Genomic DNA, 57,671 nt, shown 5'->3' on the forward strand with positions numbered 1-57,671 from the left:
CGGGTTCGTACCCAAGCCGCACACCCCGTTCCAGTGGGCGCCGCAGCTCAGCGCCGAGGAGACCGACGCCCGTCTGGAGAAGCTCCGCGACAAGATCCGCGGCGACAAGAAGTACGGCCGCTCCATCGGCTTCCGCTACCACGACGGCAAGCCCGGCATCGTCGAGGGCCTCCTCTCGCGCGGCGACCGGCGGGTCGGCGCGGTCATCCGCGCGGTGTACGAGGACGGCGGCCGGTTCGACGGCTGGCGTGAGCACTTCTCCTACGACCGCTGGATGGCCTGCGCGGAGAAGACGCTGCCGGAGCTCGGCGTGGACGTCGCCTGGTACACGACGCGCGAGCGTACGTACGAGGAGGTCCTGCCCTGGGACCATCTGGACTCCGGTCTCGACAAGGACTGGCTCTGGGAGGACTGGCAGGACGCGCTCGACGAGACCGAGGTCGAGGACTGCCGCTGGACGCCGTGCTTCGACTGCGGTGTCTGCCCGCAGATGGACACCGAGATCCAGATCGGCCCCACGGGCAAGAAGCTGCTGCCGCTCACTGTCGTCAAGTAGCGGGCTGCGGCCCGGCGTGACCCAGCGCGCGCCGGGCCGTACCGCACGCCTGCACAATGGGCTGATGCCGCAGCTCATCGCCCCTGACATCCGGATCCACGCCTCCTTCCTGGACGCCATGAAGGAATTCGTCGAAGAGGGCGCGGACGAGCGCTCGTTACTCCTGCACGAGATGGAGGAGTTCGGCGGGACCTGGCACCGGCCCGAGGTCTTCGCCGCGTATGTGGCGCGGCTCAACGCCGAGCCGCTGGAGGAGACCCCGCGGATCGAGGGGTGGGTGCCCAACACCACACTCTGGTACGTCGAGGGCGAAACCTTTCTGGGACGGCTCGCCATCCGCCACCGGCTCAACCCGTTCCTGCGCGAGCTGGGCGGCCATATCGGCTATGCCGTACGTCCCACCGCGCGGCGGCAGGGCCACGCGACCGCCATGCTCACCGCGTCCCTGCCCGTCGCCCGTGCCATCGGCCTCGAATCCGTCCTGGTCACCTGCGACACCACCAATATCCCGTCGCGGAAGGTGATCGAGGCGGCCGGCGGGGTACTGGAGGACCAGCGCGGCGGAAAGCTCCGCTACTGGATTCGGACGGACGCCTGAGCTCCCCGGCCCCGGCGGGCGCAGCTGGGCGGGGACCGTCCAGCTGAGGGCGGGGAACCGCGGGAGGGCCGTACGCGTACTCTGGGTAGTACAACGATCGTCCCCGGCGCGAACCCCGCACCCGAGATCTCCCCGCGAAAGCGGGGCTGAGCCGGGACCCGGGGTCACCCCCACGTCCGAGGGCGGCGCGTCACCGCGTACCGCCCGCACCGAGGAGAAGAACCACTGGGCAAGCGACAGCCCGAAGGCCCGCCACCCGCACCGGCGGTGCAGCGCATCCGACTGCGCTACACCAAGCGCGGCCGCCTCCGGTTCACCAGCCACCGTGACTTCCAGCGCGCCTTCGAGCGGGCGCTGCGCCGCGCCGAGGTGCCCATGGCGTACTCGGCGGGGTTCACCCCGCATCCGAAGGTGTCGTACGCCAATGCCGCACCCACCGGCACGGGCAGCGAGGCCGAGTTCCTGGAGATCGCCCTGGTGGAGGTGTGCGACCCGGACAAGCTGCGTGAGCTGCTCGACGAGTCGCTGCCGGCCGGCCTGGACATCATCGACGCTGTCGAGGCACGTACATCGGGGCTCGCCGACCGGCTGACCGCTTCCGTGTGGGAGCTGCGGCTGGACGGCGTCGAGCCGCGCGCGGCGGAAGAGGCCGTGGCCGCCTTCCTGGCCGCCGAGTCGGTCGAGGTCGAGCGCCGTACGAAGAACGGTCTGCGGACCTTCGACGCACGGGGGGCCGTGGCCGGCCTGGAAGCTGTCACGCCGACGGGTACGGAGGGGGTTCGGTCCCGGCCTGATAGGCCGGGGGACGGGCCCTGTGCGATACTGCGGCTGGTCGTTCGGCACGTGACACCTGCCGTGCGACCCGACGACGTCCTGTCCGGTCTCCGAGCTGTGGCCGACCTGGCGCCGCCGGTCCCCGCAGCGGTGACCAGGCTGGCGCAGGGGCTCTTCGACGAGGAGTCCGGAACGGTGACCGATCCGCTCGCGCCCGACCGCGAGGCAGCCCGGCCCGCCCCACCCAAGGCCGCCGGACCCGCCGCCGCGAAGGCGCCGGAAGGTGCGGGTACCGCGTAGGGCGGTCGTTGTAGCGCAGCCCTGGGACTCGGGAGCCACCTGGGTCGGGCGGCGCACTGACCAGAAGACTTTCGCCAGGCCGTACGTACATCGCGTAGGGAACCGGCGAGCCAGACATAACAGCTCCCGTGCGGCGCCCGCGCCCCGGACGGCGGCATTCGCGCAGCGCGCGAGCCGCAGCCGGACCGGAATCAGGCGTGGCGCCCGGGAGCGTGACGGGAGAACCGCCCGCATGCTTGAGCCCACTGAACCCGGCACCCCCGGGGACACCAACGAAGAGAACAACTCACCCAGCGATACGCTGCCGCCGCGCCGCAGGCGCCGCGCCGCGTCCCGCCCGGCGGGCCCGCCCGCCGCTGCCGCGGGAACAGAGGACGCCACGAGCGTCACGGAGACCGTCGCGCAGGCCGTACCGGCCGCCGAGGCCGCGGGGGCGGCAGCGAGCGACGGTACGGGTGTGACGGAGGAGCCGGTGGCCGCGCCGCGTGCGCGCCGTCGTGCGACTCGTAAGACCGCTGCCCCCGCGCCTGAGGTGACGACGGTTGAGCCGGTTGAGGCTGCCGTGGTGCCTGAGGCCGTGGAGTCTGTTGTGGCGGAGGAGGAGCCGGTGGTCGCGCCGCGTGCGCGTCGCCGTGCGACTCGTAAGACCGCGGCTCCCGCGCCTGAGGTGACGGTTGAGCCGGTTGAGGCTGCCGTGGTGCCTGAGGTCGTGGAGTCCGTTGTGGCCGAGGAGGAGCCGGTGGTCGCGCCGCGTGCGCGCCGTCGTGCCACCCGTAAGACCGCCGCTCCCGCGCCCGTCGCCGTCGAGACCGCCGCCCCCGAGGCTCCTGAGGCCGTCACGGCCCCGGTGGAGAGCCCCGTCGAGGAGCCCGCGCCGGCCGGCCGTACCCGCCGCCGCGCCACCCGCAAGGCCACCGCGCCCGCCGGTGCGCCCGCGCCCGAGGTGAACGCGAGCGCCAACGCCAACGGAGCCCCGGCGGGCGAGAGCCTGCCGCAGGCCACCGTCACCCAGATCGCCGCCGACGAGACCGAGGTCGAGGCCGCCGAGCAGGCCGCCACGCGTGGCCGTACGCGCCGCCGCGCCGCCGCGCCGGAGACCACCGTCGAGGAGAAGCCCGCGCCGAAGGCCGCGCAGAGCGAGACCGAGGCGCCCGAGCGCTCGCGTCGCCGCGCCACCCGGCCCGCCGTGGCCGTCTTCCGCGCGCCCGTCTTCACCGAGCCGATGTTCCAGACCCCGGAGACGGCCGCCGCCGCGGCCGCCGCCGTCACGCCGGTGGACGACGACGAGGACCTCGACGAGACCGAGGAAGAGACGCGGACCGCGGCGGTGCGCGAGCCCGTCGCCGCTTCCGAGCCCTCGGGCCGCCGGCGGCGTCGCCGGCGCGGCGAGCCCGCCGAGCCCGTGGAGGCCCCCCGGGCCGACGCGGAGGCGCCGCACGAGCACGCCGAGGAGACCGAGGCCGAGCCGGACGCGGAGCAGTCCGCCGAGGGCGACGACTCCGACGAGTACGAGGACCGTCCGTCGCGCCGCCGCCGCCGGGGCGGCCGTCGCCGTCGTCGCGGCGAGTCCGCGGACGCCGAGGACACCACGGATGAGCAGGACGAGTCCGGGGCCCACGCCGACGCCGACGCCGAGGACACCGGCAAGGACGGCGAGCGGGCCGAACGGGCCGAAGACGACGACGAGGACGACCACGAAGAGGCCGAGGCCCCCTCGGGCGGCGGCTCCTCCAGCAGCCGGCGCCGCCGTCGCAGGCGCCGTCGCAGTGGTGACGGCGGCTCCGAGGCGGAGTCCGGCGGGGACGACCCGGAGCGTACGGTCGTCAAGGTCCGCGAGCCGCGCAAGAAGGAAGAGCGCGAGCTGAGCACCAGCTCCGACGAGGTGCAGTCCATCAAGGGCTCGACCCGTCTGGAGGCCAAGAAGCAGCGCCGCCGCGAGGGCCGCGAGCAGGGCCGTCGCAGGGTGCCGATCATCACCGAGGCGGAGTTCCTGGCGCGCCGGGAGGCCGTCGAGCGCGTGATGGTCGTCCGTCAGAACGGTGAGCGCACCCAGATCGGCGTCCTTGAGGACAACGTGCTCGTCGAGCACTACGTCAACAAGGAGCAGGCCACCAGCTACGTCGGCAATGTGTATCTGGGCAAGGTCCAGAACGTACTGCCGTCGATGGAGGCCGCGTTCGTCGACATCGGCAAGGGACGCAACGCCGTCCTGTACGCGGGTGAGGTCAACTTCGAGGCGCTGGGCATGGCCAACGGCCCGCGCCGGATCGAGACCGCGCTCAAGTCCGGCCAGTCGGTGCTCGTACAGGTCACCAAGGACCCGATCGGCCACAAGGGCGCGCGTCTGACCAGCCAGGTGTCGCTGCCCGGCCGCTATCTGGTCTATGTGCCCGAGGGCTCGATGACCGGCATCAGCCGCAAGCTGCCCGACACCGAGCGGTCCCGGCTGAAGACCATCCTCAAGAAGATCGTCCCCGAGGACGCGGGCGTCATCGTCCGTACCGCCGCGGAGGGCGCCAGCGAGGACGAGCTGCGCCGCGATGTCGAGCGGCTTCAGTCGCAGTGGGAGGACATCAAGAAGAAGTCGAAGAGCGGCAACGCCCCGACGCTTCTCTACGGTGAGCCCGATATGACCGTGCGGGTCGTCCGTGACATCTTCAACGAGGACTTCTCGAAGGTCATCGTCAGCGGCGACGACGCGTGGCAGACCATTCACGGCTATGTCGACCATGTCGCGCCCGACCTCTCGGACCGGCTGTCGCGCTGGACGAGCGAGGTCGACGTCTTCGCGACGTACCGCATCGACGAGCAGCTGATGAAGGCGCTGGACCGCAAGGTCTGGCTGCCCAGCGGTGGTTCGCTGGTGATCGACAAGACCGAGGCCATGATCGTGGTCGACGTCAACACCGGGAAGTTCACCGGTCAGGGCGGCAATCTTGAGGAGACCGTCACCAGGAACAACCTGGAGGCGGCCGAGGAGATCGTGCGCCAGCTGCGGCTGCGCGACCTGGGCGGCATCGTCGTCATCGACTTCATCGACATGGTGCTCGAATCCAACCGTGACCTGGTACTGCGGCGGCTGCTTGAGTGCCTGGGCCGGGACCGTACGAAGCACCAGGTCGCCGAGGTCACCTCGCTGGGTCTGGTGCAGATGACCCGTAAGCGGGTCGGCCAGGGGCTGCTGGAGTCCTTCTCCGAGACCTGTGTCCACTGCAACGGACGCGGTGTGATCGTGCACATGGAGCAGCCCACGGCGGCCGGTGGCGGTGGCAACGGCAAGCGCTCCAAGAAGCGCGGTCGCGGCGGCGCCGGTACGGAGCACGAGCACGAGCACGTCGAGATCGTGGCGGAGACCGAGGCCGAGACAGAGGCCGAGGTAGCGGCGGAGGTGGCGGCCCCGGTCGCACTGGCCGAGCCGCTGTCCGACACGTTCGCGCCGGACGAGGAGCTGTTCAGCAGCGTGGCGGAGGCGGAGGCGTCCGTACGCGGCCGTTCGCGCCGCCGGGCGTCCCGTAAGGCGTCCGCCCCGGCGGGGTCGCCGAGGAGCGCGGAGCCGGAGCAGGTGCCGGCTCAGGTGGTCAGGACGGAGGCCCCGGCCGCCGAGACGCGTGTCGAGACACCGGTGGAGTCGCCGGTGGAGACCCCGGCACCGGACGCGGCCCCCGCCGCCGCGCCGGAGACGCCCGCCGAGGAGGCGGCCCCCAAGGGCCGTACGCGCCGCCGGGCCACGCGCAAGGCGACGGCTCCGGCCGGTTCGCCGAAGGCCGCCGACACGGAGGCCGCCGCCGAGGTGGTCGTGCCGGTGGTCGCCGAGCCCGAGGCCGTACCCGAGCGGGTGGCGGCCGAGCCGGCCGCGGCCGAAGCGCCCGTCGCCGAAGAGGCGCCGGTCGCGGCTCCGCCCCGGGCGCGCCGCAGGGCGACCCGCAAGGTCACCGCGCCGGCCGGGTCTCCCTCGGGCGCCGAGGACGCGGCGATCGTCGTCGTGGAGCCCGCCAGGGCGGAGGAGCCCGCGCAGGCCGGGGAACCGGCCGTGGAGGAGCCCGCGGCCCCGGCCAAGAAGGCGGTGCGCAAGACCGCCAAGAAGGCGACGACGGCGAAGAAGACGGCCGCCAAGAAGACGACGGCCAAGAAGACCGCCGCGAAGAAGACAACGGCCAAGAAGACGGCCAAGTCGACGACGAAGAAGACCGCGGCGGCCGAGCGTACGACGCCCTCCGGCGTCACCGCCTCCACGGAGGACTGACACCGTCGCCCCCCGGGTCGCCGTACGGGCCGCGCATGAGCCCGTACGGCGCCGGGGACGCGGGGAGCTGGTTTGACCCTCTGTACAGGGGCCCCGTACTCTAAACCTTCGGTGTGTTCCTATGCGCGCCCACCTCTGAGCACCCACCTCCTGGATTTCCGGGGGAGGCCGCTCGTCCTGTCAGGAATCGCCACGGGCCCCGGTCCGTGCGAGCGGCTGGCATCAGAGGTTCCGTTCCGAGCGAGAGTGAGATCCGCGTGTACGCCATCGTGCGCAGCGGTGGTCGCCAGCACAAGGTTGCTGTCGGCGACATCGTTGAGGTTGACAAGATTCCCACTGCCAAGGTTGGCGACACGGTCGAGCTCTCGACCCTGCTCGTGGTCGACGGCGAGGCCGTCACCAGCGACCCGTGGGTGCTGGACGGCATCAAGGTCACGGCGGAGATCGTGGACCACCACAAGGGTGCGAAGATCGACATCCTTCGCTACAAGAACAAGACCGGCTACCGCCGTCGCCAGGGTCACCGTCAGCAGTACACGGCGATCAAGGTCACCGGTATCCCCGCGGCTGCGAAGTAAGGGACTGAGGAGACATGGCACACAAGAAGGGCGCATCGTCCACTCGGAACGGGCGCGATTCCAATGCTCAGCGGCTCGGCGTGAAGCGCTTCGGCGGTCAGGTCGTCAGCGCCGGTGAGATCCTGGTCCGCCAGCGCGGCACGCACTTCCACCCGGGCTCCGGCGTCGGCCGTGGCGGCGACGACACGCTGTTCGCGCTGAACGCGGGCGCGGTGGAGTTCGGCACCAGCCGCGGCCGCAAGGTCGTGAACATCGTTCCGGTCGCCTGAGCACTGAGCATCAGGCGCCTGTAGCACGGTTTCTTCGCGAGGGCGGACCTCACTTCCCGGTGACGGGAAGCGGGTCCGCCCTTCGTGTGTTGGACGTATGACATTTCCGTATGTACTGGAGGCAACCCCCATGACCACCTTCGTGGACCGCGTCGAGCTGCATGTCGCCGCGGGTAACGGAGGCCACGGCTGCGCCTCCGTACACCGTGAGAAGTTCAAGCCGCTCGGCGGACCCGACGGCGGCAACGGCGGCCGTGGCGGCGATGTCATCCTCGTCGTCGACCAGTCGGTGACGACGCTGCTCGACTACCACCACTCCCCGCACCGCAAGGCCACCAACGGCAAGCCGGGCGAGGGCGGCAACCGCTCGGGCAAGGACGGCCAGGACCTGGTCCTGCCGGTGCCCGACGGTACGGTCGTCCTCGACCGCGCGGGCAATGTCCTGGCCGACCTGGTCGGCGAGGGCACCACGTATGTCGCCGCAGAGGGCGGCCGTGGCGGTCTCGGCAACGCGGCGCTGGCCTCGGCCCGCCGCAAGGCCCCCGGCTTCGCGCTGCTCGGTGAGCCGGGCCGCGGCGGTGATGTGGTCCTGGAGCTGAAGACGGTCGCCGATGTGGCGCTCGTCGGCTACCCGAGCGCCGGCAAGTCCTCGCTGATCTCCGTGCTCTCCGCGGCCAAGCCCAAGATCGCGGACTACCCGTTCACCACGCTCGTCCCCAACCTGGGTGTGGTGACGGCGGGTTCCACCGTCTACACCATCGCGGACGTCCCCGGTCTGATCCCGGGCGCCAGCCAGGGCCGCGGTCTGGGCCTTGAGTTCCTGCGCCATGTCGAGCGCTGCTCCGTGCTCGTGCATGTGCTGGACACGGCCACGCTGGAGTCCGACCGCGACCCGGTGACCGACCTCGATGTGATCGAGGAGGAGCTGAGGCAGTACGGCGGTCTCGACAACCGGCCGCGGATCGTCGTCCTCAACAAGATCGACATCCCGGACGGCAAGGATCTCGCCGAGATGATCCGTCCTGACCTGGAGAAGCGCGGCTATCGCGTCTTCGAGGCCTCGGCCGTGGCCCATATGGGCCTCAAGGAACTGTCCTTCGCGCTCGCCGAGATCATCGCCAAGTCCCGCGCCGACAAGCCCAAGGAGGAGGCGACCCGGATCGTCATCCGTCCGAAGGCCGTCGACGACGCGGGCTTCACCGTCTCCCTGGAGGACGACGGGCTCTACCGGGTGCGCGGCGAGAAGCCCGAACGCTGGGTGCGCCAGACCGACTTCAGCAACGACGAGGCCGTCGGCTATCTCGCGGACCGGCTCAGCCGGCTCGGTGTCGAGGAGCAGCTGATGAAGGCGGGCGCGCGGTCGGGGGACGGCGTGGCCATCGGACCCGAGGACGACGCGGTCGTCTTCGACTGGGAGCCGACGATGATGGCGGGCGCGGAGATGCTCGGCCGCCGCGGTGAGGACCACCGTCTGGAGGCGCCCCGTCCGGCGGCGCAGCGGCGCAGGGACCGGGACGCCGAACGGGACGAGGCGCAGCGGGCGTACGACGAGTTCCACCCCTTCTAGAGAGCCCTGGAGCGCCTTGGAGCGCCCTGGAGAGCCGCGGCTCCACAGGCCCGTGGGCCCGTAGATCTACGGGCCCACGGGCCGTTGTCGCGGTGGGTGACCGTACGGGTGCGTCACGTAGGCTCTCATTTGGGAGCCGCCGTGCTCCGACGTGAAACTTATGTGGTGTCCTTCACGTACGACTCCCGGCGCCGAACCACTGGCGTACTGGTCTTCGCAGGTGAATCAGGGGTTGCGTACCGGTGTCGCGGGGTTGTGGTCCACCTTGCAAGACGATTGCCGCGGGTGGGACCATCGCTACATCCTCTGAGCCCGCAAGGTAGGTCAGTCCTGTGTCTGCAACATCCGCGTCGCCCACGAAGTCCCGCACCACCGCTGTCGTCCTGGCGGGCGGAACCGGTCAGCGTGTGGGCCTGTCGATCCCGAAGCAGTTGCTGAAGATCGCGGGGAAGGCGGTCATCGAGCACACGCTGTCGATCTTCGAGGGCAGTGACTCGATCGACGATGTGATCGTGCTGATGGCGCCGGGTTATGTGGCCGACGTGGAGAAGATCGTCGCGAAGGCCGGACTGGCCAAGGTCACCCGGATCATCGAGGGCGGCCCGACACGGAACGAGACCACCGAGCGCGCCATCGCCGCGCTGGGCGAGGGGCTGGCCGAGGGTGAGGACCGCAACGTCCTGTTCCACGACGCCGTGCGCCCGCTGCTGTCGAACCGTGTGATCAAGGACTGCGTGGACGCGCTGGAGCGCTACCAGGCCGTGGACGTCGCCATTCCGTCCGCGGACACGATCATCGTGACCCGTACGCACGGCGGCGACGGCGAGTTCATCACGGACGTCCCCGACCGGTCGCGGCTGCGGCGCGGCCAGACCCCGCAGGCGTTCAAGCTCTCCACCATCCGCAAGGCGTACGAGGTCGCCGCGGGCGACCCCAACTTCCAGGCCACCGACGACTGTTCGGTGGTGCTGAAGTATCTGCCGGACGTGCCGATCTATGTCGTCGCGGGCGACGAGTACAACATGAAGGTCACGCAGCCGGTCGATGTCTTCATCGCCGACAAGCTCTTCCAGCTGGCCTCCGCCGCCGCACCGCAGCAGTCCTCCGACGACTCCTACCGTGAGCTGCTGGCCGGCAAGACCCTCGTCGTGTTCGGCGGCTCGTACGGCATCGGCGCGGACATCGCGCAGCTCGCCGAGTCCTTCGGCGCCACGGTGTACGCGCTGGGCCGCTCCACCACCGGTACGCATGTCGAGAACCCCGAGCATGTCGATGACGCGCTGTCGCGCGCCTACGCCGAGACCGGCCGGATCGACTATGTGATCAACACCGCGGGCGTGCTGCGCATCGGCAAGCTGGCCGAGACGGACAACACCACCATCCAGGAAGCGCTGAACGTCAACTATCTGGCGCCGGTGCAGATCGCGCGCGCCTCGTACAAGTATCTGGTGGAGACCAAGGGCCAGCTGCTGCTCTACACATCGAGCAGCTACACCCGGGGGCGTGCTGAGTACAGCCTGTACTCGTCCACGAAGGCGGCCATGGTGAATCTGACCCAGGCGCTCTCCGACGAATGGGCCGGCGAGGGAATCCGAGTGAATTGTGTCAATCCGGAGCGCACCGCGACTCCCATGCGCACCAAGGCATTCGGCCAGGAGCCGGAGGGTTCACTGCTCTCCTCCGAAGCGGTCGCCAGGACTTCCCTCGATGTGCTGCTCTCCGAGCTGACCGGCCATGTCATCGACGTACGGCAGCAGGACCCGACCCGCGGCGCCTCCGAGGCGTCGGACTTCGAGCAGGCTCTGGCGGCCGTCCTGGACCGTCAGGAAGATGTGTAATAATTCTTGACAATCTTTGCACGGGCCTCTGTGGTCGCCGACGCGCGAATCACGGAGGCCCGAGTTCGTGAAGTTCTCTCTTCACATTTTCGTCGCAAGGTCCTATAGCCTCCACGGTCTGGAGCAGGTATTCCGTGATTTCGACAGCCATTCGCCTGGCCCGAGTGGGCAGCGGATCAGAGCTGGCAGCCGCACTTCTTCTGGGTCTGAGTTTCCCGTGCGTCATGCTCGCCGCGATAATTCCCAATATCTGGTTCTTCGCCGCGGCAGCGGCGGTGAGCTATCTCGCGGACACCTTCCTGCACCAGCGCGGCAGCTATCTGGTGAACCGGCTCGCCAAGGTCCGGGCCGGTCTGTCGATCCGCTTCCTGATCCGGCAGATGCTGCTGGTGCTCCTGGTCGCCAGGTGCGGCCTCGGTGAGGACCGGATCTTCTATGTGACCGTCGTCGCCGTGCTGGTCTTCTACGGGCTCCAGGCGCCGCACGGAGCCATCGTCACGCTGCTCAGGCTGCGCCGCAGGCTGCCCGTGGTCACCCGCAATATCGATCTCGGTGCCATCCGGATCCCGGACGCCCCGCCGCGCTGGCTGCTCAGCCGCTCCGCCGAGAAGATGCTCCACCTCGATGTCTTCGCCATGGTCGGCGTGATCATCACGCTCCAGACCCGCGACAACCTCTACGGCTACGCCGGGCTCGGCCTCAGCGTGCTCCTCGCCGTCGGCTTCATCGTCGCGCTGCTGCCCTATCTGCGGCCGAGCCGGCTCGTGCCCAACGCCGAGAAGGTGCTCACGGCGGTGGACGGCTGGCTGGCCGACTACCGGCCGACGGTGATGCTGTACTTCTCCGGCTCCAAGGAGTCCGCGTACCAGGTCAACATGTGGCTGGAGACGATGGGGCAGCTCGAAGGACGGCCGCTGATCGTCCTGCGCGAGCGCGTCATCGCGCAGCAGCTCGGCCCGACGGCCGTGCCGGTGCTCTGCGTCCCCGGTGGCGTGCATCTGATGAACCTGGATCTCTCGACGGTCCGGGTCGCGCTCTACGCGGCCAACGTCGGCAAGAACATCCATATGCTGCGCGTCCCGACCATGAAGCATGTCTTCATCGGGCACGGCGACAGCGACAAGCTGGCCAGCGTCAACCCGTACAGCAAGGCGTACGACGAGGTGTGGACCGCGGGCCGGGCCGGACGTGACCGGTACGCGCTGGCCGATGTCGGGGTGCGGGACGAGGACATCGTCGAGGTGGGCCGCCCGCAGCTGGCCCCGATCGAGCCGGCGAGCGGCTCGACGAAGAACCCCATCCCCACGGTGCTGTACGCGCCCACGTGGGAGGGCTGGGACGACAGCCCGGGCAACACCTCGCTCCTGCTGGCCGGCGAGAACATCGTCAAGCGGCTGCTCAAGGCCGAGCGCCCCGTCCGGGTGCTCTACAAGCCGCACCCCTTCACCGGTACGCGCAGCGCCAAGGCGAAGGCCGTCCACGAGCGGATCATCGCGCTGGTGGAGAAGGCCGCCACCGAGCGCGCCACCGACGCCCGCTGGGCGAAGGACGCGGCGGGGCTCCGCGACGAGCAGAGCGCCGCGCGGACCGAGCTGGCCAGGATCGGCGCACGGCTGACCGAGCTGTCCGGCGGGGCCGACGCGAGCAGGGACGAGGCGGAGGAGTCGCGCGACTCCAAGGCCGATCCGGCCAGGCAGGCGGAGCTGACGCGGCTGAGGCAGGAGTGGAACGGCGCGTACTGGCGTTCCTTCGGCTGGTGGGAGCACCGGGTCATCGATGGCTCGGAGCCGGCCCTGTACGACTGCTTCAACGAGTCGGACGCCATGGTCTCCGACATCTCCAGCGTCGTGTCGGACTTCATCGCGAGCGGCAAGCCGTACGCGGTCACCGACTCCGCGGAGCTGGGCGCGGAGGAGTTCAAGCGGCAGAACACCGCGGTACGGGCCGCCGTGATCCTCTCCAACAGCGCGAAGGAGCTGGACCAGCTGCTCGCCGCGGTCGCGGAACCGTCCGCCGACCCGCTGGCCGAGGCCCGTCATGAGCTGAAGCGCTATCTGCTGGGTCCTGACGAGCCGACCTCGATCGAGCAGTTCGACGCGGCGACGCGGGCGCTGGCGGCGAAGTCGCTGGCCCGCAATGTGGGCGTCGAGCAGCGGCTCTCGGAGCCGGAGGCGGCCCCCGCGCCGGACGACTCGGCGCCGTCCGAGCCACGGGCCGAGGACTCGCCCGTGGGGGGCTGAGCCCCCGGCCGCGGACGCGGTCCGGCGGTTCTCGGGCCCGGCAGCACGCCCTAGGGGCGCGCTGCCGGGCCTTTGCCATGTCCATCGCGGTGTCCGCGGGCGTACAGATGTGGCGGGCATCACAGACATAGGTGAGTGAGGTGAGACAACCAACATTCGATGGCACTTGTCTTGAATTGCGATGAACACTAAGTCTCTTCCTGACGTCAGTGTGATCGTCGGGGCGTATGAAGCGATGCCCTATCTGATCCGCTGTCTGGAATCCGTCGAGGCCCAGACGCTGGGTCCCGAACGCATCGAAATCATCGCCGTCGACGACGGTTCGACCGACGGCACGGGCGAATACCTGGAGGCATTCGCCGCGCGGACGGCCATTCCGACCAGAGTGGTGCGCCAGGCCAACTCGGGTGGCCCCAGCGGGCCGCGCAACGTCGGACTCGGTATGGCGCGCGGCCGTTATGTCTTCTTCCTCGACGCCGATGACTATTTCGCCGACGAATCGCTGGAGCGCATGGTCGCCATGGCCGACCGCGCCGGCACGGACGTGGTGCTCGGCAAGGTCGAGGGCGTGAACCGCGGCGCTCCCGGCTCGATGTGGAACCGCACGGCCGAGCGTGTCGACATCTACCGCTCACAGGTCATCTACACGCTGAGCGCGCAGAAGCTCTTCCGCCGCGATCTGATCGAGCGGCTGGGGCTGCGCTTCGACGAGACGCTGAGGACCGGTGAGGACGCCCTGTTCACGATGGAGGCGTACATCCGGGGCAACGGGGTCTCGGTGATCGCCGACTACACCTGCTACTACCTGGTCGGCCGCGACGACGGCAAGCATGTGACCAAGACCGGCAGCTACACGCTGCGCTTCGAGGCCACGGGCGCACTGATGGAGCTCATCACCACGCTGGTGCCGGCCGGTCAGAAGCGCGACCGGCTGATGGTCAGACCCTTCACGGTCGGACTGATCCAGCAGTTCGGCCACGGGATGCTCAAGCAGCCCGAGCGGATCCGCCAGCACAAGCTGGAGCTGGCCGCGCCGCTGATGGAGCGGTACTGGACCCCGGGCGTGGCCGCGCGCATCAAGGTCTCCGAACGGCTGCGGCTTGAGTGTGTCGCGCTGGGCCGGCTCGATCTGCTGGCGGACATGCTGGCCTTCGTCAAGGCCGGGACCGTACCCGAGGTGGTCCACCGGGGCCGCGTCCGTACCCCGTACCTCGTCTTCCCGCACTTCGGCGACAAGAGGAGCGGCCTGAAGGACGCGTCGTACGAGGTGACCGTGCCCGACTGGCTCGGCAAGCCGGGGCTGCGGCGTATAGAGGCGCCCCAGGCTTTACGCCGGCGTAAATCGCTGGCGCGCAGGGTGGCGCGCAGGGTGCGTACCCGAATACGCGCCCTGGCCGTGCCGAGGCCGCACGGTTCGCTGTCAACCCGGGCCAGGTCGTGAGGGGTTGGGCGGTACGGGGTGGTGCCCCTGGGGCGGCGGCGAGCGGTACGGCGGTGAGGGCCCGCGCGTCCGCCCGCGCGTCTTCCCGCGCGGGGCTCTTGACTGCACATCCGCGCACGCCCGAGCGCCCTTTCGCGCACCCCTTTTGCACCGGTTCACTCTCCTGAGATGACCAGCGGCGGGCCGCACAGGAAATCGTAGGTAAAATCGGACTGTCGGGCGACGCCCGGACAGCATCGGAATCTCAGCAGGGATAGGGATAGTGAAGGCTCTCGTACTGTCCGGCGGGGCGGGTACCCGTCTGCGCCCCATCACACATACCTCCGCGAAACAGCTGGTCCCCGTGGCGAACAAGCCCGTGCTCTTCTACGGGCTGGAGGCCATCGCGGAGGCGGGGATCACCGAGGTCGGCGTGATCGTCGGAGACACCGCGGACGAGATCCGCGAGGCGGTCGGCGACGGCTCGCAGTTCGGCATAAAGGTCACCTACCTCAAGCAGGACGCCCCCCTCGGACTGGCGCACGCCGTCCTCATCGCCCGTGAGTTCCTGGGCGAGGACGACTTCGTGATGTACCTCGGTGACAACTTCATCGTCGGTGGCATCACGGGCCTGGTCGACGGCTTCCGCGAGGACCGCCCCGAGGCGCAGATCCTGCTCACGAAGGTCCCCAACCCCACCTCCTTCGGTGTGGCGGAACTCGACGGCGCGGGCAGGGTGGTGGCCCTGGAGGAGAAGCCCAAGGAGCCCAAGAGCGATCTCGCGCTCGTCGGCGTCTATCTCTTCACCCCGGCCATCCATGAGGCCGTGCGCTCGATCGAGCCCTCCTGGCGCGGTGAGTTGGAGATCACACACGCCATCCAGTGGCTGATCGACCAGAAGCGCGACGTCCGCTCCACGACCATCTCCGGTTACTGGAAGGACACCGGCAATGTCGCCGACATGCTGGAGGTCAACCGCTCGGTGCTGGAGACCGTCGAGCCGTGCCGTGACGGCAGCGTCGACGAGGCGACGGAGATCATAGGGCGGGTCAGGATCGAGAAGGGCGCGCGGGTCACCGGCAGCCGGATCGTCGGTCCCGCGATCATCGGCGAGAACACGGTGATCAGCGACGCCTATATCGGTCCCTTCACGTCGGTCTCCGAAGGGTGCAGGATCGAGGACAGCGAGATCGAGTACTCCATCGTTCTGCGCGGCTCCTCGCTCACCGGCGTGCGCCGGGTGGAGGCATCGCTGATCGGCCGCGATGTCGAGATCACCCCCGCGCCCCGTAACCCGTCCGCCCACCGACTCGTCCTCGGTGACCACAGCAAGGTGCAGATCTCTTCATGACCGACAGGATTCTCGTGACCGGCGGTGCCGGTTTCATCGGCTCGCACTACGTCCGTACGGTCCTGGGCCCCCAGGGCCCCGGCGATGTCGAGCTGACCGTGCTCGACAAGCTCACCTACGCGGGCAACCCGGCCAATCTCGACGAGGTCCGTGACCACCCCGGGTTCCGCTTCGTCCAGGGCGACATCTGCGACCCCGAGCTGGTCGCCAAGCTGATGGCCGAGCACGACCAGGTGGTGCACTTCGCCGCCGAGTCGCATGTGGACCGCTCCATCGACGGCGGCGCGGAGTTCGTCCGTACGAACGTCGTGGGCACGCACACACTGATCGACGCCGCGCACCGCGCCGGGGTGAAGACCTTCGTGCATATCTCCACCGACGAGGTCTACGGCTCGATCGACGAGGGTTCCTGGCCGGAGACCCATCCGCTGGAGCCCAACTCGCCCTACTCCTCGGCGAAGGCGTCCAGCGATCTGATCGCGCTCTCGTACCACCGCACGCACGGCCTCGATGTGCGGGTGACCCGCTGCTCCAACAACTACGGGCACCACCACTTCCCCGAGAAGGTCATCCCGCTGTTCATCACGAACCTGCTGGACGGCAAGAAGGTCCCGCTGTACGGCGACGGCGGCAACATCCGTGACTGGCTGCACATCGACGACCATGTGCAGGGCATCGAGCTGGTCCGTACGAAGGGCCGGGCCGGTGAGGTCTACAACATCGGCGGCGGCACGGAGCTGTCCAACAAGGAGCTGACCGGGCTCCTGCTGGAGGCCTGCGGAGCGGACTGGGACACCAGCGTCGAGTACGTCACCGACCGCAAGGGCCATGACCGCCGCTACTCCGTGGACTGCGCCAAGATCCGTACGGAGCTGGGGTACGAGCCCCGCAAGGACTTCGCCGCGGGTCTCGCGGAGACCGTGGCCTGGTACCGCGAGAACCGCGCCTGGTGGGAGCCGCTGAAGGGGCGTGCCGCGCTGTGAGCCGCTGGCTCGTCACCGGCGCCGGCGGCATGCTCGGTCAGGATCTGCTCGCCCGGCTCGCCGACGCCGGGCAGAGCGCGGCCGGCCTGGACCGTACGGCGCTGGACATCACGGACCCCGGCGCGGTGCGCACCGCCCTGGAGACCCGTACGCCGGACATCGTGGTCAACTGCGCCGCCTGGACGGCCGTGGACGACGCCGAGGCCAAGGAGGCCGAGGCGCTCGCGGTCAACGGCACGGGACCCCGGGTGCTCGCCGAGGCGTGTGAGGCGGCCGGCGCCGTCCTGATCCAGGTCTCCACCGACTATGTCTTCGCCGGGGACGCCCGGGCGCCGTACGGCGAGGACGACCCCACGGGCCCGCGCAGCGCCTACGGGCGCACCAAGCTGGCGGGGGAGCGCGCGGTCCTGGACACCCTCCCGGAGACCGGTTTCGTGGTCCGTACGGCCTGGCTGTACGGCGCGGGCGGCGGCAACTTCGTCCGGACGATGATCAAGCTGGAGGGGATCAAGGACACCCTGGACGTGGTGGACGACCAGCTCGGCCAGCCCACCTGGACCGGCGACCTCGCGGACCGGCTGGTCCTGCTGGGCCTCGGGGCCCTCGCGGGGACGGCCCCGGCCGGCGTCTACCACGGCACCAGCGGCGGCGAGACGACCTGGTTCGGGTTCACCCGGGAGATCTTCCGGCTGCTCGGCGCCGACCCGGAGCGGGTCCGTCCGACCACCAGCGAGGCGTTCGTACGGCCGGCCCCCCGGCCCGCGTACAGCGTGCTGGGACATGACCGGTGGAAGGCCGCGGGAATCGCCCCGATCCGTGACTGGCGTACGGCGCTCGCCGAGGCGTTCCCCGCGCTGGTCCGGGCCGAGCGGGGCTGAGCGGGAGCCGAGTCGGGCGGCGCCGAGCCGGGCTGCGACGGCCTGCGTCGGGGCTGCGCGGCCAAATGAGTGTTACTGGCCAGTAGATGTTTACGTACAGCCTGGCGGCCCACTAAGTTCACTGAGAATCAATCCCTTGGTTGTTGATTCTCAGTGAAGGGCCCCTTACGTGGATCGCCACGGCTTCCTGCGCCAACTGCACCGTGTGTACAAGCCCCGCACCTACTTGGAAATCGGGGTCAATGACGGCCGCAGTCTGGCTCTGTCCCGGGTTCCGTCGGTCGCGGTCGACCCGGCGTTCCGGGTCGTCACGGACATCAGCTGCGATGTCCATCTGGTCAAGGCCACCAGCGACGACTTCTTCGCCCGCAAGGATCCTTTGATCCATCTCCGCAACGGCCGCAACCCGTTCCGCGCGCTCGCCCGGCGTGACCCGGTCAATCTGTTCGGCGGTGACCCGAAGCTGGAGCTGTCGTTCATCGACGGCATGCATCTCTTCGAGTTCGCCCTGCGCGACTTCATGAACGTCGAGAAGCACTCCCGCTGGTCCAGCGTGATCGTCCTGGACGACATGCTGCCCCGGGACGTCGACGAGGCGGCGCGCGACCGGCACACCAAGTTCTGGGCGGGCGACGTGTACAAGGTCGCCACGGTGCTGCGCCGGTACCGCCCCGACCTGCTGGTCGTCGATGTCGACACCGAGCCGACCGGGGTGGTGGCCATCTTCGGCGCCAACCCGGAGAGCACGGTGCTGAAGGGCGCGTACGACAAGATCATCGAGGAGTACGTCGTACCGGACCCGCAGGACGTGCCCGAAGAGGTGCTGGTCCGTAAGAACGCGGTACGGCCCGAGGCGCTGCTCGGGGCGGGTTTCTGGCCCGCTCTGGCCCGCGCCCGTAATCTGCGCCGCTCGCGGTCGGCCTTCGCGCCGCTGCGCCGTCAGATCGAAGCGGTCACCGGCTGATCCCGGGAACCGTACGGAAGGGGCCCGGGCGATTCATGATCGCTCGGGCCCCTTCCGTATGCGCCGGGCGGGCTCAGCCGCGGGCGGCCAGCTCGGCGTAGTACGCCGCGCAATCCTCGTACGACGGGAGCAGGCCCTGGGCCTCGGCCTCCGCGAGGGTGGGCGCCGCCGCGTCCTTGTCGGAGAGCAGCGGGGTGATGCCCTCGGGCCACTCGATACCGAGCGCCGGGTCCAGCGGGTTGATGCCGTGCTCACGTCCGGGGGCGTACCCCTCGGAGCACAGATAGACCACCGTGGCGTCGTCCGTCAGCGCCATGAACGCGTGGCCGAGCCCCTCGGCGAGATAGACGGCGTGATGATCCACATCGTCCAGCCGTACCGCCTCCCACCGCCGGTACGTGGGGGAGCCGACCCGGATGTCCACGATGACGTCGAGCACCGCGCCGCGTACGCACTTCACGTACTTGGCCTGGCTGGGCGGTACGTCGGCGAAGTGGATCCCGCGCAGCGTGCCGCGGCTGGAGACGGAGCAGTTGGCCTGGGCGAGGTGCAGCGGGTGGCCGGCCGCCTCGGTGAAGTCCGACGCCTTGAACCACTCGTGGAAGCTGCCACGGCTGTCCGGGAAGATCTTCGGTTCATGTACCCAGGCGCCTTCGACCGAGAGCTGCCGCATGTGATCACGTCCTTGTTCTGTGTGCTTGTCACTCATTGCTCGGGAGAAGCGCGGCCGGTCAGAGACGCGCGGCGAGCCGGCGCACCTTCTTGCGCGCCGAGGAGGGCAGCCGGCGCACGATCGGGCCGCCCGCCGAGCGCAGCACCCGGCGCAGCGTCGCCCGGCGGCGCTTCACCGTCACCATCCGGACGAGCAGGGGATCGACCATGTCCAGACCGCTCTCGTCCAGCCGGATCCGGCCGCCCTGGGCCACGGGCACCTCGCAGAGCGGCAGCACGGGCCCCTTCGGCCCGTCCAGCCGGACCGAGAGCTGCGCCGGTCCGGCCGGCAGGTCCGGGACCCGGGCGGGGACACCGAGGTGGGCGCGGCCCTGGTCGGGGCGGAGCGTGGACGGCGCGGTCCGCGCGTTGCCGTCCGCCGGGGTCAGCACCAACTCGACCGCCTGAGAACCGGACTTGCTGCCGGTGAAGACATCGAGACGCAGCTCGGGACGGCTGCCGGGCATCCGCCGCGCGGGCCGGTCCGCGAGATAGGTGGCCATCTTCTTGGCGCGGCCCGCGACATCGAGGGTGAGGTTGCCGTGCGGGTCGGTGAAGTACGGGATCACCGGCCGCGCGGGCGAACCGAGCAGCGCGGGAAGGCACTTGGCGTCGACCGACGCGGCGCGGTCCGCGCCGAGCCTGGCCTTCCGTACCAGCCCGAGTCCGCGCAGCGGCACCCAGACGTCCCAGAAGCCGCGGGAGACCCGGCCACGGCCCTTGACCGCCTCGCTGGTGACCTGGCCGATGCCGTGCAGGACGACCTCGTACGTGTCGTCGCCCAGCGCCTCGATCTTGGTGGTGAACTCCGCGACGCACGGCCACTCGACGGCGGTCTCGCGGTTACGCAGCGAGAACTCGCCCTTGAAGCTGTCCATGTCGTCGGTGACATCGAGGAGTTCACCGTCAGGCAGCAGCCCCTCGGTGATGTCGGAGTGCAGGAAGTAGCGCTTGCCGCGGCGGACCAGCCGCAGCGGCTCCTTGTCCTCGCCGTGGACGAGCCGACCGGTCACGGTGAGTGCGGCACTGCCGTCCGGCTGCCAGTCGAAGTCCTCCAGCCGGGCCGCGCCCTTCACCGACTTGGCGAAGCGGGCGATCTTCACCAGCCCCTGGCGGTCGTCGGCGCGCAGCAGGGTGGAGCGGAGTCTGACCAGCGAGCCGAGGCCGTCGTGCACACCGTCGTGCATGAACTCCTCGGCGAGCGGACGGATCGCGTCGCACATCTCGTCGAGGAACTCGGGCGTGTAGTTGACCACCGACGGCTCGCTCAGCCGGCCGAGCATCTCGACCCGGTAGAAGCGCCGCAGCAGCCGGTCCCGGAATTCACCCGGTTCGGTGTTGTCCACGACGACCTTGAGGACCTCGCGCAGGTTGCCGTAGTAGCCGGCCGGCACGATCTTGGCGGAGCCGGCGTTCTGGCCGTCGTCCCGCTTCGAGTAGTAGTAACAGGTGTAAGTCCCCAGGATCGATACGACCTTGGCGGGGAAATACGCCTGCATCATGTACAGCTGGTCCTCCAGGCGCCGCTTGCCCTCGGGGTACGCGATGTTGTTCTCGCGCAGGAACTCCGTACGGAACATCTTGTGCGGGGTGAGGCTGTCGTACAGCGGCGCATTGCTCAGATCGCACTTCTCGCGGTTCTTCTTGAACACGCCGTGCGGGACGCCGCGGAAATTGGACGCGACCTTCCCGATCACGATGTCGGAGCCGTTGCGGTGACCCATCTCATACAGCCGTCGCAGCGCGTCGGACGCCATGTGGTCGTCCTGGTCCACGAACTGGACGTACTCACCCTTGGCCTCGGCGACACCGATGTTCCTCGGTTTGCCGGGCCAGCCCGAGTTGGGGATATGGATCACCCGGAAATGAGGGTGCTCGGCCGCCAGCTTGTCCAGACGGGCCGGGCTGTCGTCGGTCGACCCGTCATCCACGAAGAGCACTTCGAAATCCGCCGCCGGCAGCGTCTGGGCCAGCAGTGAATCGATGCACGGGTCGATGTACTTACCCGGGTTGTACACCGGAATGACGACGCTCACTTTTACTGGCATTACTGATGGCCCATCTCGTGTGTGGTTGCGCGGGGGGATCAAGTGGGGGGAGTCGCCGCCATCGGCGAGCGTGCGGGCGCCGTGGAGGCCAGCCTATCGCTGCGCGGACGGGAACGTTTCCCGAGTGTTGTCATACCTGACAGACTGTCTTCACCGGCATGCGGTTGCACTCAGGATCGCGGGTTGAGCATACGGACGGGTCCCCGGGCCGCGTCCCACCCACTGAAATGCCTCGTCGGCCCGGGAGTCGCCCGCGTACGCTGAGCGACCGGCGGACGACCAGCCGGCGAGCGGTCGGCCGGTGAGGTGTGGCCGACAGTGAGAGCAGAGGCACAGCACGTGGCAGCGGCACGGCAGAGCGCGACGGTACGGCAGGACGCGGTGGCAGGGGCCCGCAGGATCGTCGTCAAGGTCGGCTCCTCCTCGCTCACCACCGCCTCCGGCGGGCTCGACGCCGACCGGGTCGACGCGCTCGTCGATGTACTCGCCCAGGTCAGACGTGGTGCCGGGAGCGGCGACGAGAAAGAGGTGCTGCTCGTCTCCAGCGGCGCCATCGCCGCCGGACTCGCCCCCCTCGGACTGGAGCGCCGCCCCCGGGACCTGGCCCGCCAGCAGGCCGCCGCCAGCGTCGGACAGGGGCTGCTCGTCGCCCGCTACACCGCCTCTTTCGCCCGCTACGGCGTACGCGTCGGGCAGGTGCTCCTCACCACCGACGACACCAGCCGCCGCGCCCATTACCGCAACGCGTACCGCACCCTGGACCAACTGCTCGGCATGGGCGCCGTCCCCGTCGTCAACGAGAACGACACCGTCGCCACGGACGAGATCCGCTTCGGCGACAACGACCGGCTGGCCGCCCTCGTCGCCCATCTCGTACGGGCCGATCTGCTCGTCCTGCTCTCCGATGTCGACGGGCTGTACGACGGCGACCCCCGCACCCCCGGCGCCTCCAGGATCGCGGAGGTGCGCGGCCCCGCCGATCTGGCGGGCGTCTCCCTCGGCAGCGCGGGCCGGGCGGGCGTGGGCACCGGCGGGATGGTCACCAAGGTCGAGGCCGCCAGGATCGCCGCCGCCGCCGGGGTCCCGGTGGTGCTGACCTCGGCGAGCCACGCCGCCGACGGGCTCGCGGGCCGGGACACCGGTACGTACTTCCACCGCACCGGACGGCGCTCCGCGGGCCGGCTGCTGTGGCTCGCCCACGCCTCCACCCCGCAGGGCGCGCTCACCCTGGACGACGGCGCGGTACGGGCCGTCGTCGAGCGGCGTACCTCACTGCTGCCCGCCGGAATCGCCGCCGTCGAGGGCGAGTTCAGCGCCGGTGACCCGGTGGAGCTGCGGGACACGGCGGGCCGACCGGTCGCGCGTGGGCTCGTCAACTTCGACGCCAAGGAGATCCCCCAGCTGCTGGGCCGCTCCACCCGCGAGCTGGCCCGCGAGCTGGGTCCCGCTTACGAGCGTGAGGTCGTACACAGAGACGATCTGGTCATCCTCCATCCTTGACCCACCCCTGAAACGGCTGAAACTCCGTTCTTTGAACAGGGACCTTTACCAAAACCGCCCCATGCCCTGCCCAGGACTGGTCAACTTTGTCCCAGGGGTACAGACGGGGTACAGCACGACAACGCATCAACAGGAGGCCGCTGGTGAGACGAGCGCGCCCGGGGGCGGTGCCCCGAGGGACCGGGGGGAGCGCCCACGCCCGGAGGGCCGCGGGCGAGGAACGAGCCCTGACCAGCGTCGAAGCGGGGGACGACTTCGACGACGAGCAACAGCGGGAGGTCGTATCGAGAACGGACGCGCACGCGGAGGGCCGTGCGCTGTCGAAGCTCTGGCACATCACGCTCAGCGTCTCGGGCGCCGAGGCCCCGCTGCCGGAGGTCCGGCGCGGCCTTGAGCAGCTGGCCCATGACCATCCCTTCCTGCTGACCAGCCGGTACGCCAACGATCACGCGGAGATCCGGTACTGGGAGGAGGCCCGGGATCTGCACGACGCCGCCGCCGTCGCACTGCGGCTCTGGGGCGAGCACCGGTCGAGCGCCAAGCTGCCGCCGTGGAAGATCGTCGGTCTTGAGGTCATCGACCGTGAGACGTATCACCAGCGGATCGCGGAGGGCTACGGCCCGCCCCCGGCGGCCCCGGTGGGCGTTCACCCGTTCTGATCCCCCTCCGGAAGTGTCTCGGAGTCCGGAATAGGTGCGGAATGCCCGCAGGGCGCGCACTACCCTGCGGGCATGACCTCGCTCTCGCCGTACGACAACCTCTCCCCGGTCGCCAGGGCCGCCTACCGGTCCCGCGCCGCGGCCGCCGATATCGCGCCACTGCCGCGGGCGGCCAAGGACGACGCGCTGCTGGCGATCGCGGACGCGCTGGAAGTCCGTACCCACGAGATCGTCACGGCCAACGCCGAGGACATCGCACGGGCCCGGGAGGCCGGGACCGGCGAGGCGATCATCGACCGGCTGACACTGACACCGGAGCGGGTGCGTGCCATCGCCGCGGACGTACGGGACGTGGCGGCGCTGCCCGACCCGGTCGGTGAGGTCGTACGCGGCTCGACGCTGCCCAACGGCATCGATCTGCGTCAGGTGCGGGTGCCGCTCGGTGTGGTCGGGATCATCTACGAGGCCCGCCCCAATGTCACCGTGGACGCCGCCGCGCTCTGTCTGAAGTCGGGCAACACGGTTCTGCTGCGCGGCTCCTCCTCCGCGATCTCCTCGAACACCGCGCTCGTACGGGTGCTGCGCGACGCCGTCGGCGGGGCCGGGCTGCCCGCCGACGCCGTACAGCTCGTGCCCGGCGAGGGCCGGGACGCCGTACAGGAACTGATGCGGGCCCGGGGCCTGGTCGACGTACTGATCCCGCGCGGCGGCGCCTCCCTGATCCGGGCCGTCGTCGAGGGCTCCACCGTCCCCGTCATCGAGACCGGCACCGGCAACTGCCATGTGTATGTGGACGCCGAGACCGATCTCGACATGGCCGTCGAGATCCTGATCAACTCCAAGGCGCAGCGGCCGAGCGTCTGCAACGCCGCCGAGACGCTCCTCGTCCACCAGGACATCGCGGGCGCGTTCCTGCCGCGCGCGCTGGACGCGCTCGCCGACGCCGGGGTCACGGTCCACGCCGACGAGCGGGTGCTCGCGTACGGCGCGGGCTCGAAGGCGGAGATCGTGCCGGCCACCGCGGAGGACTGGGAGACCGAGTACCTCTCGTACGACATCGCCGCCGCGGTCGTCGACTCGCTGGACGCCGCCGTCGCCCATATCCGCCTCTGGTCGTCCGGCCATACGGAGGCGATCGTCACCACCTCACAGGCCGCCGCCCGCCGATTCACCCAATTGGTCGATTCCACGACAGTCGCCGTGAACGCGTCCACCCGGTTCACCGACGGCGGCGAGTTCGGCTTCGGCGCGGAGATCGGAATCTCCACGCAGAAGCTGCACGCGCGGGGGCCGATGGGGCTGCCGGAGCTGACGTCCACGAAGTACATCGTGATCGGCGACGGCCACACGCGGTAGCGCCGGGGCCATTGATACGGACCGATACGGCTGGGGCGCCCGCGACGGCGTACGGCCGCGCGGGGGGTCGCGATGTGACGAAGACCGAGTCGGGAGAGTTCGGACTCCGCCTGCCCAAAACGACCCGCCAGGTCTACCCTGAAGGGGTGCCGGACGACGTGGGGGGCAAGCCGTTCCCGGACGGCTGGGAGCCCGACGACGACCGCGGAGGCGCGGACAAGGACTTCGCCCCCGTGGTGTTCGACGAGGACTTCGTCAGGGCCGCCACGATCCATGAACCCTCCGCCGTGGAACGGCTGCTGGCCGCAGCCCAGGCGCGCGCCGAGGCCGAGGCGGCCCGCGCGCGGTCCGGCGGGGGACGGCCCGAGGACGAGCTGTACGAGGAGCTGTACGGCCGCGACGGCGCGTACGGACCCGACCCCGACTACGACGGCGAGTACGACCCCGACGACCCCGACGCCGCCGGGCCGTACGGACGCCACGGCGGCTCGCTGCGGCCGTACCGCGGCGCCGCCCGCTGGCACCGGCCCGTCGCCTGGCTGCTCGCCCTGCTGATGGGCATCGGGATGGTCGCGCTGGCCTTCTCGGCCGTCTACCGCGGAGCCTCCAACAGCCGTGACGGCAAGGTGCCGGGGCCCACCACGACCGAGATCGACAAGCCGACCCCCGGTATCCCGTCGGCCTCCGCGAACGAGTCGGCGCCGACGGTCTCCGTGGTGCCGCGCACGCCCTGACCGCGCGTTGACCGCGCCTCCGAACGCACCTGACGACCTCCCCGAACGGCCGAGCACGACCTGAACGGCCGATCGCGTGGCTCCCGGAACTTCCCGGCTTGCCCAGCGTTTACGTTCGGCCCCGCCGACCTACTCTGAAGGTATGGCAGGGCGTGGAGACCCACCCGAGGGGGAACCTGAGGGGCTGCCCGGCGGCGATGACGACGAGTACCGCTCCACCGTCTTCGACGAATCCTTCATCCGGGAGGCCCGCCTTCAGGAGTTCTCGGCGCGGGAACGGATGACCGATCACGCCGACGCCGTACGGAGGGTGCCTCCGACGCGGCCTCCGCCACCGGCCAGGGGACGGACCCACGGGATCTTCTGGCGCGGATCGAGACAGCTGCTGCTGCTCGTCCTGGTGGTGGTCCTGGCGTTCGGTACGGCGATCTACCTGGGTCTGCGCAATCCCTACCGGCCGACCACCGGGCGCTCGGTGCACCAGGTGCGGATGTCGGTGATCCCGCTGGCCCCGGAGGGGCCCGTACCGGGCGGCACTCCCGCGGATCTCTTCAAGCACAGCCCGGCCGCGCAGTTCCGGGCGGGGGCGGCCGGGATCACGATGCCCGCCGTACGGGAGACCGGGGGCTTCTCGGAGAGCCAGGTGATGGCCGCGCTGGCCACCGTCAAGGACTATCTCGTGGCGTCCTCGCTCGACCCGGACGTCATCGAGGGCCACTCGGAACGGCCGGTACGGGTGCTGCTCGACCCGGACCAGCTCGACCAGTTCGACGCCGGATTCGCCGCCCCCGCCGACGACGGCCTGCACGCCCCCACCGGCTGGCTGGTGCGCTTCGACCCGGCGAAGGTGGCCCAGGCCGACGACGAGGTGCGGGTGCACGGCACACTGCGCTACCAGGAGACCTCACCCGGGACGCTGGAGGTGGTCTCGGACCATGTCTTCGTCTACGCGCTGCGCCCGGCGGGCTCCCAAGCGCTGCCCGTACGGGACGCCTCGCTCTTCACCGTCCGGCGCGAGCTGCGCTTCCGCTTCGACCTGGACGCGCTGCCGCGTCATACGGCGCGCCTGCTGACCAGCGAGGTGCAGGCCGGGCCGCAGGCGTGCTCGACGGAGCCGCCGACGACGCTGCGGCCCCTGCTGGCGGGCCAGCGCGCGAAGCCCCATGAACCGGCCGGCACGGACCCGTACGCGACGGGTCCGCCGGCCACGGCGCTGTGCGGGACGCTGTCCCGCGCGGCGAAACCGAGCCCGGCCGCCTGACAGGGCCGACCGGGCTCTCGATACGTGCTCGTGCGTGGTTCCGCTTTCCGTCGTCCGTACGTACGGCTCAGCTCTTGCCGGGGCCCTCGTCCGAGGGGCGGTCGCTGTTGCCGCTCCCGCCGCCCGTGAACTTGTCGCGCAGCTTGCCGCCCAGATCGCCCGCGCCGCCCGCGATGTCGCCGACCAGCTTCATCAGCGGGTCCTTGCTGTTGCGGACCGTGTCCGCGTAATGCGTGGCGGAGTCGCGGAACGAGTCCGTCACCGAGGTGTCCTTGTCCTCCTCGCGGCGCGGGTAGTGGCCGTCCATGATCCGCTGGTAGTCGCGGCTCTCGGCCCACTTCTTCAGCTCGGCGGCGCGCACCGTCGTGAAGGGATGCGTACGCGGCAGCACATTGAGGATCTTGAGCACGGAGTCCCGCAGATCGCCGCCCGCCTCGTACTCGGCGGCCTGCTCCAGGAACGCGTCCACATTCATCTCATGCAGATGATTGCCACCGGCGATCTTCATCAGGCCGCGCATCGAGGCCTGGAGATCCTGGCCGACCAGCAGTCCTGCTCGGTCCGCCGACAGCTCCGACTTCCGGAACCACTCCCGCAGCGCCGTCACGATCGCCATGATCGCGACATTGCCCAGCGGGATCCAGGCGACCTTGAGCGCCAGATTGGTGAGGAAGAGAAGTATGGTCCGGTACACGGAGTGACCGGAGAGCGCGTGGCCCACCTCATGGCCGACGACCGCCCGCATCTCCTCCTCGTCGAGCAGCTCCACCAGCCCCGTGGTGACCACGATGATCGGCTCGTCCAGACCGATGCACATGGCGTTCGGCTTCGGGTCCTGTGCCACGTACATCGCGGGAACCTTCTCCAGGTCCAGGATGTAGCAGGCGTCCCGCAGCATGGCGTGCAGATGGGCGAACTGCGCGTCGCTGACCCGCACGGAGTCGGAGAGGAAGAGCAGCCGCAGGCTGCGCTCGGGCAGCAGCGCGCTCATCGCCTTGAACACCGTGTCGAAGCCGGTGAGCTTGCGCAGGGCGACCAGCGCCGAGCGGTCCGCGGGGTGTTCGTACGCCCGTGAGGAAATGCCCGGGAAGCGCTTGCGCTGCCTGCTCGGCACGTTCTCGTGAGTGGCTGCCTCGTGACTGTCTTCGGTCATATGGATATCCCCTGTTCCTACGAGTCCAAGGCTCGTCCCCCTGACGGCCCCCACCCTAGGGGGTGGGTCTACCGTGTGACGGGGGCCTATCGCCGTGTTTCCCGGGAGCCGCCATCCCGGGCGCGGCCGGAAGAGACCGAGGAGCGCACCCGACATGCCGGAAATCGTCACCCTGCTCGCCGCCGCATCGGACCAGCAGGGACCGGGCAATACGTTGCGGATCGTGCTGGTCGTCTCGATGGTCGGAGTCGCCCTGCTCGCCTGGTTCCTGTTGCGCGGATACCGCGACAACGATCACAACGACTGAGTCGGCGTGAGCGTGCCCGAAGCCCCCGCATACGATGTGCGCGAAGTCTCCGCTCCCACCCGCGAAGAAAAGGGCCCGTAGAAGATGAGCCTCACCGGTACCGCCGCCCACTTGGTCACGCTCGCCGAGGGCACCGAGCACGGCGGCAACCACGAAAGCCTCAACCCGTACCTCGTCGGTGGCGGCGCCCTGTTCGCGTTGCTTCTGCTGCTGTGGATCACCACCCGCTTCAACCGCGACCGCTGACACCGGCGCGTCATCTTGTGCCAGTAGGCTCTGCACGCATGGGAGAGCAGCAAGCGGCCGGCGGTCGTGAACCCGGATCCGGCCGTGGCAGGCGCCGACTCGGCGTGATGGGCGGGACCTTCGACCCGATCCACCATGGGCACCTGGTGGCGGCCAGCGAAGTGGCGGCCTTGTTCCACCTCGACGAGGTGGTGTTCGTACCGACCGGGCAGCCGTGGCAGAAGAGCCAGCGCGCGGTCTCCCCGGCCGAGGACCGCTATCTGATGACGGTCATCGCCACCGCGTCCAATCCGCAGTTCTCGGTCAGCCGCAGCGACATCGACCGCGGCGGCCCGACCTATACGATCGACACGCTGCGGGACCTGCGGGCCGTCCACGGCGACGCGGACCTCTTCTTCATCACCGGAGCCGACGCGCTCTCCCAGATCCTGAGCTGGCGGGACCACGAAGAGCTGTTCTCGCTCGCCCATTTCATCGGAGTGACCCGGCCGGGCCATGATCTGACGGACGACGGACTGCCCAAGGGCGGTGTCTCCCTCGTGGAGGTGCCCGCGCTGGCGATCTCGTCGACCGACTGCCGGGGGCGGGTCGCGAAGGGTGATCCGGTCTGGTACCTGGTGCCCGACGGTGTGGTGCGCTACATCGACAAGCGGCAGTTGTACCGCGGCGCATGAGCCAGGGAGAGGGGCACCGGTGAACGACCAGCAGCAGCCGTACGATCCGTACGACCCGTATTACACACAGCCCCGGATCGTCGGTTACGACGAGTACGGGCAGCCGGTGTACCAACAGCCCCAGGCGCAGCAGCAGTACGACGCCTATGGACAGCCGCAGCAGCAACAGGCGTACGGATACGACCCGTACGCCCAGCCCCAGCAGCCGACGGGGCCCCAGCAGTCCCCGCAGCAGTACGACCCGTACGCCCAGCCGTCGTCGCAGCAGCAGCAACCGCCGTCGCAGCAGGGGCAGGCACAGGGGCAGGGGCAGGCGTACGGATACGACGGCTACGGCTACGACACCGGGCAGCAGCAGCCCGTGAGCGTCGACACGACCCAGCAGTGGAACATCCCGCAGCAGCAGCAGCAGCCGGCCGCCGCCTCCGCCGCCCCGGTCGCCGAGCCGCCCGCCCCGGCGCCCGCGTCCGTACCCGTACCCGTACCGGAGCAGCGGCGGCCCGACGGCCAGGACCGTGACTACCGCACCGAGCAGTTCTCGTTCATAGAGGAGCCGGACGAGGACTCCGAAGACGTCATCGACTGGCTGAAGTTCACCGAGAGCCGCTCCGAGCGGCGCGAGGAGGCCAAGCGGCGCGGTCGCAGCCGTGTCGTGGCCCTGGTCGTCGTTCTCGTCCTCGCGGTCACCGGCGGCGTCGGCTATCTCTGGTACGCGGGCAAGCTGCCCGGTCTCGGCGCCGCGGACGAGAAGAAGACCACCGCCACGGGGCCGCAGAAGCGCGATGTGATCGTGGTGCATCTGCACGACACCAAGGCGAAGGGCACCTCCACGGCGCTGCTGGTCAACAACTCCACGACCGGGCAGGGCACCACCGTCCTGCTGCCCAACTCCCTCTCCGTCGCGGACGACGACGGCGTCTCCTCCACGCTCGGCAAGTCCGTCGACGACGACGGCTCGGACGGAACGCGCGAGGCCATCGGCGCACTGCTCGGCACCAAGATCACCGGCACCTGGCGGCTCGACACCCCGTATCTGGAGAACCTCGTCGAACTCGTCGGCACGATCGACCTGACCACCGATGTCGAGGTGCCCGGGGCGAAGAAGGGCGACGACCCGGTGGTCAAGAAGGGCGAGAACCAGACGCTCAGCGGGAGCATGGCCGTCGCCTACGCCACCTACACCGCGCCCGGCGAGCCGGAGGCCAAGCAGCTCCAGCGGTTCGGCCAGGTCCTCCAGGGGGTGCTGCGGAAGATGTCGGACGACCCGCAGGCCGCGACGGTCACCGTCGAGACCCTGGCGCAGATCCTCGATCCCTCGCTGCCCGAGAAGGACCTGGGAGCCTCCCTGGCCAAGCTGGCCGAGCACGCCAAGGTCGGCGACTACAAGACCACGCTGCTGCCCGTCCAGCAGAACGGCCTGCTCAGCGAGCAGGCCTCCGAGAGTGTGGTCAAGGACATCCTGGGCGGTTCGGTCAGCGCTCCGGAGCAGGGCTCGGCCGTGCGCGTCGGGGTGAAGAACGCGAGCGGGAACCAGGACGCGGCGGAGTCCTCCCGGATCTCGCTGGTGAACGGCGGCTATCGCTTCGTGGACGCGGGCACGGCGGAGGTGGTGGCATCCTCGCAGGTCACCTACGGTGACGAGGCGAAGAAGCCGGAGGCGGAAGAGGTCGCCAAGACCCTCGGACTGCCGGCCGACGCGGTGAAGAAGGGCAAGGCCGCCACGAACGCGGATGTCTCCGTCGTCCTCGGCAAGGACTACAAGGCCGACTGAGGCCGGCCGAGGCCGACTGAGGCCGACCGAGGCCGGCGGGGGACCGGAGGTCGGGGCCGGGCGCGTGCCCGGCCCCGCTCCGGCGAGGGTGGCCCGGCCCGCTCCGGCGACGGTGGCCAGGCCCGCTCACGCGCCGCACCGGCTGTCGGTGGTCCGTGAGATCCTTGGTTTCTCCATGACCACCGACGGAAGCCTGCTTGTGACCGCTACTGATCGTTCCATCGAGCTCGTCAACGCCGCCGCCCAGGCGGCCGCCGACCGGCTCGCGCACGACATCATCGCGTACGACGTCAGCGAGGTGCTGTCGATCACCGATGCCTTCCTGCTCGCCTCGGCGCCCAACGACCGTCAGGTCAAGTCGATCGTCGACGAGATCGAGGAGAGGCTCCAGAAGGAGCTGGGCGCCAAGCCGGTGCGCCGCGAGGGCGACCGTGACGCACGCTGGATCCTCCTCGACTACGTCGACATCGTCGTGCATGTGCAGCACAGCGAGGAGCGGGTCTTCTACGCTCTGGAGCGGCTGTGGAAGGACTGCCCCGAGCTGCCGCTTCCCGAGGACGCCGTCAAGACCCGGGGCAAGGCTGCGGAGCACGCCGAGTCGGCGGGCGACGGCGGGGAGCGCGCGGGGGCCTTCGGTGACACGGACGGTGAGCTGAGCTGAACGGCGGAAAGGGCGGCAGGGGCCGCCGCATCATCCTGTGGCGGCACGGCCAGACGTCGTGGAATCTGGAGCGCCGCTTCCAGGGCACCACGGACATCGAGCTGACCGACACCGGTGTCGCCCAGGCGCACCGGGCCGCCCGGCTGCTGGCCTCCCTGAAGCCGGACGCGATCATCGCCTCCGACCTCCGGCGGGCCGCGGCCACGGCCCGTGAGCTGGCCGCGATCACCGGGCACGACATCGCGTACGACGCCGGGCTCCGCGAGACCTTCGCGGGCGACTGGCAGGGCCTGACCCATGAAGAGATCATCGCGCGGTACGGCGGGCAGTACACGGCCTGGAAGAGCGGCGAGCCCGTCCGGCGCGGCGGCGGTGAGCTGGAGACCGAGGTGGCGGAGCGCGCCGCGCCCGTCGTGCTCCGGCACGCCGACAAGCTGCCCGACGGCGGCACGCTCGTCGTGGTCAGCCACGGCGGCACGATCCGTACCACGATCGGCCATCTGCTGGGCCTGGAGTCCCACCACTGGGAAGGGCTCGGCGGGCTCTCGAACTGCTGCTGGTCGGTCCTCGGCGAGGGCGCGCGCGGCTGGCGGCTCCTGGAGCACAACGCGGGAACCCTCCCGGAACCGGTCCTCGGTGACGACGACTGAGCCGCCGCCGGTGGCGGTGGGGCCGGATTTCACTTTCCGGCTGGTCGCAGGCTAAAGTTCTTCTTGTTCGCGGCGCCGAGCGCGGGGAACACGCGGGGCTATAGCTCAGTTGGTAGAGCGCCTGCATGGCATGCAGGAGGTCAGGAGTTCAATTCTCCTTAGCTCCACAATCGGTTACATCCTCTGGATCCCGTCCCTGGCAAGGGGCGGGATTTCTGGTTTCGGGACTTTCGTCCTCGCGTTCGCCGTCTCCCTCGCCCGGCGGGTCCGGGGCACATGGTCGCCGCGTCCGGTATAAGCCCTAACAGGCAGGATTTTTCAGGCTGCTCACCAGTCCTCGGCGTGGCAGAATCGGACCGCCGGAGGGGGGCGACGGACCGCATGGGGAGGGAGCGCGTACATGTCCGCCAGCAGCGTCGAGGAACCCGGTGAAGTGCTCGCCGCGGCGGAGGCGCGGACCGGCCTCAGCTGCCCTTCGTGCGGCTCGTCCCATGTGGCCCAAGTACTTGGTGACAATGGCGGAATTTCCTACGTGTGCACGGCCTGCGGCCATAGCTGGAGCTGAGTGATGGGTGCACACAGGCGTAAATGCGACTGGTGTGGCAGCGGTACGCCGATCGTCCGGGACATGGATCCGCTCAACCCCGAGTACCAGTACTGGTGCGAGGAGTGCGCGCGGGCGCTGATCATAAAAGGCGACCCCATCGAGACCTACCGGGAGCTGGAGGGCGAGCCGATCTACGGCCGGCTCCTCGACGAGCACTGCACGCTCAAGCGTTTCTACTCGTTCGCCACGGCCTGACCACGGACGCGGCCACGTACCCGATCAGGGCGGCGGCCGTCAGCGGATAGAGGGCGGAGAGCGCCATCTCGGCGGCGCCCTGGGCCAGTTCGGGGCGGCCGGTGCCGTGCGGGACCCACCACAGGGCGTACGAGCAGAAGACCAGCGCCGCCGCGAGCGCCCACCGCGCCCCGGCGCGCGCGCCGAGGAACAGCACGATCGGTACACACCACACCCAGTGGTGCGACCAGGAGACCGGGCTGATCAGCAGCGCCGTCGCCGCACAGGCGGTCATGGCGGCGGCACGCTCCCCGCGCAGCGCCGCCGCCACTGCCGCGGCGAGGCCGAGGACCGCCATCGCGGCGGCCGTGGCGGTCCACCAGAGCGTCGGCTCGGCGGTGTGCAGGAGTCGGGCGAGGACCCCGCGCAGCGACTGGTTGGCGGTGTTCTCCGCGCTGCCCACCCGGTGCGTCTCGAAGAGGGTCACGGACCAGAAGCGGAGCGAGTCACGGGGGAGAGCGGCGGTGGCCACCAGCGTCGCCGCGCAGCAGACCACCGAGGCCGTCGCGGACCGCCGCAGCCACGGATTCCAGCCCTCCTCCCTGGCCCGTACCAGCCCGACGATCAGGAACAGAACCGCGAAAAGCGCGGGGGTGAGCTTGATCGCGGCGGCGAGGCCGGTGCCCACGCCCGCCCAGCGGTGTCCGTCGCGGCGGGTGAGGTCCCACACCACCGCCACCGCGAGCAGCAGATTGATCTGCCCGTAGCGCAGGGTCGTCCAGACCGGCTCGCACCAGACGGCGGCCGAGGCCACCCAGAGCGCGGTGACCCACGGCCGGGGGAGCCGGTCCGGGGCGAGCGTCAGCCGCAGGGAGAGCTGCGCGAACGCGACCAGGAGCAGCAGATTCCCGGCGGTGGCGAGCGCCCGCAGCCCCGGAACGCCCGGCAGGGTGAGCGGGGTGAACAGCAGGGCGGCGAACGGCGGGTAGGTCGCCGGGAGTTGAGCGGAGGTCGCGCGCATCGCGTACAGGTCCCGGCCGTCCAGCACCGTACGGCCCTCGGCGCGATAGACCATCAGGTCGATCATGGAGACCCCGGCCGCGCGCTGCGCCGCCCAGAACGTGGCGAAGGACAGCAGACAGACCGAGGCGGCGAGCAGAAGGGGGCGCCGGGCGGAGAGGGTGCGGAGCGCACTCCGCGGGAGCGTGGCGACAGTCACGAAGGGCGACAGTACCGGGCGTACCGGTCTTATCCCTTCAGACCGGAAACGATTTGGTGGTGAGCCGGAGGGACCGTGTAATGTTGGCGATGCCGCCGAGGGGAGAACCCGGAGAGCGGCACACCGTGAGGGGCTATAGCTCAGTTGGTAGAGCGCCTGCATGGCATGCAGGAGGTCAGGAGTTCAATTCTCCTTAGCTCCACAGTAAGAGAAGCGGGTCACCCGGATCGGGTGGCCCGCTTCTCTGCCGTGTGCTGTGTGTTGTGTCCTCATGCGGGTGTTTGTGGGGCCGTGGGCCGGCGGGCGCCCGTTGTGGGCACCCGCCGGGCCGACTGTCTCAACCGCGCCCGGGTCCCAGGGCCTTGCGGCCACCGCTGGGCGGCAGCGCCGCGCGGGTGGACCGCTCGGTGCGTACCGGCGCGGGCTGCTCGATACGGAGCGCGAGCGCGGGGCAGCGGCGCACCGCGCGCTGTGCACGCCCGCGCAGATGCATCGGAACCGACGCGTCCGCGAGCGCCGGATAGCCGTCGGGCCCCATCCGGATCAGCTCGGGGACGATATCCGCGCAGAGACCGTGGCCCTGGCACAGCGTCCAGTCCACCGCGAGCTTCTCCCCGCTCGGAATGGACTCCTCCGCCTCCTGGTAGCCGGGTCCCGGCAGGGGCAGTACCCCCGTCGTCTCGCGCCCGCAGCCGCCGTCCAGCACATGCGCGGCGAGGTCGTCGGTGAACGCCGACAGGGTGGAGGCGAAGAACCGCGCGGAGCCGTCGGGGTGCTTGCAGGCGCCCCGGCCCTTGACCGCCTGGGTCACCGCGCGCAGCGCCTCCAGGGCGGCCTGGCCGCCACCGTTGATGACATCGGAGAGGCCGCCCGCCGCCGCGGGCAGTCCGAGCTTGCAGGGGCCGCACTGCCCCGCCGTCTCGGCCGCCAGCCAGTTGGCGACCCGTAGCGCCTCACCCAGCGGACAGGTCTCGGGGCCGATCGGCAGGATCGCGCCCGCGCCCAGCGCGCCGCCGAACGACGCGAAGGACTCCTTGGAGATGACGGCCTCATGGGCGGCCATCGCGTCGATCCAGTTGCCGTGGTAGCCACCGGTCAGCACGCCCTGGGGCATCGGCGGGGCGCCGGCCATCTGGAGGACGTACCGCAGCGGCACCCCCGACGGCGCCTCGACCACCATGGGACGGGCGACCGCGCCGGAGATGGTGAGCAGGACCGTGCCCGGCTCGCTGTCCAGCCCGGTGTGGCCGTAGCGGCGGGCGCCGATACGGGCGGCGACGGCCAGCTGGGCGAAGGTCTCGGCGTTGGACAGCAGCGTCGGAAGACCGGCCACCCCGGACTCGGCGGCGCGCTCGCGGCGGCCGGGCGGCAGGGCGGGCCCGCCGCCGATGGCGCGGATCACCGACGAGGCCTCGCCCGAGACCATGCGCTCGGGGGTACGGATCACCCGCGCGCGCAGCGGCTGGCCACGCCGGTCGGACAGTCCGCGTTCGGCGAGGGCCGCGCGGATCGAGACCTCGGTGGAATTGCGGGTGACGGCGACGACCAGGGTGCGGGCGCCGAGCGCCTCGGCGGCCAGCAGCGCGCCGTCGAGTATGAGATGCGGGGCGCGGTTGATCAGGACGGTGTCCTTGCGGCAGGGGGGCTCGCCCTCGCTGCCGTTGATCACGACGACCGGCCGGACACCGCGGCGGATCGCGGCCTTGGCGACCGCCCGCAGCTTCTTGCCGAAGGGGAAGCCCGCGCCGCCGCGGCCGGTCAGGGAGATGTTCTCGGCGAGCTGTGCCAGCCGTTCGCCGGTCATCGGCTCCAGCGGGCCGTGCACCTTGAGATGCATGGGCAGATCGAGGCGTTCGACCAGATCGAATCCCTGGGTCAGCTGGGGGAGGCCGACGACACGGACTTCGGGGACATCGGGGAGCGGGGTGTTCACGGTCGGTCTCCTGCGGGTGCGTGCCAGGGTTCCCCGGCCGGGGGCGGATAGAGGGGACCGGGCGGTGGACCGGCGGGATCGGGCGTGTCCGGCCCGGGGGAGGCCGCCGGCTGCCCGGCATGGGGACCGCCGTAGGACCCGCTGTCGTAGGACCTGCTGTCGTAGGCGGGGGTGGAGCCCGTGTCGTACGGGGGGACGGTGCCGGTGCCGTAGGCGTCGGTGCCGTACGGGGACGCTCCCGTCGGGCCGTAGGCCGAGGCGGGTCCCGCGTCGTACGTGGGGATCGCGCCGGAGTCGTAGGGGGTCGGCGGGGGCGGCGCGAAGGCCTGCGCCGGCCGTGGCGGGGACGGGGCGGGCCAGCCGCCCGGTCTGCCCATGGGCTCCTCGGGGACCACCGGGATCTCCTCGGTCATCGGTATGCGCTCGGCGAGCGGTATCCCGTCGGGGGGCCCGGGGGGCGGCGGTACCGGCATACGCATGGTGGCTTCCGTCCCCAGGGAGACCGCGCGGTAGCCGGCGGAGATACCCGTACCGGTGTCCGACAGTGGATCGGCGGGGTCCTGATACGCGTCGGCGCGGGGGGCGACGAAGGTGTCGGCCAGGGGGTCGACGGCCGGGTAGGGCTCGGCCGGCGGCCGGGGAGCCTCGTACAGCGGCGGGGAAGGGGCGGCGAGCCGCGGCGGCGTACGGGGCGGGTCGAGCGGCGATCCCAGCGACGGGCCCGGCACGGCGGGCTCGCGCTGGAGCGGGCCCGCGTACCGGGGCCGCGGGGGGACACCCGTCGCGCCCGGAAGCGGATCCGAGGCGAGATCGCGCCGGGACGGCTCGGCCTCGGCCGTCTCACGGGCGGCTCCGTTCGCGCCGTTCACTCCGTTGGCGCCGGTCAGCGACACGATCTTGTCGGCGATCCGGCGCTTGAGCGGGCGTGGGAAGAGCCGTACGGATACGGCGGCGGCCACCCCGACCAGGGTGAGGCAGTACAGCGTGGTGACATAGGTGGCCGCGGGGCGGCCCGCGAAGAGGCCGTGCACAAGAGCGAAGCACCAGGCCGGGTAAGCCAGCATGTGCACCGCCCGCCAGCGCCCGGCGAACCGGCCGGGGAGGGCGAAGGCGCTGCGCATCGCGCCGGTCGTGGCCGCGACGATCATCAGCAGTCCGGCGAGCGAACCGAAGCCGATGAGGCCGTTCGCGCCGTTGATACCGAGTCCGAACGGCACCAGGGCGCCGATCAGCGCCACATGTCCGAGGGAGACCTTGACGGTGACATGCAGCAGCAGAAAGCCGAGCGAGGCCACCGCCGTCGCCCGGTGGACGCCTTGGGCCAGCAGCCGGTGCCGTGGGGAGAGCAGCAACCGGTCGGTGGCTATCAGGCCCCAGACGACGGCCCCGGACAGGGACAGCAGCGACAGCACGCCGGCACCGAAATCGAGGAAGGCACGGAAATCGTCGCCTCCCGCGACGGCGAGTAGTGGTACGAGTACCAGCGCGGCGACGGAAACTCCACCCTGTATCTGCCGGCTCTTGTCGGGATCCAGGCTGAGCGACGAACTGGGCTTGCGTTGAGGGTTCATGGGGGCAACTCCGAATGGCTCGGGAAAGCGGTCCCGTGGCCGCATGCTAGGTGGCGCCATACCGGGCAGTACCGGGTTTGCGGGTTTAGCCGGGGCAAGGTGAGTTATCCGACTGCGCGGTTGCCCGGATAGGGACTGATACGCGGAGTAAGCCGGGTGCGGCGGTCGCCTCGGTGGTCGCGCGGGGGCCCGTTACGAGCCCAACGCCGCCTTCCGGTCAGGTCCTTCTGTCAACCTCTTCGCTCACTCTCACCCGTACTCTGCGCAGGCCCTCCCCGGACCCTCCCCCTCCTCTCCCCGGACTCTCCCCGTCCGGGGCGGTCCGCGGTCGTGACTTCGGTCGTGATCTTGGTCTGGCCTCGGTGGCCTCGGTCCGGCCCCAGTGGCTTCGGTCTGGCCTCGGTCCGGCCCTGGTGGCCTCGGTCCGGCCCCGGTGGCTTCGGTCCGGCCCCGGTCGGAGGTGGCGCCGCGTGATACGCCGGTGCGGGCCGTCCGGACGCTGCGGTACCCTGACGCCATGCGTGCCGTACGCCTTCTGCTTAGCGGGCCGCGCTGATCAGTCCCGACGGACACGGATGACAGAGATCCGGTCGGAATCAGCGTGGCGTCCCCTCCTGTGTGAGGGGCTTTTTCGTTCACCGACCGGCGCCGCCATTCGCCGAATGGCACGGCCGAATCCGCTGGCAGAGACGATCGATGGAGCTTCGGAGAACATGAGCGAGACGAATTCCGCTGCCGCTGAGCCGGTGGCGCCGCACCGCTACACGGCGGCCATGGCCGCCGACATCGAGGCACGCTGGCAGGACTTCTGGGACGCCGAGGGCACGTACGAGGCGCCGAACCCCACGGGTGATCTGGTCGGCGACCCCGAGCTGGTCGCGAAGCCCATGAAGTTCATCATGGACATGTTCCCGTACCCGTCGGGCACGGGGCTGCACGTCGGTCATCCGCTGGGCTATATCGCCACCGACGTGTTCGCCCGCCACCGGCGTATGACCGGTCACAACGTGCTGCACACGCTGGGTTTCGACGCCTTCGGCCTGCCGGCCGAGCAGCACGCGGTCGCCACCGGCACGCACCCCCGCGTGTCGACCGAGGCGGCCATGGACAACATGAAGGTCCAGCTGCGCAGGCTGGGCCTGGGCCACGACAAGCGCCGGTCCGTGGCGACGATCGACCCGGACTACTACAAGTGGACCCAGTGGATCTTCGTTCAGATCTTCAACTCCTGGTACGACAAGGACGCCGACAAGGCGCGCCCGATCGAGACGCTGGTGGCGCAGTTCGAGAGCGGGGAGCGCGCGACGCCCGACGGGCGCCCCTGGAGCGCGCTGAACGCCGCCGAGCGCGCCGACGTCCTGAGCGAGTACCGGCTGGCGTACGCCTCCGACGCGCCCGTCAACTGGGCTCCCGGCCTGGGCACCGTTCTGGCCAATGAGGAAGTCACCGCGGACGGCCGCTCCGAGCGCGGCAACTTCCCTGTGTTCAAGGCGAAGCTGCGCCAGTGGAACATGCGGATCACCGCCTACGCGGACCGGCTGCTGAACGATCTGGAGGCGCTGGACTGGCCCGAGGCCATCAAGCTGCAGCAGCGCAACTGGATCGGGCGCAGCGAGGGCGCGCGCGTCGACTTCCCGGTCCATGCCGGTGACGACGGTCACCTGGACGCGATCACCGTCTTCACCACGCGTCAGGACACGCTGTTCGGCGCCACGTACATGGTGCTGGCGCCGGAGCACGACCTGGTCGAGAAGATCGTGCCGGCCGACTGGCCCGAGGGCACGCACGACGTATGGACGGGGGGTCACGCCACCCCCGCCGAGGCCGTCGACGCGTACCGCAAGCAGGCCGCGTCGAAATCCGATGTCGAGCGGCAGGCCGAGGCGAAGGACAAGACCGGTGTCTTCACCGGCGCGTACGCCACCAACCCGGTCAGCGGCGACCGCGTACCCGTCTTCATCGCCGATTATGTGCTGATGGGGTACGGCACGGGCGCGATCATGGCCGTACCGGCGCACGACAGCCGTGACTTCGCGTTCGCGCGCGCCTTCGAGCTGCCGATGCGCTGTGTGGTCGAGCCCTCGGACGGCCGCTCCACCGACCCCGCCGAGTGGGACGACGCGTTCGCCTCGTACGACGCGCGTCTCATCAACTCGACCGGCGAGGACATCTCGCTGGACGGTCTGGGCGTCACCGAGGCCAAGGCGCGGATCACGGAGTGGCTGGCCGCGCGCGGTATCGGCGAGGGGACCGTCAACTTCCGGCTGCGTGACTGGCTGTTCAGCCGTCAGCGGTACTGGGGCGAGCCGTTCCCGATCGTCTACGACGAGGACGGTACGGCGCACGCGCTGCCCGAGTCGATGCTGCCGCTGGAGCTGCCGGAGGTCGACGACTACTCGCCACGCACGTTTGACCCTGACGACGCGGACACGCAGCCGGAGACGCCGCTGTCACGCAACGCGGACTGGGTCGATGTCGAGCTGGACCTGGGGCAGGGCGAGGGCGTCAAGCGCTACCGCCGGGAGACCAACACCATGCCGAACTGGGCCGGTTCGTGCTGGTACGAGCTGCGCTACCTGGATCCGCACAACAGCGAGAAGCTGGTCGACCCGGCCATCGAGCAGTACTGGATGGGCCCCCGCGAGGGCAAGCCGCACGGCGGCGTCGATCTGTATGTGGGCGGTCAGGAGCACGCCGTACTGCATCTGCTGTACGCGCGGTTCTGGTCCAAGGTGCTGTTCGATCTGGGGCACATCTCCTCGGTCGAGCCGTTCCACAGGCTGTACAACCAGGGCATGATCCAGGCGTTCGTCTACCGGGACAGCCGTGGTATCGCGGTGCCGGCCGCCGAGGTCGAGGAGCGGGACGGCGCGTACTGGTACCAGGGCGCGAAGGTCAGCCGCGTGCTGGGCAAGATGGGCAAGTCCCTGAAGAACGCGGTCACTCCCGACGAGATCTGCGCCGAGTACGGCGCGGACACGCTGCGGCTGTACGAGATGGCCATGGGCCCGCTGGATGTCTCGCGGCCGTGGGACACCCGCGCGGTCGTCGGCCAGTACCGGCTGCTGCAGCGCCTGTGGCGCAATGTGGTGGACGAGACGACCGGCGAGGCCACCGTCGTGGACACCGCGGACGCCGATATCGACGAGGACACGCTGCGCGCGCTGCACAAGGCGATCGACGGGGTCTCGCAGGACATGGCGGGGCTGCGGTTCAACACGGCCATCGCGAAGGTGACCGAGCTGAACAACCACCTGACCAAGACGGACGGCCTGGTCCCGCGGTCGGTCGCCGAGCGGCTGGTGCTGCTGGTCGCGCCTCTGGCCCCGCATATCGCCGAGGAGCTGTGGCGCAGGCTGGGCCACTCCGACTCGGTCGTCCACCAGGACTTCCCGGTCGCGGACCCGGCGTATGTGGTCGACGAGTCCGTGACCTGTGTGGTGCAGATCAAGGGCAAGGTCAAGGCGCGGCTGGAGGTCTCCCCGTCGATCTCGGACGAGGAGCTGGAGGCGCTGGCGCTGGGTGACGCGGCGGTGGTCGCGGCGCTGGGCGGCGGGGGCATCCGTAAGGTGATCGTGCGGGCGCCGAAGCTGGTGAACATCGTTCCCGCGTAGTACCTCGGCGGTGCCTTTGGTGCCGCTTCTGAGATGCCGCTTCTGAGGTGCCGCTTTTTCTGAGGTGCTGCTTCGCGGACACAGGGCTTTCCCTTACGGGCAGGTTGGGGGTTTCCTAGGAACCCTCGGCCTGCCTGTTGCGTTTACGGTGGAGGAAGCGGCACGTCGAAAGCCGCTCCGGACTCGACCGAACGCGAAGGGGCGCCCATGGACGTCGTGATCCTGATCGTGGCGCTGCTCTTCGTCGCCTTCGTCGCGCTGGGAGTGTTCGTCAGCGTGAAGGCGGTGCGCGCGGCCAAGCGGGGCGTGGACCGTACGATCTCGCAGGCTCGCCGGACCGTCGAGGACACCACGCTGCGCGCCAGAAGCATCGGTCAGACGGGCGCGGCGGGGGAGCTGGCGCAGCTGCGGCTGAGTCTGCGGACCTCGATGCGGGCCACGCAGGACGCGCTCCAGGCCGGTGTGGCCGAGGACGCCTCGCTGACGGAGTCGGTCGAGCTCTTCCGGCGGCTGAGCGCGCACGGCCATGAGCTGGACGACGAGCTGCGGCAGCTGGAGCGGGATCCGGACCGGGTGAGGGTCGCGGAGCGGCTCCAGGACCTGCGTGAACGTACGGAACGGATCACGCACGCGGCGGACTCACTGCGCTGGGCGGCCCGGGACCGGGCGCGGAAGTTCGCGGAGGACGACCTGTCGTCGCTGAGCGCGCAGATCGATGTGGAGTCCGGGGCGCTGCGGCACTGGTCGACGGCGGGGGAACCGCCGGAGCGGGAGCCGATGATGTGGCCGGAGCCGGAGGGCTCCGGAGCGGGGGCCGCCGGGGCGGAGCGGGCGGGCTCCTCGGCCGGCGACCAGGGCGTGCCCGAGGCGATCGAGCCGCCCGATCCCCGGCGGCAACAGACGTACCCCTGGCAGAAGGCGCCTGGGCACACCAGGCCCGAGACCACGACCTGACGGTCGACGACGGTGACCTGACGGTCCGAGGCGCGTGCCACGGGCCGGCGGGTCCGTGGCGGGATCACGACGTGTGCGGGGGCGGAAACGATCACTGATGTGGGGGCGGGCTGCCGACCTGGGGCGACGACGGGTAACCTCCCGCTCATGTCCCGCCATGTCGCGATCATCACCGATTCCACGGCCTACCTGCCGCCGCAGGCGATGGAGCGGCACGGCATCACCGCGGTGCCACTGACCGTCGTGCTCGGTGACCGCGCGCTGGAGGAGGGCACGGAGATCTCGGCCCGTTCGCTCGCCGTGGCGCTCCAGAAGCGACGCTCCGTGACCACGTCCCGGCCGAGCCCCGATGTCTTCGCCGCCGCGTACCGCGAGGCGGCGGAATCCGGTGCGACCGGGATCGTCTCCCTGCATCTGTCGGCCGAGTTCTCCGGGACGTACGACGCCGCCGTGCTCGCGGCGAAGGATGCGCCCGTGCCGGTACGGGTGGTGGACACCGGCATGGTGGCCATGGCGCTCGGGTTCTGCGCGCTGGCGGCGGCCGAGGCGGCGGAGGGGGGCGGCACGCTCGACGAGGCGGTGGCCGCCGCCGAGAAGCGGGCCGCGGGGACCTCCGCGTACTTCTATGTGGACACGCTGGACTATCTGCGGCGGGGCGGCCGTATCGGCGCCGCCCAGGCGCTGCTGGGCTCCGCGCTCGCGGTGAAGCCGCTGCTCCAGCTGGACGGCGGGCGTATCGAGATGCTGGAGAAGGTGCGTACGGCGTCCAAGGCGATCGCGCGGCTGGAGGAGCTTGTCGTCGAACGGGCGGGCGCGAGCGAGGTGGACATCGCCGTGCATCATTTGGCCGCACCCGAAAGGGCGTTGACGCTGGCCGAGCGACTGCGTGAGCGGGTGCCCGGGCTGGTGGATCTGCATGTCAGTGAGGTGGGCGCGGTGATCGGGGCGCATACGGGGCCGGGGCTGCTGGGGGCTGTGATCTCCCCGCGCTGACCGGGGCGGCGGATTCTGTGACCCTTCGGCGGGGGCGCGACCACTCGTAAGGGTGACCGAGTTTTCCACAACTCGCTTGTTGTCCACGACAATTCGGCCTGCTCAGCGAGGTCGGGCGGATGTGCCTACCGTCTTGTGGCATGAGTCTCCGAACACGCTCCGTAACCTCCGCGGTCTCCGTGCCCTCCGCGGTCTCCGCGATCTCCTGGGCCGCCTCTGTCACCAGCGGTCCGGGCCGTGCCCCGGGCTCCGATGGCCGGGCCCGTCATGGGCGTCATGGCCGTCCCGGCGGCGCACGCACCCGCCCGCGCACGTCGCTGTCACGTCCGGGCCGTGCGGGCGGTACGGCTCCGGGCCCGATCTCCGGCCCACCCCCTGCTCGGACGGATGTGCGCCGTCGCGCGGAAGCGCTCTTCGCCGACGCTGTGTCCGGGAAGGGCGGGAACGCCATCACGACGCGTGGGCCGGACACGGCTCCGGTGCCGGAGGCGGCTGTGGCTGTGGCTGTGGCGCCGGAAGGGGCTGTGGCGCCGGGTGCGGCGCGGGCAGGGCGCGGGCGCGCGTGGGCGGTGACCGCGCTGTGTGAGCGGCTGCCCCTGTGGGTGCGGCTCAGATGCGGTCTGGAGCCCGGGACACTCGCGGCGCTCGCGGTGGTTCTGGTGGTGGGCGTGATCCTGGCCGGTCATCACTTCTGGAGCGGCCGGCCGGGGACCGTCAAGGCTCCGGAGAACGTCGACGCGGAGGCCGTGATCCCCGAGGCACCAGCGGCGACCTTGTCCCTGCCCACACTCGCACCCTCGTCCTTGTCCTTGTCCTCGCCATCGCTGTCGGGTCGGGTCGTTGTCGATGTGAGCGGGAAGGTGCGGCGGCCGGGAGTCCTGCGGCTGCCCGTCGGGTCACGGGTCGCCGACGCGCTGCGTGCCGCCGGGGGAGCGAAGCCCGGCGCGGATCTGACCGGGCTCAACCGGGCGCGGGTGCTGATGGACGGCGAACAGGTCCTGGTGGGCGGCCCCGCCCCACCAGGAGCACTGGGGGCACCGGGAGCGCCGGGAACACCGGGTACGGGCGTCGGTGCGGGCGCGGGCGACGCTGCCCGGGCCGCAGCGGGGCCGGTGAGCCTCAACGCGGCCACGCCCGAACAGCTCGACACGCTCCCCGGGGTCGGTCCTGTGCTCGCCCAGCACATCATCGACTACCGCGGCAGGAACGGCGGTTTCCGGTCCGTCGATGAACTGCGCGAGGTCAACGGCATCGGGGAGCGCAGGTTCGCGGACCTCCAGCCCCTTGTACGGCCATGACGCGCCCGGTGGTTCACACGACGGCCGGGCACCGCCTGGGGGCCGCCAACCCCCACCAGGAGGCACCCGCCGACCTCCGGCTTGTCCCGCTCGCCCTGGCGGCGTGGGGCGCGGCGGCCCTGGCGCTGGGAACCCCCGGGCGCTGGACCGCCGTTGGCGTGCTGGCCTGTCTGCTCACCGCGGGCCTGCTGCTGGTGTGGCCCGGTGCCGGACCGGAGCGACGGCTCACGGCACAGTTCACGTCACCGCACACGTCACGGCTCACGTCACGGCTCACGTCACGACTCAAGCGAAGGCTCAATGGCGTGGCCGTCGCGGGGACGCTGCTCTGCGCCGCAGCCGGAGCGGCGTCCGCCGGGCTGCACGCCGCCGATCCGCACCGGGGGCCCGTACCGGGCCTCGCGGAGCGGTACGCCCGCGTCACGACGGAGCTGACGGTGACCTCCGACCCCCGGCCCACGCGTCCTGCGGTTCGTGGGAACCGGAGCGAGGGGGGTGGGTTCGTCCTGGACGCGGACCTCACCCGGGTGATGACACCTCGGGACGGGACCACCACCGGCCGGACGCCCGTTCTGGTGATCGTCGCGCCCGGTGAACACTCCGGCCGGTGGCAGCGGCTGCTGCCTTCCACGCGGCTGCGGCTGACCGGGAAGCTCGCGCCTCCCCTCCGTGAGGACGACCGCTACGCCGCGGCGTTACGGGTGGAGGGGACGGGCCCGCCATTGGTCACCGGCGCGCCAACCCCCGTACAGCGCAGGGCCGGAGAGCTGCGTGCCGGGTTGCGTGAGGCCACCGAGGGACTGCCTCCCGATGCCCGTGCCCTGCTGCCGGGGCTGGTCGTCGGCGACACCTCGCGCGTCCCGCCTGAGCTGCACGACGCGTTCGCGGCGACCGATCTGCTGCATCTGATGGCGGTATCCGGAAGCAATCTGACGATTGTGCTCGCTCTGCTGATCGGGCCGGCGGGGCTGGCCATCAGAGCCGAACGGCGTGGGCTCGCCCCGCGTCTGGGGATCTCACTGCGGTCGACGGCGCTGCTGGGAGGGGTGCTCACGCTCGCCTTCGTGGTCGTCTGCCGGCCGGAGCCCAGTGTGCTGCGGGCCGCCGCCTGCGGGGCGATCACTCTCCTCGCCATCGGCACGGGCCGCCGCAGAACCCTGCTTCCCGCGCTGGCCGCCGCCGTACTGCTGCTGGTTCTCTACGACCCCTGGCTGGCCCGGAGCTATGGCTTCCTCCTCTCCGTACTGGCCACCGGCGCCCTGCTCACCATCGGGCCGCGGTGGAGCGCGGCGCTGGTGCGGCGCGGGGTGCCGCCGCGGCTCGCGGAGATGCTGGCCGCGGCCGGCGCGGCGCAGGCGGTGTGCGCGCCCGTGGTGGCCGTCTTCGCGGCCAGGGTCGGGCTGGTGGCGATCCCCTGCAACCTCTTCGCCGAACTGGCGGTGGCCCCGGCCACGGTCCTCGGCTTCGCCGCGCTCGCCGTGGCGCCCGTGGCGATGCCCGTGGCCGAGGTGCTCGCCCAGGGTGCGGGCTGGCCGGCGGGGTGGATCGCGTCCGTCGCGCGCGCCGGCGCGGCCCTGCCGGGCGCGGAGGTCGCCTGGCCGGGCGGCTGGCGTGGTGGCCTGCTGCTCGCCGTCGTGACGGTCCCCGTCCTGCTCGCCCTGCGGCGTGTCCCGCGCCATCCCTGGACGGCCGCCGTCTGCGCCGTACTGCTGCTGCTCGCGGTCCTCCGGCCGCCGCCGCTCACCCGGATCGTCACCGGATGGCCGCCGCCGGGATGGACGTTCGCGATGTGCGACGTCGGTCAGGGCGACGCGACCGTGCTCGCGGTGGGCGACTCCACGGCCGTGGTCGTGGACGCGGGACCCGATCCCGGTCCGGCCGACCGCTGTCTGCGGGACCTCGGCGTCACGCGCGTCCCGCTGCTGGTGCTCACCCACTTCCACGCCGACCATGTCGCGGGACTGCCGGGCGTCCTGCGGGGCCGGGCGATCGGCGCGATCCAGACGACGGTCTCCGAAGACCCCCCGGAACAAGCCGCGTTCGTACGGAGGACGGCGGCCGGGGCGCGCGTGCCCGTCGTCCGTGCGCGGCCGGGCGAGCAGCGCCGGATCGGACCGCTGACCTGGCGGGTGCTGTGGCCGGGGGCCGGGGCGGCCCCGAGGGCCGGGGAGCCGAACGACTCCAGCGTCACCCTGTTCGTACGGATCGCCCGGGGGCCGACGCTGCTGCTCCTCGGTGATCTCGAACCACCCGCTCAACGGGGCCTGTTGCGTAGCTGGGAGACGCTGCCACCGGTGGACGTGCTCAAGGTGGCCCATCACGGCTCGCCTTTCCAGCATCCGGGGCTGCTGCGCGAGGTACGCCCCCGGCTGGCCCTCATCTCGGCGGGCCGGGACAATCCGTACGGACACCCCTCGCCCCGTACCGTCGACACGCTCCGCGCCGGGGGAGCGGCGGTGCTCCGTACGGATACGGACGGGGCGATCGCGGTGGTGGGAGCCGGGGCCGGACTACGAGCCGTGTCCCGGGGCCGGACCTCGTCCCGGGCGGCGGGGGGTCGGTTCCCGCGACCACGGTCACCGCCCTCCCCGGCGCCGACCCGCGCGGCGATCCGGCGGCGACTCCTTGACACATCGGTTGTTTAACAGCGGGTGACAATCGACTCGGCGTAGCCCTGTACCAGTGGGTACGTTTGCCTCGAACAAAGCAGGGGTGATCGAATGCCTACTCGTCATGGGTCGCCGCTCTCGACGATGACGTCTCCCGTGCGCGGCCCCGCAGAGCCCGAACGCACAGGGGTACGTACACCATGATCAGCCGCCTTCTCGGCCGACGGACGGCCGCTCATCAGCGGAGCAACCCGCTCGCCGGGCTCTCTGTGCCCTTCGGCGCGGGGCTGCTCACCTGCCGGGTCCTCGACCCCGTCAACGAACCTGTCGGGCAGGCCGAGTTCACGGTGAGTGACAGCGCCGGCCGTAAGGTCGTGAGCGGTGAGACCGACCCCTTCGGGACGCTCGTGGCGATGGTGCCGTTCGGGGAGTACCGGCTCGCCATCTCGGCCGACAGCTTCGCCCCGTACCGGGGCAATGTGTCGATCGCCGAGGGCGTGGAGCCCAGCGGTCTCGGGGACATCGTGCTCCAGGTGGCCCCGTCGCTTCCGCTGCCCGCCCCCGGCGACTGGGAGATCGAACAGGCCCACACACGGGTCGGCTTCACCGCCCGCCATATCGGACTCGCCCGCGTACACGGCCGGTTCGACAACTTCGCCGGGGCGATCCGGATCGGCGACACCATCGAGAACACGGCGATGCATGTCGTCATCGACGCCGCTTCGATCAACACCAATGTGCGCATGCGTGACGACCATCTGCGGTCGGCGGACTTCCTCGACGTGGAGAAGTACCCGACGATGGAGTTCTACAGCGACCGCTTCGTACACCGCGGTGGCAGCACCTGGGCGATCACCGGCGGGTTCACGCTGCACGGCGTCACGCGCACGGTGACGCTCGACGCCAACTACGGCGGTATGCGCGTCGGTATGGAGGGCGAGACGCGCGCGGCCGTCGTCGCCACCACCGAACTGCACCGTGAGGACTACACCATCGACTGGCAGACGATGCTGGCCCGTGGCATCGCCGTCGTCGGCTCCAACATCAGGATCGAGCTCGACATCCAGATCGTGCCCAAGGACACGCAGCTGAAGTACAAGTGACGACACCCGATAATGGGGTCCGTGAGCGATGTGAGACACCTGCTGGTACTGCCCGACCGTGACGCGGCCGAGGACGCGGCGGAACAGCTGGGGGACCGGTTCGGCCTGCCCCAGGCACCGCGGTTGCTGCGGGACGCCCTGGCCGGGGAGGACGACGCGGAGGACGCTCAGTGGCTGCTGGTCGTGGAGGACCCCGAGGCGCGGATGGACACGGTCGCGCTCGACGCGTTCGCCGCCGAGTGGGGCGGCTGGCTGGAGGCGCCGTAGGACCTGTCCGGCGGATCGGCCCCGGCCGCGTCGCGTGTGAGCGGTCTTCATGGCCGAAGCAGGGCTTCGTGGCTCGGTGACCGCACGGCGGCAGCCAGGCGTCCGGGTGTCAGTGGGCCGTGCGACCCTGGATCACGATGGCCACCAAAAAAGCTTCCCCCGACGACCCGCTCGCCCCGCTCACGCTCGCCGTGGGCCAGGAGGATCTGCTGCTCGACCGCGCCGTGCAGCAGGTGGTGGCGGCGGCCCGCGCCTCCGACGCCGATACGGACGTCCGCGACCTCACCTCCGACCAGCTCCAGCCCGGCACCCTCGCCGAGCTGACCAGCCCATCGCTCTTCGCCGAGCGCAAGGTCGTGATCGTACGGAACGCGCAGGACCTCTCCGCCGACACGATCAAGGACGTCAAGGCGTATCTCGACGCCCCGGCCGAGGAGATCACGCTCGTCCTGCTGCACGCCGGCGGCGCCAAGGGCAAGGGGGTGCTGGACGCCGCCCGCAAGGCGGGGGCCCGTGAGGTCGCCTGCCCCAAGACGACCAAGCCCGCGGAGCGGCTCACGTTCGTACGTTCGGAGTTCCGCGCGCTGGGCCGCTCGGCCACGGCCGAGGCCTGCCAGGCGCTGGTCGACTCGATCGGCAGCGATCTGCGGGAGCTGGCGAGCGCCGTCTCCCAGCTCACGGCGGATGTCGAGGGCACGATCGACGACGCGGTCGTGGGCCGCTACTACACGGGCCGCGCGGAGGCGTCCAGCTTCAATGTCGCCGACCGCGCCGTGGAGGGCAGGACCGCCGACGCCCTCGAAGCGCTGCGCTGGTCGCTGTCGACCGGGGTGGCGCCCGTACTGATCACCAGCGCCCTCGCCCAGGGGGTGCGGGCCATCGGCAAGCTCTCCTCCGCGCGCGGCGGCCGGCCCGCCGATCTCGCGCGTGAGCTGGGGATGCCCCCGTGGAAGATCGATCGCGTGCGTCAGCAGATGCGCGGCTGGACCCCGGACGGTGTGGCGACGGCGCTGCGGGCGGTCGCCGACGCCGACGCGGGCGTCAAGGGCGGCGGTGACGACCCGGAGTACGCGCTGGAGAAGGCGGTCGTCGCGATCGCCCGCGCCGCCCGCTCGAACCGCGGAGACCGCTGACACCGCTGACACCGCTGAGACCGCCGACACCTGGGAGCGCGTACGCCGAAGGCCCCGGTGACCCGTCCTGGGGAGGACGGGGCCGGGGCCTCGACGTCAAACCTGGTGAACTCGCACCCGCGTGGCGAACGCAGTCGCGTGCGAGCTCGGGGACGCCGGTCAGGAGCGGTAGAGAGGGCCCGCTGAGTCCCGTCCGGCGGTCAAATCAAGAGAGCGCTCAGCCCTGGAGGGAAGCAACCTTGGCAGCCAGCGCCGACTTCTTGTTGGCGGCGGCGTTCTTGTGGATGACACCCTTCGAGGCAGCCTTGTCGAGCTTGCGGGACGCCTCACGAGCGGCCAGCGAGGCCTTCTCGACGTCGCCCGCGGCAGCGGCCTCACGGGCCTTGCGGATCGCGGTCTTGAGCGACGACTTGACAGCCTTGTTGCGCAGGCGTGCCTTCTCGTTGGTCTTGTTCCGCTTGATCTGGGACTTGATGTTCGCCACGAAAGAGCCTTTTCAGGTTCGGTGAATCTTGACTGAGCCGCCCCGCGCCGAGACGGCACGAGACACAGCTGTTCAGGCTACCAGTCACCCTCCGACCGGCCCAAACCGGGCGCAGTCCCGTACCCGTGGGACGATGGAGCCTACGTATCGATCCGAGTCGACCCGAGACGAGACGCCGCGCGTCTCAAGAATCAGGACCCTGCGTGCCCGCGACCCCTCTCCACGTGCCCGAGCCGAGCCGTACGGACCCGGCGCTGCTCCGCAACTTCTGCATCATCGCGCACATCGACCACGGCAAGTCGACGCTCGCCGACCGGATGCTCCAGCTGACCGGAGTGGTCGACCAGCGGCAGATGCGCGCTCAGTACCTCGACCGCATGGACATCGAGCGCGAGCGCGGCATCACGATCAAGTCCCAGGCGGTCCGGCTGCCCTGGGCTCCCCGTACGGGCGAGGGCGAGGGCACGACGCATGTCCTCAACATGATCGACACGCCGGGCCACGTGGACTTCACCTATGAGGTGTCCCGTTCGCTCGCGGCCTGTGAGGGCACGGTCCTGCTGGTGGACGCCGCCCAGGGCATCGAGGCGCAGACCCTCGCCAACCTCTATCTGGCGATGGAGAACGATCTCACCATCGTCCCGGTGCTCAACAAGATCGATCTGCCGGCCGCCCAGCCGGAGAAGTTCTCCGAGGAGCTGGCGAACCTCATCGGCTGTCAGCCGGAGGACGTGCTCAAGGTCTCGGCGAAGACCGGTGTCGGCGTGGACGTGCTGCTCGACCGGGTGGTCAAGGACGTACCGCCGCCGGTCGGCGTCGCGGACGCGCCCGCCCGCGCGATGATCTTCGACTCCGTCTATGACTCCTACCGCGGTGTCGTCACCTACGTACGTGTCATCGACGGCCAGCTCAACAAGCGCGAGCGGATCCGGATGATGTCCACCGGCGCCACCCACGAGCTGCTGGAGATCGGGGTCTCCTCGCCGGAGATGACCCCGGCGGACGGCCTCGGCGTCGGTGAGGTGGGCTACATCATCACGGGCGTGAAGGACGTACGGCAGTCCAAGGTCGGTGACACGATCACCACCCTCAACAAGGGGGCGACCGAAGCGCTCGGCGGCTACAAGGACCCCAAGCCCATGGTGTTCTCCGGCCTCTATCCGCTGGACGGCTCGGACTACCCCGAGCTGCGCGACGCCCTCGACAAGCTCCAGCTCAATGACGCGGCCCTGGTCTACGAGCCGGAGACCTCCGCGGCCCTCGGCTTCGGCTTCCGCGTCGGCTTCCTCGGACTGCTGCACCTCGATGTGATCCGGGAGCGTCTGGAGCGCGAGTTCGGGCTGGATCTGATCGCCACCGCCCCCAACGTGGTCTACCGCGTGCTGATGGAGGACGGCAAGGAGCACACGGTCACCAACCCGAGCGAGTTTCCCGAGGGCAAGATCGACTCGGTGCACGAGCCGGTCGTACGGGCCACGATCCTCGCTCCGAGCGAGTTCATCGGCTCGATCATGGAGCTGTGCCAGTCCCGTCGCGGCACCCTGCTCGGCATGGACTATCTCTCCGAGGACCGGGTCGAGATCCGCTACACGCTGCCGCTCGCCGAGATCGTCTTCGACTTCTTCGACCAGCTGAAGTCCAAGACCCGGGGCTACGCCTCGCTCGACTACGAGCCCACCGGCGAGCAGACCGCCCATCTGGTCAAGGTCGACATCCTGCTGCACGGCGACAAGGTGGACGCCTTCTCCGCGATCACCCACCGGGACCAGGCGTACGCGTACGGTGTGCGGCTGGTCGCCAAGCTGCGTGAGCTGATCCCGCGGCAGGCCTTCGAGGTGCCCATCCAGGCGGCCATCGGCTCCCGGGTCATCGCCCGCGAGACGATCCGCGCCATCCGCAAGGACGTGCTCGCCAAGTGCTACGGCGGTGACATCTCCCGGAAGCGGAAGCTGCTGGAGAAGCAGAAGGAGGGCAAGAAGCGGATGAAGATGGTCGGCAGTGTGGAGGTCCCGCAGGAGGCCTTCATCGCGGTGCTCTCCAGCGACGAGTCCGGCGGCAAGGCGAAGAAGTAGGGCCCCGGGGCGGTACGACGACAGCGCCCCGAGGCGGTACGACGACGTAGCGCGGAGAAGTAGCAGAGCGTGATCCATGGACAGGACGGGCCCCGCGCCGTGGCGCAGGGGCCCGTTCGTGTACCGCGCGCCCCCTGGGGCGGTTCGATATGAAGCGGCGTGTCGCTGCCCCTTACGTACCGGGCGGGTGGCATCTAGTCTGATCAATGATCCTAGTTACTCGTCGGTTAGTTACTCGTCAGTCACATAATCAGGTCAGTCACGCAGCGCTGCCGCGGGCTCGGAGGATGTCGTGAGCGACACACAGAACTTGATCGAGAACCGGCCGCCCTCCGTGGCGACCCTCTTCATTGAGCGCGTGAGCGCCACGCCGGACGCGGAGGCCTACCGCTTTCCCGTGCCCGCGCCGACCGGCCAGGGGCCCGACGAGTGGCGCTCCCTGAGCTGGCGCGAGGCGGCCGAGCGGGTGTACGCCATCGCCGCCGGTCTGATCGCGCTGGGCGTACGGCCCGAGGAGCGCGTCGCGCTCGCCTCGTCCACCCGCGTCGAGTGGATCCTCGCCGACCTCGGGGTGATGTGCGCGGGCGCCGCGACCACCACGGTCTACCCCTCGACCAATACCGAGGAGTCCGCCTACATCCTCGCCGACTCCGAGAGCCGGGTCCTGATCGCCGAGGACGCCGCCCAGCTCGCCAAGGCGCGCGAACACCGGGCCGAGCTGCCGCATCTCCGCCATGTCGTCGTGATCGACGCCGCCGACGCACTCCCCGCCGAGGGTGACCCGGAGGGCTGGGTGCTCTCGCTGGCCGATCTGGAGGCGCGCGGCACGGAGTATCTGCTCACACGTCCGGAGGCGGTCAAGGAGCGGGTCGCGGCCATCACGGCCACCCAGCTCGCCACCTTGATCTACACCTCGGGCACCACCGGCCGGCCCAAGGGCGTACGGCTGCCCCACGACAACTGGTCGTACATGGCCAAGGCCACCGCCGGCACCGGACTGATCACCAAGGACGATGTCCAGTATCTGTGGCTGCCGCTCGCCCATGTCTTCGGCAAGGTGCTGACCTCGGGACAGATCGAGGTCGGGCATGTCACCGCCGTGGACGGGCGGGTCGACAAGATCATCGAGAATCTGCCGGTGGTCCAGCCGACCTATATGGCGGCCGTGCCGAGGATCTTCGAGAAGGTCTACAACGGGGTCGCGGCCAAGGCGCGGGCGGGTGGCGCCGCCAAGTACAAGATCTTCCAGTGGGCGGCGGGGGTCGCCCGCGAGTACGCCAAGGTCTCCCAGGACAACTTCCGGCGTACGGGCACGGCCTCCGTACCGTTCGCCCTCGGCGCCAAGCACAAGGCCGCCGACGCGCTCGTCTACGCCAAGCTGCGCGAGGCGTTCGGCGGCCGGCTGCGCGCCGCGGTCTCCGGCTCCGCCGCGCTCGCGCCCGACATCGGCTACTTCTTCTCCGGGGCCGGGATCCACATCCTGGAGGGCTACGGACTGACCGAGTCCAGCGCCGCCAGCTTCGTCAACCCGGGGGAGGCGTACCGCACCGGCACGGTCGGCAAGCCGCTGCCCGGCACCGAGGTACGGATCGCCGACGACGGCGAGATCCTGCTGCGCGGCCCGGGGATCATGGCCGGATATCAGGGGCTGCCGGAGAAGACGGCGGAGGTGCTGGAGCCCGACGGGTGGTTCCACACCGGCGACATCGGCGAGCTGTCCCCCGACGGCTATCTGCGGATCACCGACCGCAAGAAGGACCTCATCAAGACGTCGGGCGGCAAGTACATCGCCCCGGCCGAGGTCGAGGGACAGTTCAAGGCGGTGTGCCCGTTCGTCTCCAACATCCTGGTGCACGGCGCGGACCGTAACTTCTGTACGGCGCTGATCGCGCTCGACGAGCCGACCATCCTCGGCTGGGCCGCCGAGAACGGTCTGGCGGGCAGGACCTACGCCGAGGTGGTCGCCTCCCCGGCGACCGAACGCCTGGTCGCGGGCTATGTGCAGCGGCTCAACGGGGGACTCCAGCGCTGGCAGACCATCAAGAAGTTCCGGCTGCTGCCGCGCGATCTGGACATCGAGCACGGCGAGCTGACGCCGAGCCTCAAGCTCAAGAGGCCGGTGGTGGAGCGGACGTACAAGGATCTGATCGAGGAGATGTACGAGGGCACCCGGGAGTCCTGAGGGCGGCCGTCTCGGACCGGGGCCCTACCGGCCCCGGTCGCGCCGCAGTTCCGCCAACGTCTCCTCTATTCGGGCCAGTTGCTTCCCCACCGAGCCGAGGCCCCCGGTGGCGCCCCCGCGTAACTCGTCCTCGATCGAGGCCAGCCGGTCCGTGATCTCCCCCAGATGCTCCTGCTCCCGGGCCAGCAGCCGTTCCAACTGGCGGTTCTTGCGGTACAGATCGAGGAAGACGCTGACCTTGGCACGGAGCATCCACGGATCGAAGGGCTTGGTCAGGAAGTCCGCCGCGCCCGTGGCATAGCCCCGGAAGGCATAACCGCTGTCGGACTCCGGACCGTTCACGAAGATGATCGGGATGTCCTTGGCCCCGTCGAGCCGCTTGATCCGGTAGGCGGTCTCGAAGCCGTCCATGCCGGGCATCCGGACATCCAGCAGAATCAGCGCGAACGGCTCCCGCGACAGCGCCCGCACCGCCTCCTCGCCCGAACGGGCCCGTACGAGCGGCTCGTCCAGCGAGGCGAGGACCGCTTCCAGTGCGTCGAGATTGTCCTCCAGGTCATCGACGAGAAGGATGCTCGCCCGGTCCGTGGTGGCTGTTGTCCTGCTCATCCCGCTCCCCTTGTCCGGCCCCGTGTTCAGGCCAGGGAGGCAAGGATGCTCTGTGCGAAGCGTTTTGGCACGTCCTTCCGGCCGTTTGGCCACGTGTCGCCACCGCGCCGACGCGCTCCCCGCCGTACCACCGCGCATCCGGCCGGTGTGCTTCCGGTTCATGGTCAAATCTTGTCCACTTCCATGACTCGGCGCGTATGAGCGGGCTCCGTCTGTCACTCTGTCGGGATCGTAAGCGGCACAACGCCAGAACCGGATCAGGAGCCGCAGTGGGGCGCATTCCGATCCCGCGCGAGACCCTTCATCTCCCGGCACCCCCGGTGCCGTTACGGAGGGACACGCGGTCGACATCACGTACCAGCCTGCCGGGCAACCCGCTCGCGCCGTCCGCCGCGCGCCGCTTCACCCGCGCCGCGCTGGCGGACTGGACCAGTCTCGGGCTGCTCACCACCTGTACCTTCTGCCAGGGGGACGAGGGCTGTTCCCCGGGGGAACACAGCACCGATCTGCTCGCGGACGACGCGGTGCTGATCGTCGACGAACTCGTCACCAACGCGGTGGTGCACGCGGGCACCACCGTCGAGCTGCTCTGCCGGCTCGAAGACCCCGGTGAGGACACGTCCGGGACCCCCTCGGGGGAGGGCGAGGAACCCGCGGCCGTGGTCCTCGAAGTCTCCGACCACCACCCCGCCCGCGCCATACAGAGCGACGCGGCCGGGCAGGGACCGGCCGGCACACCCGAGTACGGGCGCGGGCTGCAACTGGTCGCCGCGCTCGCCGAACGCTGGGGCATCACCTATCGCTCGGGGCTCAAGACCGTCTGGGCCCGTCTCCCGCTCGAAGGCCGGGACCCGGGACAGGACCAGGGGACCGAACCCGCCCTGCGGCGCGGGCTGCGCGCCGCCGAGATCCTCGCGCCGGCGACCCGCCGTACGGTGCGCGACGACCCCGAGTGGACGGGCCGGGGCGCCCTCTCGTTCCTCGCCGAGGCGTCCGAACTGCTCGCCGGGCAGCTGGACGAGGATCTCGTCGCGGCGCTCGCCGGACAGTTGCTGGTGCCACGGCTCGCGGAGTGGTGCGCGGTCTGGCTGGACGGCGAGGGCGGGCAGCAGGGCGCGGTGCCCCGGCTGGCGCGGGTGTGGCACGCGGACGAGGCGAGGATCGAGCCGCTGCGCGGGCTCCTGGAGAAGGAGCCGCCGCGGTTACCGGTCTCGCCGAGGGGCGGACCGGTGCGGGTGCCCTGGCCGGGCGAGGGCTCCGGTGCCGGTTCCGGCCCGGGTCCCGGTTCCGGCCCGGGTCCGGACTCCGGGGCCGGTCCTGTGCTCGGTTCCGGGGCCGGGGCGGCGCTCGCCTGCCGGCTGGTCGCGAACGGGCGCGCGCTCGGCACGCTGCTGCTCGGCAGGCCGGGGCAGGGCCCGGTCCCCGACGAAGTGACCGCGCTCATCGAGGACTTCGCGCGCCGCGTCGGCCTCGCGATCGGCGCGGCCCGCCGCTACACCCGTCAGGTCACCATCAGCCGGGTCCTGCAACGCGGACTGCTGCCCAGCCAGGTGGCGCGCATCCCTGGCATCGCCAGCTCGCTGGTGTACGAGCCGAGCGACGACGGTCTGGCGGGCGGTGACTTCTACGACGTCTTCCCGTGCCCGCCGGGCGACCGCTGGTGCTTCATGCTCGGCGACGTCCAGGGCAGCGGTCCCGAGGCCGCCGTCGTCACCGGCCTGGCCCGCCCCTGGCTGCGGCTGCTCGCCCGCGAGGGCTACCGCGTCGGCGCGGTCCTCGACCGGCTGAACCGGCTGCTGCTGGACGACGCGACGGAGGCGGCCGAGTCCGCGTCCCTGATGGTCGCCGCGTCTGCCGCGTCTGCCGCGTCCGCGACGTCTGTGGCGTCCGTGGCGTCCGCCGCGTCCGCGCACCCGTCGTCGTCACCCTCACCGTCCGAGGGCAGCCAGGCCCGCTTCCTCTCCCTGCTGTACGGCGAGCTGATGCCGCTGCCGGGCGAGGGCGGTGCCGTACGGTGCACCCTCGCCAGCGCCGGCCATCCGCTGCCGCTGCTTCTGCGGCCGGACGGGACGGTACGCGCGGCGGCGGAGCCACAGTTGCTGCTCGGGGTCGTCGACAAGGTCGCGTACGAGAGCAGCACCTTCGACCTGGAGCCGGGCGACACCCTGCTCTGCGTCACCGACGGCGTCACGGAGCGCCGCTCCGGCCGGCGGATGCTCGACGACGGCGACGGCCTCGCGCGGGCCCTGGCGGGGTGTGTGGGGCTGACGGCCCAGGGCGTCGCGGAGCGGATACGGCAGGTGGTCCACGACTTCGACGAGACGCCGCCGGAGGACGACGTGGCGCTGCTGGTGCTCCAGGCGACCTGAGCCCCCGCGTAACCGGGTGGACCGGCGCGGGACCCGGTCCACCCGCCGCGTACGGGACACTGGGGGCATGCCTTCCGCACTGCCCGACGGTGACCCCATGCCCGAGACCGGCGCGCTGCCCCCGCACGCCCTCACGGGCGCGGCGGACCGGCCCCTCGGCTTCTACCTGCACGTTCCGTACTGCGCGAGC

At 70.5% G+C, this 57,671-nt stretch carries 46 protein-coding genes and 2 tRNA genes (2 of these 48 cut by a window edge); 40 read left to right on the top strand and 8 right to left on the bottom strand.

What is annotated here, in order from left to right; all coding sequences use genetic code 11:
- The 14 genes from AB0M67_RS12200 to AB0M67_RS12265 all read left to right on the top strand — a co-directional run.
- Nucleotides 1–556, top strand: the 3' end of a protein-coding gene (locus tag AB0M67_RS12200; protein WP_365745255.1) for a TIGR03960 family B12-binding radical SAM protein. Its footprint begins 1,370 nt before the window's first position; the window shows 556 of its 1,926 coding nt (coding positions 1,371–1,926); its start codon lies beyond the left edge, outside the window; the stop codon is at nt 554–556.
- A gap of 64 nt (nt 557–620) precedes the next feature.
- A complete protein-coding gene (locus tag AB0M67_RS12205; protein WP_365745256.1) occupies nt 621–1,154 on the top strand; it encodes a GNAT family N-acetyltransferase in 534 nt (177 codons plus the stop codon).
- A 267-nt stretch (nt 1,155–1,421) separates the two neighbouring features.
- Complete coding sequence (locus AB0M67_RS12210; RefSeq protein ID WP_365745257.1) at nt 1,422–2,228, top strand: TIGR03936 family radical SAM-associated protein; 807 nt, start codon at nt 1,422–1,424, stop codon at nt 2,226–2,228.
- A gap of 232 nt (nt 2,229–2,460) precedes the next feature.
- On the top strand, nt 2,461–6,471 hold the full coding sequence (locus AB0M67_RS12215) for an Rne/Rng family ribonuclease (protein WP_365745258.1): 4,011 nt from the start codon (nt 2,461–2,463) through the stop codon (nt 6,469–6,471).
- A gap of 257 nt (nt 6,472–6,728) precedes the next feature.
- Nucleotides 6,729–7,049 carry a 50S ribosomal protein L21 gene (gene rplU / locus AB0M67_RS12220; RefSeq protein ID WP_030352366.1) on the top strand — a complete coding sequence of 107 codons (321 nt, stop codon included), beginning with the start codon at nt 6,729–6,731 and terminating at the stop codon, nt 7,047–7,049.
- A gap of 14 nt (nt 7,050–7,063) precedes the next feature.
- On the top strand, nt 7,064–7,318 hold the full coding sequence (rpmA, locus tag AB0M67_RS12225; RefSeq protein ID WP_249949347.1) for a 50S ribosomal protein L27: 255 nt from the start codon (nt 7,064–7,066) through the stop codon (nt 7,316–7,318).
- A 130-nt stretch (nt 7,319–7,448) separates the two neighbouring features.
- Nucleotides 7,449–8,885, top strand: coding sequence for a GTPase ObgE (obgE, locus tag AB0M67_RS12230; RefSeq protein ID WP_365745259.1), 1,437 nt, complete (start codon nt 7,449–7,451; stop codon nt 8,883–8,885).
- Nucleotides 8,886–9,217: 332 nt separating this feature from the next.
- Nucleotides 9,218–10,723, top strand: coding sequence for a bifunctional cytidylyltransferase/SDR family oxidoreductase (locus tag AB0M67_RS12235; RefSeq protein ID WP_365745260.1), 1,506 nt, complete (start codon nt 9,218–9,220; stop codon nt 10,721–10,723).
- 134 nt (nt 10,724–10,857) lie between these two features.
- Nucleotides 10,858–12,963, top strand: coding sequence for a hypothetical protein (locus AB0M67_RS12240; RefSeq protein WP_365745261.1), 2,106 nt, complete (start codon nt 10,858–10,860; stop codon nt 12,961–12,963).
- A 181-nt stretch (nt 12,964–13,144) separates the two neighbouring features.
- Nucleotides 13,145–14,404 carry a glycosyltransferase family 2 protein gene (locus tag AB0M67_RS12245; protein ID WP_365745262.1) on the top strand — a complete coding sequence of 420 codons (1,260 nt, stop codon included), beginning with the start codon at nt 13,145–13,147 and terminating at the stop codon, nt 14,402–14,404.
- A 262-nt stretch (nt 14,405–14,666) separates the two neighbouring features.
- Nucleotides 14,667–15,734, top strand: a complete 1,068-nt coding sequence (locus AB0M67_RS12250; protein ID WP_365745263.1) for a glucose-1-phosphate thymidylyltransferase — start codon at nt 14,667–14,669, stop codon at nt 15,732–15,734.
- The gene (rfbB, locus tag AB0M67_RS12255) at nt 15,731–16,717 is read left to right on the top strand and encodes a dTDP-glucose 4,6-dehydratase (protein WP_365745264.1); all 987 of its coding nucleotides are present in this window, start codon (nt 15,731–15,733) and stop codon (nt 16,715–16,717) included. Before AB0M67_RS12250 ends, rfbB begins: the two co-directional genes overlap by 4 nt.
- On the top strand, nt 16,714–17,595 hold the full coding sequence (gene rfbD, locus AB0M67_RS12260; protein ID WP_365745265.1) for a dTDP-4-dehydrorhamnose reductase: 882 nt from the start codon (nt 16,714–16,716) through the stop codon (nt 17,593–17,595). Before rfbB ends, rfbD begins: the two co-directional genes overlap by 4 nt.
- 169 nt (nt 17,596–17,764) lie before the next feature.
- Nucleotides 17,765–18,559 carry a class I SAM-dependent methyltransferase gene (locus AB0M67_RS12265; protein ID WP_365745266.1) on the top strand — a complete coding sequence of 265 codons (795 nt, stop codon included), beginning with the start codon at nt 17,765–17,767 and terminating at the stop codon, nt 18,557–18,559.
- Between the two features lie 73 nt (nt 18,560–18,632).
- On the opposite strand, the gene rfbC is transcribed toward AB0M67_RS12265, so the two are convergent.
- Both rfbC and AB0M67_RS12275 read right to left on the bottom strand, forming a co-directional pair.
- The gene (gene rfbC, locus AB0M67_RS12270) at nt 18,633–19,232 is read right to left on the bottom strand and encodes a dTDP-4-dehydrorhamnose 3,5-epimerase (RefSeq protein ID WP_365745268.1); all 600 of its coding nucleotides are present in this window, start codon (nt 19,230–19,232) and stop codon (nt 18,633–18,635) included.
- A gap of 58 nt (nt 19,233–19,290) precedes the next feature.
- Nucleotides 19,291–21,306, bottom strand: a complete 2,016-nt coding sequence (locus AB0M67_RS12275; protein WP_365745269.1) for a glycosyltransferase family A protein — start codon at nt 21,304–21,306, stop codon at nt 19,291–19,293.
- 393 nt (nt 21,307–21,699) lie between these two features.
- Here AB0M67_RS12275 and proB point away from each other — a divergent pair, with 393 nt between their 5' ends.
- The 5 genes from proB (at nt 21,700) to AB0M67_RS12300 (ending at nt 26,828) form a co-directional block, all read left to right on the top strand.
- Entirely contained in the window at nt 21,700–22,818 is a 1,119-nt protein-coding gene (gene proB / locus AB0M67_RS12280; protein WP_365745535.1) for a glutamate 5-kinase, read from the top strand.
- A gap of 143 nt (nt 22,819–22,961) precedes the next feature.
- Nucleotides 22,962–23,477, top strand: a complete 516-nt coding sequence (locus AB0M67_RS12285) for a hypothetical protein (protein ID WP_365745270.1) — start codon at nt 22,962–22,964, stop codon at nt 23,475–23,477.
- Nucleotides 23,478–23,549: 72 nt separating this feature from the next.
- Nucleotides 23,550–24,833, top strand: coding sequence for a glutamate-5-semialdehyde dehydrogenase (locus tag AB0M67_RS12290; RefSeq protein WP_365745271.1), 1,284 nt, complete (start codon nt 23,550–23,552; stop codon nt 24,831–24,833).
- A gap of 146 nt (nt 24,834–24,979) precedes the next feature.
- Nucleotides 24,980–25,567 carry a hypothetical protein gene (locus tag AB0M67_RS12295; protein WP_365745272.1) on the top strand — a complete coding sequence of 196 codons (588 nt, stop codon included), beginning with the start codon at nt 24,980–24,982 and terminating at the stop codon, nt 25,565–25,567.
- A 142-nt stretch (nt 25,568–25,709) separates the two neighbouring features.
- A complete protein-coding gene (locus AB0M67_RS12300) occupies nt 25,710–26,828 on the top strand; it encodes a hypothetical protein (protein ID WP_365745273.1) in 1,119 nt (372 codons plus the stop codon).
- A 67-nt stretch (nt 26,829–26,895) separates the two neighbouring features.
- On the opposite strand, the gene AB0M67_RS12305 is transcribed toward AB0M67_RS12300, so the two are convergent.
- A complete protein-coding gene (locus tag AB0M67_RS12305; RefSeq protein ID WP_365745274.1) occupies nt 26,896–27,981 on the bottom strand; it encodes a M48 family metallopeptidase in 1,086 nt (361 codons plus the stop codon).
- Nucleotides 27,982–28,135: 154 nt separating this feature from the next.
- On the opposite strand from AB0M67_RS12305, the gene AB0M67_RS12310 reads away from it, so the two are divergent.
- The 8 genes from AB0M67_RS12310 (at nt 28,136) to AB0M67_RS12345 (ending at nt 33,092) form a co-directional block, all read left to right on the top strand.
- Complete coding sequence (locus AB0M67_RS12310; RefSeq protein ID WP_365745275.1) at nt 28,136–28,288, top strand: hypothetical protein; 153 nt, start codon at nt 28,136–28,138, stop codon at nt 28,286–28,288.
- A gap of 84 nt (nt 28,289–28,372) precedes the next feature.
- The gene (locus AB0M67_RS12315; protein ID WP_365745276.1) at nt 28,373–28,534 is read left to right on the top strand and encodes a hypothetical protein; all 162 of its coding nucleotides are present in this window, start codon (nt 28,373–28,375) and stop codon (nt 28,532–28,534) included.
- A 38-nt stretch (nt 28,535–28,572) separates the two neighbouring features.
- Nucleotides 28,573–29,208, top strand: coding sequence for a nicotinate-nucleotide adenylyltransferase (gene nadD / locus AB0M67_RS12320; protein ID WP_351387962.1), 636 nt, complete (start codon nt 28,573–28,575; stop codon nt 29,206–29,208).
- Between the two features lie 19 nt (nt 29,209–29,227).
- Nucleotides 29,228–30,979: an LCP family protein gene (locus AB0M67_RS12325; protein WP_365745277.1), complete on the top strand. Its 1,752-nt coding sequence runs from the start codon at nt 29,228–29,230 to the stop codon at nt 30,977–30,979.
- 199 nt (nt 30,980–31,178) lie between these two features.
- Nucleotides 31,179–31,640: a ribosome silencing factor gene (gene rsfS / locus AB0M67_RS12330; protein WP_365745278.1), complete on the top strand. Its 462-nt coding sequence runs from the start codon at nt 31,179–31,181 to the stop codon at nt 31,638–31,640.
- Nucleotides 31,637–32,290, top strand: a complete 654-nt coding sequence (locus tag AB0M67_RS12335) for a histidine phosphatase family protein (RefSeq protein WP_365745536.1) — start codon at nt 31,637–31,639, stop codon at nt 32,288–32,290. The genes rsfS and AB0M67_RS12335 overlap by 4 nt, the downstream gene beginning before the upstream one ends.
- Nucleotides 32,291–32,384: 94 nt before the next feature.
- Nucleotides 32,385–32,457: transfer RNA gene (locus AB0M67_RS12340), tRNA-Ala, on the top strand.
- A gap of 401 nt (nt 32,458–32,858) precedes the next feature.
- Nucleotides 32,859–33,092, top strand: a complete 234-nt coding sequence (locus tag AB0M67_RS12345) for a hypothetical protein (protein WP_030352343.1) — start codon at nt 32,859–32,861, stop codon at nt 33,090–33,092.
- Here AB0M67_RS12345 and AB0M67_RS12350 read toward each other — a convergent pair.
- Nucleotides 33,061–34,290, bottom strand: a complete 1,230-nt coding sequence (locus AB0M67_RS12350) for a glycosyltransferase 87 family protein (RefSeq protein WP_365745279.1) — start codon at nt 34,288–34,290, stop codon at nt 33,061–33,063. The two genes, AB0M67_RS12345 and AB0M67_RS12350, sit on opposite strands and share 32 nt — an antisense overlap.
- Before the next feature lie 129 nt (nt 34,291–34,419).
- Here AB0M67_RS12350 and AB0M67_RS12355 point away from each other — a divergent pair.
- Nucleotides 34,420–34,492: transfer RNA gene (locus tag AB0M67_RS12355), tRNA-Ala, on the top strand.
- Between the two features lie 135 nt (nt 34,493–34,627).
- On the opposite strand, the gene AB0M67_RS12360 is transcribed toward AB0M67_RS12355, so the two are convergent.
- Nucleotides 34,628–36,223 carry an NADH-ubiquinone oxidoreductase-F iron-sulfur binding region domain-containing protein gene (locus tag AB0M67_RS12360; protein ID WP_365745280.1) on the bottom strand — a complete coding sequence of 532 codons (1,596 nt, stop codon included), beginning with the start codon at nt 36,221–36,223 and terminating at the stop codon, nt 34,628–34,630.
- Nucleotides 36,220–37,794 carry a hypothetical protein gene (locus tag AB0M67_RS12365; RefSeq protein WP_365745281.1) on the bottom strand — a complete coding sequence of 525 codons (1,575 nt, stop codon included), beginning with the start codon at nt 37,792–37,794 and terminating at the stop codon, nt 36,220–36,222. Before AB0M67_RS12365 ends, AB0M67_RS12360 begins: the two co-directional genes overlap by 4 nt.
- 713 nt (nt 37,795–38,507) lie before the next feature.
- Between AB0M67_RS12365 and leuS the strand changes: the two genes are divergently transcribed.
- The 8 genes from leuS to holA all read left to right on the top strand — a co-directional run bounded on the left by leuS (nt 38,508) and on the right by holA (nt 49,765).
- Nucleotides 38,508–41,408: a leucine--tRNA ligase gene (leuS, locus tag AB0M67_RS12370; RefSeq protein WP_365745282.1), complete on the top strand. Its 2,901-nt coding sequence runs from the start codon at nt 38,508–38,510 to the stop codon at nt 41,406–41,408.
- Nucleotides 41,409–41,615: 207 nt separating this feature from the next.
- Nucleotides 41,616–42,362: a hypothetical protein gene (locus AB0M67_RS12375; protein WP_365745283.1), complete on the top strand. Its 747-nt coding sequence runs from the start codon at nt 41,616–41,618 to the stop codon at nt 42,360–42,362.
- A gap of 147 nt (nt 42,363–42,509) precedes the next feature.
- Nucleotides 42,510–43,355: a DegV family protein gene (locus AB0M67_RS12380; RefSeq protein WP_365745284.1), complete on the top strand. Its 846-nt coding sequence runs from the start codon at nt 42,510–42,512 to the stop codon at nt 43,353–43,355.
- A 494-nt stretch (nt 43,356–43,849) separates the two neighbouring features.
- Nucleotides 43,850–44,653, top strand: coding sequence for a ComEA family DNA-binding protein (locus tag AB0M67_RS12385; protein ID WP_365745285.1), 804 nt, complete (start codon nt 43,850–43,852; stop codon nt 44,651–44,653).
- Nucleotides 44,650–47,298: a ComEC/Rec2 family competence protein gene (locus AB0M67_RS12390; RefSeq protein WP_365745286.1), complete on the top strand. Its 2,649-nt coding sequence runs from the start codon at nt 44,650–44,652 to the stop codon at nt 47,296–47,298. The genes AB0M67_RS12385 and AB0M67_RS12390 overlap by 4 nt, the downstream gene beginning before the upstream one ends.
- A gap of 164 nt (nt 47,299–47,462) precedes the next feature.
- A complete protein-coding gene (locus AB0M67_RS12395; RefSeq protein ID WP_365745287.1) occupies nt 47,463–48,365 on the top strand; it encodes a YceI family protein in 903 nt (300 codons plus the stop codon).
- A 21-nt stretch (nt 48,366–48,386) separates the two neighbouring features.
- On the top strand, nt 48,387–48,632 hold the full coding sequence (locus tag AB0M67_RS12400; RefSeq protein WP_365745288.1) for a hypothetical protein: 246 nt from the start codon (nt 48,387–48,389) through the stop codon (nt 48,630–48,632).
- A 137-nt stretch (nt 48,633–48,769) separates the two neighbouring features.
- Nucleotides 48,770–49,765, top strand: coding sequence for a DNA polymerase III subunit delta (gene holA, locus AB0M67_RS12405; protein WP_365745289.1), 996 nt, complete (start codon nt 48,770–48,772; stop codon nt 49,763–49,765).
- 217 nt (nt 49,766–49,982) lie between these two features.
- Here holA and rpsT read toward each other — a convergent pair whose 3' ends face one another.
- Nucleotides 49,983–50,249 carry a 30S ribosomal protein S20 gene (gene rpsT / locus AB0M67_RS12410; protein ID WP_030352331.1) on the bottom strand — a complete coding sequence of 89 codons (267 nt, stop codon included), beginning with the start codon at nt 50,247–50,249 and terminating at the stop codon, nt 49,983–49,985.
- A 203-nt stretch (nt 50,250–50,452) separates the two neighbouring features.
- Between rpsT and lepA the strand changes: the two genes are divergently transcribed.
- Both lepA and AB0M67_RS12420 read left to right on the top strand, forming a co-directional pair.
- Entirely contained in the window at nt 50,453–52,321 is a 1,869-nt protein-coding gene (gene lepA / locus AB0M67_RS12415) for a translation elongation factor 4 (protein WP_365745290.1), read from the top strand.
- A 292-nt stretch (nt 52,322–52,613) separates the two neighbouring features.
- A complete protein-coding gene (locus AB0M67_RS12420) occupies nt 52,614–54,503 on the top strand; it encodes an AMP-dependent synthetase/ligase (protein WP_365745291.1) in 1,890 nt (629 codons plus the stop codon).
- Between the two features lie 24 nt (nt 54,504–54,527).
- On the opposite strand, the gene AB0M67_RS12425 is transcribed toward AB0M67_RS12420, so the two are convergent.
- Entirely contained in the window at nt 54,528–55,112 is a 585-nt protein-coding gene (locus AB0M67_RS12425; protein WP_365745292.1) for a response regulator, read from the bottom strand.
- Nucleotides 55,113–55,381: 269 nt separating this feature from the next.
- Between AB0M67_RS12425 and AB0M67_RS12430 the strand changes: the two genes are divergently transcribed.
- Nucleotides 55,382–57,481, top strand: coding sequence for an ATP-binding SpoIIE family protein phosphatase (locus tag AB0M67_RS12430; RefSeq protein WP_365745293.1), 2,100 nt, complete (start codon nt 55,382–55,384; stop codon nt 57,479–57,481).
- A 67-nt stretch (nt 57,482–57,548) separates the two neighbouring features.
- Nucleotides 57,549–57,671 carry the start of a radical SAM family heme chaperone HemW gene (gene hemW, locus AB0M67_RS12435; RefSeq protein WP_365745294.1) on the top strand. Its footprint extends 1,110 nt past the window's final position, so 123 of the gene's 1,233 nt are visible here — the first part of the coding sequence; it begins with the start codon at nt 57,549–57,551; its stop codon lies beyond the right edge, outside the window.

It is taken from the genome of Streptomyces sp. NPDC051662 (assembly GCF_040681655.1).
In the GTDB taxonomy this organism is placed as follows: Bacteria; Actinomycetota; Actinomycetes; order Streptomycetales; family Streptomycetaceae; genus Streptomyces.

Coding starts and splice junctions, on each gene's coding strand:
- holA (WP_365745289.1), top strand. CDS start 48,770: ATGGCCACCAAAAAAGCTTCCCCCGACGACCCGCTCGCCCCGCTCACG.
- AB0M67_RS12290 (WP_365745271.1), top strand. CDS start 23,550: ATGACCTCGCTCTCGCCGTACGACAACCTCTCCCCGGTCGCCAGGGCC.
- AB0M67_RS12310 (WP_365745275.1), top strand. CDS start 28,136: ATGCCGGAAATCGTCACCCTGCTCGCCGCCGCATCGGACCAGCAGGGA.
- AB0M67_RS12365 (WP_365745281.1), bottom strand. CDS start 37,794: ATGAACCCTCAACGCAAGCCCAGTTCGTCGCTCAGCCTGGATCCCGAC.
- AB0M67_RS12315 (WP_365745276.1), top strand. CDS start 28,373: ATGAGCCTCACCGGTACCGCCGCCCACTTGGTCACGCTCGCCGAGGGC.
- AB0M67_RS12215 (WP_365745258.1), top strand. CDS start 2,461: ATGCTTGAGCCCACTGAACCCGGCACCCCCGGGGACACCAACGAAGAG.
- obgE (WP_365745259.1), top strand. CDS start 7,449: ATGACCACCTTCGTGGACCGCGTCGAGCTGCATGTCGCCGCGGGTAAC.
- AB0M67_RS12425 (WP_365745292.1), bottom strand. CDS start 55,112: ATGAGCAGGACAACAGCCACCACGGACCGGGCGAGCATCCTTCTCGTC.
- AB0M67_RS12390 (WP_365745286.1), top strand. CDS start 44,650: ATGACGCGCCCGGTGGTTCACACGACGGCCGGGCACCGCCTGGGGGCC.
- AB0M67_RS12245 (WP_365745262.1), top strand. CDS start 13,145: ATGAACACTAAGTCTCTTCCTGACGTCAGTGTGATCGTCGGGGCGTAT.
- leuS (WP_365745282.1), top strand. CDS start 38,508: ATGAGCGAGACGAATTCCGCTGCCGCTGAGCCGGTGGCGCCGCACCGC.
- AB0M67_RS12380 (WP_365745284.1), top strand. CDS start 42,510: ATGTCCCGCCATGTCGCGATCATCACCGATTCCACGGCCTACCTGCCG.
- AB0M67_RS12375 (WP_365745283.1), top strand. CDS start 41,616: ATGGACGTCGTGATCCTGATCGTGGCGCTGCTCTTCGTCGCCTTCGTC.
- AB0M67_RS12300 (WP_365745273.1), top strand. CDS start 25,710: ATGGCAGGGCGTGGAGACCCACCCGAGGGGGAACCTGAGGGGCTGCCC.
- rpmA (WP_249949347.1), top strand. CDS start 7,064: ATGGCACACAAGAAGGGCGCATCGTCCACTCGGAACGGGCGCGATTCC.
- AB0M67_RS12395 (WP_365745287.1), top strand. CDS start 47,463: ATGATCAGCCGCCTTCTCGGCCGACGGACGGCCGCTCATCAGCGGAGC.
- rfbC (WP_365745268.1), bottom strand. CDS start 19,232: ATGCGGCAGCTCTCGGTCGAAGGCGCCTGGGTACATGAACCGAAGATC.
- rfbB (WP_365745264.1), top strand. CDS start 15,731: ATGACCGACAGGATTCTCGTGACCGGCGGTGCCGGTTTCATCGGCTCG.
- AB0M67_RS12205 (WP_365745256.1), top strand. CDS start 621: ATGCCGCAGCTCATCGCCCCTGACATCCGGATCCACGCCTCCTTCCTG.
- AB0M67_RS12345 (WP_030352343.1), top strand. CDS start 32,859: ATGGGTGCACACAGGCGTAAATGCGACTGGTGTGGCAGCGGTACGCCG.
- AB0M67_RS12305 (WP_365745274.1), bottom strand. CDS start 27,981: ATGACCGAAGACAGTCACGAGGCAGCCACTCACGAGAACGTGCCGAGC.
- nadD (WP_351387962.1), top strand. CDS start 28,573: ATGGGAGAGCAGCAAGCGGCCGGCGGTCGTGAACCCGGATCCGGCCGT.